This window comes from Paraburkholderia saeva (assembly GCF_907164555.1).
GTDB classification, from domain to species: domain Bacteria; phylum Pseudomonadota; class Gammaproteobacteria; order Burkholderiales; family Burkholderiaceae; genus Paraburkholderia; species Paraburkholderia saeva.
Map to the genome: position 1 here is coordinate 516519 of NZ_CAJQZC010000004.1, position 56687 is coordinate 573205.

Annotated in this window: 49 protein-coding genes and 7 tRNA genes (2 of these 56 cut by a window edge); 34 read left to right on the forward strand and 22 right to left on the reverse strand. The window is 63.8% G+C overall.

Annotation, left to right across the window (positions count from 1 at the left end):
* On the forward strand, positions 1–204 hold the end of the coding sequence (locus LPA36_RS13810) for a C40 family peptidase (RefSeq protein ID WP_228877314.1). 465 nt of this gene lie to the left of the window's left edge; 204 of the gene's 669 nt are visible here — the last part of the coding sequence; its start codon lies off the left edge, out of view; it ends in the stop codon at positions 202–204.
* Positions 205–341: 137 nt separating this feature from the next.
* Here the strand turns inward: LPA36_RS13810 and LPA36_RS13815 are convergent, their stop codons facing one another.
* Positions 342–1427 (reverse strand): patatin-like phospholipase family protein, encoded by a 1086-nt coding sequence (locus LPA36_RS13815; RefSeq protein ID WP_407674282.1) that lies wholly within the window; start codon positions 1425–1427, stop codon positions 342–344.
* Positions 1428–1694: 267 nt separating this feature from the next.
* Here LPA36_RS13815 and gltX point away from each other — a divergent pair, with 267 nt between their 5' ends.
* From gltX to LPA36_RS13860, 9 genes are all read left to right on the forward strand, one after another.
* Positions 1695–3104, forward strand: a complete 1410-nt coding sequence (gene gltX, locus LPA36_RS13820; RefSeq protein ID WP_228877318.1) for a glutamate--tRNA ligase — start codon at positions 1695–1697, stop codon at positions 3102–3104.
* Positions 3105–3233: 129 nt separating this feature from the next.
* Positions 3234–3309: transfer RNA gene (locus LPA36_RS13825), tRNA-Ala, on the forward strand.
* A gap of 140 nt (positions 3310–3449) precedes the next feature.
* A tRNA-Glu gene (locus LPA36_RS13830) sits at positions 3450–3525 on the forward strand.
* A gap of 77 nt (positions 3526–3602) precedes the next feature.
* Positions 3603–3679 (forward strand) — tRNA-Asp (locus LPA36_RS13835).
* Between the two features lie 60 nt (positions 3680–3739).
* Positions 3740–3815, forward strand: a tRNA-Glu gene (locus tag LPA36_RS13840).
* Between the two features lie 77 nt (positions 3816–3892).
* Positions 3893–3969, forward strand: a tRNA-Asp gene (locus LPA36_RS13845).
* 60 nt (positions 3970–4029) lie between these two features.
* A tRNA-Glu gene (locus LPA36_RS13850) sits at positions 4030–4105 on the forward strand.
* A gap of 81 nt (positions 4106–4186) precedes the next feature.
* Positions 4187–4263 (forward strand) — tRNA-Asp (locus LPA36_RS13855).
* Positions 4264–4487: 224 nt separating this feature from the next.
* A complete protein-coding gene (locus tag LPA36_RS13860) occupies positions 4488–4955 on the forward strand; it encodes a GNAT family N-acetyltransferase (RefSeq protein ID WP_228877319.1) in 468 nt (155 codons plus the stop codon).
* Positions 4956–4982: 27 nt separating this feature from the next.
* Here the strand turns inward: LPA36_RS13860 and LPA36_RS13865 are convergent, their stop codons facing one another.
* A complete protein-coding gene (locus LPA36_RS13865) occupies positions 4983–5876 on the reverse strand; it encodes an AraC family transcriptional regulator (protein WP_228877321.1) in 894 nt (297 codons plus the stop codon).
* A gap of 159 nt (positions 5877–6035) precedes the next feature.
* Between LPA36_RS13865 and rraA the strand changes: the two genes are divergently transcribed.
* The gene (gene rraA / locus LPA36_RS13870; protein WP_228877322.1) at positions 6036–6530 is read left to right on the forward strand and encodes a ribonuclease E activity regulator RraA; all 495 of its coding nucleotides are present in this window, start codon (positions 6036–6038) and stop codon (positions 6528–6530) included.
* Positions 6531–6546: 16 nt separating this feature from the next.
* On the forward strand, positions 6547–6948 hold the full coding sequence (locus LPA36_RS13875) for a gamma-glutamylcyclotransferase family protein (protein ID WP_228877324.1): 402 nt from the start codon (positions 6547–6549) through the stop codon (positions 6946–6948).
* Positions 6949–7229: 281 nt separating this feature from the next.
* Here the strand turns inward: LPA36_RS13875 and aceB are convergent, their stop codons facing one another.
* Positions 7230–8834: a malate synthase A gene (aceB, locus tag LPA36_RS13880; protein WP_228877326.1), complete on the reverse strand. Its 1605-nt coding sequence runs from the start codon at positions 8832–8834 to the stop codon at positions 7230–7232.
* Positions 8835–8903: 69 nt separating this feature from the next.
* A complete protein-coding gene (locus LPA36_RS13885; RefSeq protein ID WP_228877327.1) occupies positions 8904–9701 on the reverse strand; it encodes a haloacid dehalogenase type II in 798 nt (265 codons plus the stop codon).
* A 151-nt stretch (positions 9702–9852) separates the two neighbouring features.
* On the opposite strand from LPA36_RS13885, the gene LPA36_RS13890 reads away from it, so the two are divergent.
* The gene (locus tag LPA36_RS13890; protein ID WP_228877525.1) at positions 9853–10755 is read left to right on the forward strand and encodes a LysR family transcriptional regulator; all 903 of its coding nucleotides are present in this window, start codon (positions 9853–9855) and stop codon (positions 10753–10755) included.
* 184 nt (positions 10756–10939) lie between these two features.
* Positions 10940–11374: a universal stress protein gene (locus LPA36_RS13895; RefSeq protein ID WP_228877329.1), complete on the forward strand. Its 435-nt coding sequence runs from the start codon at positions 10940–10942 to the stop codon at positions 11372–11374.
* Positions 11375–11631: 257 nt separating this feature from the next.
* Here LPA36_RS13895 and aceA read toward each other — a convergent pair whose 3' ends face one another.
* The 3 genes from aceA to LPA36_RS13910 form a co-directional block, all read right to left on the reverse strand.
* The gene (aceA, locus tag LPA36_RS13900; protein WP_228877330.1) at positions 11632–12936 is read right to left on the reverse strand and encodes an isocitrate lyase; all 1305 of its coding nucleotides are present in this window, start codon (positions 12934–12936) and stop codon (positions 11632–11634) included.
* A 447-nt stretch (positions 12937–13383) separates the two neighbouring features.
* Positions 13384–14982 carry a DEAD/DEAH box helicase gene (locus tag LPA36_RS13905; protein ID WP_228877332.1) on the reverse strand — a complete coding sequence of 533 codons (1599 nt, stop codon included), beginning with the start codon at positions 14980–14982 and terminating at the stop codon, positions 13384–13386.
* Between the two features lie 582 nt (positions 14983–15564).
* The gene (locus tag LPA36_RS13910) at positions 15565–15834 is read right to left on the reverse strand and encodes an acyl-CoA-binding protein (RefSeq protein ID WP_228877527.1); all 270 of its coding nucleotides are present in this window, start codon (positions 15832–15834) and stop codon (positions 15565–15567) included.
* Positions 15835–16012: 178 nt separating this feature from the next.
* Here LPA36_RS13910 and tsaB point away from each other — a divergent pair, with 178 nt between their 5' ends.
* From tsaB to LPA36_RS13930, 4 genes are read left to right on the forward strand one after another with little or no spacing between them, the layout of a single operon-like run.
* Positions 16013–16828 carry a tRNA (adenosine(37)-N6)-threonylcarbamoyltransferase complex dimerization subunit type 1 TsaB gene (gene tsaB, locus LPA36_RS13915; RefSeq protein ID WP_228877334.1) on the forward strand — a complete coding sequence of 272 codons (816 nt, stop codon included), beginning with the start codon at positions 16013–16015 and terminating at the stop codon, positions 16826–16828.
* On the forward strand, positions 16825–17319 hold the full coding sequence (rimI, locus tag LPA36_RS13920) for a ribosomal protein S18-alanine N-acetyltransferase (protein ID WP_228877336.1): 495 nt from the start codon (positions 16825–16827) through the stop codon (positions 17317–17319). Before tsaB ends, rimI begins: the two co-directional genes overlap by 4 nt.
* Complete coding sequence (locus LPA36_RS13925) at positions 17306–18214, forward strand: uracil-DNA glycosylase (RefSeq protein WP_228877342.1); 909 nt, start codon at positions 17306–17308, stop codon at positions 18212–18214. The genes rimI and LPA36_RS13925 overlap by 14 nt, the downstream gene beginning before the upstream one ends.
* Positions 18214–19236: a DUF1853 family protein gene (locus LPA36_RS13930; RefSeq protein WP_228877344.1), complete on the forward strand. Its 1023-nt coding sequence runs from the start codon at positions 18214–18216 to the stop codon at positions 19234–19236. Before LPA36_RS13925 ends, LPA36_RS13930 begins: the two co-directional genes overlap by 1 nt.
* 79 nt (positions 19237–19315) lie before the next feature.
* Here the strand turns inward: LPA36_RS13930 and thiD are convergent, their stop codons facing one another.
* Positions 19316–20122, reverse strand: coding sequence for a bifunctional hydroxymethylpyrimidine kinase/phosphomethylpyrimidine kinase (gene thiD / locus LPA36_RS13935; protein WP_228877350.1), 807 nt, complete (start codon positions 20120–20122; stop codon positions 19316–19318).
* A gap of 82 nt (positions 20123–20204) precedes the next feature.
* Positions 20205–21512 (reverse strand): lysophospholipid transporter LplT, encoded by a 1308-nt coding sequence (lplT, locus tag LPA36_RS13940; RefSeq protein WP_228877352.1) that lies wholly within the window; start codon positions 21510–21512, stop codon positions 20205–20207.
* A 218-nt stretch (positions 21513–21730) separates the two neighbouring features.
* Here lplT and alr point away from each other — a divergent pair, with 218 nt between their 5' ends.
* From alr to LPA36_RS13955, 3 genes are all read left to right on the forward strand, one after another.
* Positions 21731–22801 carry an alanine racemase gene (alr, locus tag LPA36_RS13945; RefSeq protein WP_228877354.1) on the forward strand — a complete coding sequence of 357 codons (1071 nt, stop codon included), beginning with the start codon at positions 21731–21733 and terminating at the stop codon, positions 22799–22801.
* Between the two features lie 46 nt (positions 22802–22847).
* Positions 22848–24224 (forward strand): DNA repair protein RadA, encoded by a 1377-nt coding sequence (gene radA, locus LPA36_RS13950; RefSeq protein ID WP_228877356.1) that lies wholly within the window; start codon positions 22848–22850, stop codon positions 24222–24224.
* 154 nt (positions 24225–24378) lie between these two features.
* On the forward strand, positions 24379–24645 hold the full coding sequence (locus LPA36_RS13955) for a DUF2866 domain-containing protein (protein WP_228877357.1): 267 nt from the start codon (positions 24379–24381) through the stop codon (positions 24643–24645).
* 34 nt (positions 24646–24679) lie between these two features.
* On the opposite strand, the gene LPA36_RS13960 is transcribed toward LPA36_RS13955, so the two are convergent.
* Both LPA36_RS13960 and LPA36_RS13965 read right to left on the reverse strand, forming a co-directional pair.
* Complete coding sequence (locus LPA36_RS13960; RefSeq protein WP_228877359.1) at positions 24680–25735, reverse strand: CaiB/BaiF CoA transferase family protein; 1056 nt, start codon at positions 25733–25735, stop codon at positions 24680–24682.
* A gap of 45 nt (positions 25736–25780) precedes the next feature.
* Positions 25781–27721 (reverse strand): ATP-binding cassette domain-containing protein, encoded by a 1941-nt coding sequence (locus LPA36_RS13965; RefSeq protein WP_228877361.1) that lies wholly within the window; start codon positions 27719–27721, stop codon positions 25781–25783.
* Positions 27722–27844: 123 nt separating this feature from the next.
* On the opposite strand from LPA36_RS13965, the gene LPA36_RS13970 reads away from it, so the two are divergent.
* Positions 27845–28324 carry a glutathione peroxidase gene (locus LPA36_RS13970; protein ID WP_228877363.1) on the forward strand — a complete coding sequence of 160 codons (480 nt, stop codon included), beginning with the start codon at positions 27845–27847 and terminating at the stop codon, positions 28322–28324.
* 9 nt (positions 28325–28333) lie between these two features.
* Here the strand turns inward: LPA36_RS13970 and cls are convergent, their stop codons facing one another.
* From cls to dapC, 6 genes are all read right to left on the reverse strand, one after another.
* The gene (gene cls, locus LPA36_RS13975; RefSeq protein WP_228877534.1) at positions 28334–29791 is read right to left on the reverse strand and encodes a cardiolipin synthase; all 1458 of its coding nucleotides are present in this window, start codon (positions 29789–29791) and stop codon (positions 28334–28336) included.
* Positions 29792–29968: 177 nt separating this feature from the next.
* Positions 29969–30853, reverse strand: coding sequence for a 50S ribosomal protein L3 N(5)-glutamine methyltransferase (gene prmB, locus LPA36_RS13980; RefSeq protein WP_228877364.1), 885 nt, complete (start codon positions 30851–30853; stop codon positions 29969–29971).
* Between the two features lie 12 nt (positions 30854–30865).
* On the reverse strand, positions 30866–32005 hold the full coding sequence (dapE, locus tag LPA36_RS13985) for a succinyl-diaminopimelate desuccinylase (RefSeq protein ID WP_228877370.1): 1140 nt from the start codon (positions 32003–32005) through the stop codon (positions 30866–30868).
* A 98-nt stretch (positions 32006–32103) separates the two neighbouring features.
* On the reverse strand, positions 32104–32469 hold the full coding sequence (locus LPA36_RS13990) for an ArsC family reductase (RefSeq protein ID WP_228877371.1): 366 nt from the start codon (positions 32467–32469) through the stop codon (positions 32104–32106).
* Positions 32469–33296 carry a 2,3,4,5-tetrahydropyridine-2,6-dicarboxylate N-succinyltransferase gene (gene dapD / locus LPA36_RS13995; RefSeq protein ID WP_228877373.1) on the reverse strand — a complete coding sequence of 276 codons (828 nt, stop codon included), beginning with the start codon at positions 33294–33296 and terminating at the stop codon, positions 32469–32471. The genes LPA36_RS13990 and dapD overlap by 1 nt, the downstream gene beginning before the upstream one ends.
* Positions 33297–33365: 69 nt before the next feature.
* On the reverse strand, positions 33366–34583 hold the full coding sequence (gene dapC / locus LPA36_RS14000) for a succinyldiaminopimelate transaminase (protein WP_228877374.1): 1218 nt from the start codon (positions 34581–34583) through the stop codon (positions 33366–33368).
* A gap of 306 nt (positions 34584–34889) precedes the next feature.
* On the opposite strand from dapC, the gene LPA36_RS14005 reads away from it, so the two are divergent.
* The 3 genes from LPA36_RS14005 (at position 34890) to LPA36_RS14015 (ending at position 40905) form a co-directional block, all read left to right on the forward strand.
* A complete protein-coding gene (locus LPA36_RS14005; protein WP_228877376.1) occupies positions 34890–35867 on the forward strand; it encodes a DMT family transporter in 978 nt (325 codons plus the stop codon).
* 148 nt (positions 35868–36015) lie between these two features.
* Complete coding sequence (smc, locus tag LPA36_RS14010) at positions 36016–39534, forward strand: chromosome segregation protein SMC (RefSeq protein WP_228877379.1); 3519 nt, start codon at positions 36016–36018, stop codon at positions 39532–39534.
* Between the two features lie 117 nt (positions 39535–39651).
* On the forward strand, positions 39652–40905 hold the full coding sequence (locus LPA36_RS14015; RefSeq protein WP_228877380.1) for a cell division protein ZipA C-terminal FtsZ-binding domain-containing protein: 1254 nt from the start codon (positions 39652–39654) through the stop codon (positions 40903–40905).
* 97 nt (positions 40906–41002) lie between these two features.
* Here LPA36_RS14015 and LPA36_RS14020 read toward each other — a convergent pair whose 3' ends face one another.
* Complete coding sequence (locus LPA36_RS14020; RefSeq protein ID WP_228877381.1) at positions 41003–41845, reverse strand: hypothetical protein; 843 nt, start codon at positions 41843–41845, stop codon at positions 41003–41005.
* Between the two features lie 234 nt (positions 41846–42079).
* On the opposite strand from LPA36_RS14020, the gene ligA reads away from it, so the two are divergent.
* Together ligA and def are read left to right on the forward strand one after the other, a co-directional pair.
* A complete protein-coding gene (ligA, locus tag LPA36_RS14025; RefSeq protein WP_228877383.1) occupies positions 42080–44131 on the forward strand; it encodes an NAD-dependent DNA ligase LigA in 2052 nt (683 codons plus the stop codon).
* Entirely contained in the window at positions 44128–44661 is a 534-nt protein-coding gene (gene def / locus LPA36_RS14030) for a peptide deformylase (RefSeq protein ID WP_228877385.1), read from the forward strand. Before ligA ends, def begins: the two co-directional genes overlap by 4 nt.
* Positions 44662–44803: 142 nt before the next feature.
* Here the strand turns inward: def and LPA36_RS29525 are convergent, their stop codons facing one another.
* The 4 genes from LPA36_RS29525 to map form a co-directional block, all read right to left on the reverse strand.
* Positions 44804–45985: a pseudouridine synthase gene (locus tag LPA36_RS29525; RefSeq protein ID WP_324250938.1), complete on the reverse strand. Its 1182-nt coding sequence runs from the start codon at positions 45983–45985 to the stop codon at positions 44804–44806.
* Positions 45982–46641, reverse strand: coding sequence for a hypothetical protein (locus tag LPA36_RS29530; protein WP_324250939.1), 660 nt, complete (start codon positions 46639–46641; stop codon positions 45982–45984). The genes LPA36_RS29525 and LPA36_RS29530 overlap by 4 nt, the downstream gene beginning before the upstream one ends.
* A 142-nt stretch (positions 46642–46783) precedes the next feature.
* Positions 46784–49360, reverse strand: a complete 2577-nt coding sequence (locus tag LPA36_RS14040; RefSeq protein ID WP_228877388.1) for a [protein-PII] uridylyltransferase — start codon at positions 49358–49360, stop codon at positions 46784–46786.
* A gap of 31 nt (positions 49361–49391) precedes the next feature.
* Positions 49392–50201 carry a type I methionyl aminopeptidase gene (map, locus tag LPA36_RS14045; protein ID WP_228877389.1) on the reverse strand — a complete coding sequence of 270 codons (810 nt, stop codon included), beginning with the start codon at positions 50199–50201 and terminating at the stop codon, positions 49392–49394.
* Positions 50202–50687: 486 nt separating this feature from the next.
* On the opposite strand from map, the gene rpsB reads away from it, so the two are divergent.
* From rpsB to LPA36_RS14080, 7 genes are all read left to right on the forward strand, one after another.
* Positions 50688–51440, forward strand: a complete 753-nt coding sequence (rpsB, locus tag LPA36_RS14050; RefSeq protein ID WP_228877391.1) for a 30S ribosomal protein S2 — start codon at positions 50688–50690, stop codon at positions 51438–51440.
* Positions 51441–51632: 192 nt separating this feature from the next.
* Positions 51633–52514: a translation elongation factor Ts gene (gene tsf, locus LPA36_RS14055; protein WP_228877535.1), complete on the forward strand. Its 882-nt coding sequence runs from the start codon at positions 51633–51635 to the stop codon at positions 52512–52514.
* Positions 52515–52736: 222 nt separating this feature from the next.
* Positions 52737–53450, forward strand: coding sequence for a UMP kinase (pyrH, locus tag LPA36_RS14060; RefSeq protein WP_228877392.1), 714 nt, complete (start codon positions 52737–52739; stop codon positions 53448–53450).
* 97 nt (positions 53451–53547) lie between these two features.
* Positions 53548–54108, forward strand: coding sequence for a ribosome recycling factor (frr, locus tag LPA36_RS14065; RefSeq protein WP_228877394.1), 561 nt, complete (start codon positions 53548–53550; stop codon positions 54106–54108).
* Between the two features lie 63 nt (positions 54109–54171).
* Positions 54172–54954, forward strand: a complete 783-nt coding sequence (gene uppS / locus LPA36_RS14070) for a polyprenyl diphosphate synthase (protein WP_228877396.1) — start codon at positions 54172–54174, stop codon at positions 54952–54954.
* Positions 54948–55769: a phosphatidate cytidylyltransferase gene (locus LPA36_RS14075; protein ID WP_228877398.1), complete on the forward strand. Its 822-nt coding sequence runs from the start codon at positions 54948–54950 to the stop codon at positions 55767–55769. The genes uppS and LPA36_RS14075 overlap by 7 nt, the downstream gene beginning before the upstream one ends.
* Positions 55770–55779: 10 nt before the next feature.
* Positions 55780–56687, forward strand: partial view of a 1-deoxy-D-xylulose-5-phosphate reductoisomerase gene (locus LPA36_RS14080; protein ID WP_228877405.1) — the 5' portion only. The gene runs 295 nt beyond the window's last position; only the first 908 of its 1203 coding nucleotides appear in the window; the start codon lies at positions 55780–55782; its stop codon lies beyond the right edge, outside the window.

Here is a 56687-nt window from a genome sequence, read left to right on the forward strand (position 1 = left end):
CGTCGCGCGGCGTCCCACGTCGGCATCTACATCGGCGACAACAAGTTCGTGCATTCGCCGTCCACGGGCAGCACGATCCGTGTCGACGACCTCGACGACGGGTATTGGGAAAAACGTTTCACCGGGGCGCGTCGTATCGAGACGTCGTTTACGGAACAGCAGGACCTGCGTACGCGTGTGAACGCGACCATCGGCGGCAACTGAGCGTTCCCGGTCCTGCACTGCACGCATGAAAAAGCCCGCTTCGAAAGATGCGGGCTTTTTTGCGTCTGGCGCTGTCCGTTGACGGGACGGATCGCACGCGCCGCCGCAGGCGCATCGATCCACCCGCCGGATAACCGTCAGACGACCGGCCGCCCGGCCGCGAGTTTGCGCTGGAGCTCCGGCATGATCTTCGCGACGGCTTCTTCGCCGGCAAGAATCGCGGCGTTGCGCTGGCTGAAGTCGCTGCTGTTCATCGCGGCGAGATTCGGGCGGATCACGATGTCGGCGTACTTGTCGAGTTCGTAGGCCTTGATCGTCTGGCCCATGATTGTGAATGTCTGCATGAGCACGTCGAACGAGCTTGCCGTCAGCGCCGTTTCCGGACGCGCGGAGATGTCGACCGCGATCACGAAATCCGCGCCCATCTTGCGCGCGAACGAGGCCGGCACCGGGCTGACGAGGCCGCCATCCACGTATTCGTGTCCGCCGATCTTCACGGGCTCGAACACCGACGGCACGCTGCACGATGCACGCACCGCAATGCCGGTGTTGCCTCGCTGGAACAGGATCGGCTGACCGGTCTTCAGATCGGTCGCGACGATGCCCAGCGGTTTCGCCATCTTTTCGATCGGACGATTGTTGAGCGTCGTGTTCAGGTAGTTCTGGAGCGCGACGCCCTGCAGGAAACCGCGCGTACGGAAGGGCATCGCCCAGTCGCTGATTGACGCTTCGTCCATCTTCAGGGCGAGCCGGTTCATGTCGATGCCGCTCATGCCCGAGGCATACAGCGCACCGACTACCGACCCCGCGCTCGTCCCGCATACGAGGTCGATCTCGACGTTGCGCGCCTCCAGCGCCTTGATCACGCCAATATGGGCGAAGCCGCGCGCCGCGCCGCCGCCTAGTGCAATGGCGACACGAAGCGGCCGTGGCGGTTTGCTGACGGGCGGCGGCGTGGTCGCGACGGGGTTGTCCGTCGATGCGGTAGTGGCAGGTTTGCTGCCGCCAGGCGTGGTTGTGCACGCGGTAAGGATGGCGGAGGCTGCAGCAAGCGAAAAGTTGCGGCGGCTCAGACGAGGGGATGACGGCTTCAACGATTTCTCCAGCGGCGGCATCCGTGCGATCCGGGTCAGGGATATCGCGTGACGGGACGCGGCATTCGTTCCAGGGCGATCACCCACGGCAATCGCACCGCGCCGCAGTCGGGAGGGCGGCGCGGGCACATCATAAAGCAAAGCGTTGGCGCCGCGCGGGAATGGCGTGCGAAAACCGCCGGCTGAAACAACGCGCACCTGCTTACCCGAAGCACCTCGCACGCATACGGACACGGCACGGACGACTGCAACCGGCGGGTATAATCGCGGACTTGCATCTGTCATTCGAGTCCACGCGCCGCGTTGCACCCTGCCTGCGCCGCATGGACGCGTTCCGCTTTCGTGCGTCATCGCGTTGATGTCCGCGCGCTGGCGCCTGCCTTCGAGTAACCGCACATGACCACACCCGTCCGTACCCGTTTCGCACCGAGTCCCACTGGCTTCATCCATCTGGGGAACATCCGCTCAGCGCTGTATCCGTGGGCGTTCGCCCGCAACATGAAGGGCGCGTTCGTGCTGCGGATCGAGGACACCGATCTTGAGCGTTCGACGTCGGCGTCCGTCGACGCGATCCTCGAAGGAATGAACTGGCTCGGTCTCGATTACGACGAAGGTCCGTTCTACCAGATGCAGCGCATGGACCGTTACCGCGAGGTCCTGAAGCAGATGGTCGAAAAGGACCTCGTGTACCCGTGCTACATGTCAACGGAAGAACTGGACGCGCTGCGCGAGCGTCAGCGCGTCGCGGGCGAGAAGCCGCGTTATGACGGCACGTGGCGCCCGGAGCCGGGCAAGGTCCTGCCGACGCCACCGGCCGGCGTCGAGCCCGTGCTGCGCTTTCGCAATCCGCTGACGGGGACCGTCGTATGGGAGGACGCCGTGAAAGGGCGTATCGAAATCTCGAACGAGGAACTGGACGACCTCGTGATCGCGCGTCCGGACGGCACGCCGACGTACAACTTCTGCGTGGTCGTCGACGATATCGACATGCGCATCACCCACGTGATTCGCGGCGACGATCATGTGAACAATACGCCGCGTCAGATCAACATCCTGCGCGCGCTCGGCGCTGAGTCGCCCGTCTATGCCCACCTGCCGACCGTGCTCAACGAGCAGGGCGAAAAGATGAGCAAGCGCCATGGCGCAATGAGCGTGATGGGCTATCGCGACGCGGGCTATCTGCCAGAGGCCGTGCTGAACTATCTCGCGCGACTTGGCTGGTCGCATGGCGATGCGGAAATTTTCTCGCGTGACCAGTTCGTCGAATGGTTTGACCTCGACCATCTCGGCAAGTCGCCGGCGCAATACGATCACGACAAGCTCAACTGGCTGAACGCGCACTACATCAAGGAAGCCGACAATGCGCGTCTCGCGGCTCTCGCGAAGCCGTTCTTCGGCGAACTCGGAATCGACGACGCGGCGCTTGCTGCGGGTGCCGATCTGACTGCCGTTGTGGGTCTGCTGAAAGACCGCGCTTCGACGGTGAAGGAGATCGCGGAGAACGCCGCGATGTTCTACCGCGCGCCGGCTCCGGAACCCGAGGCGGTCGCGCAGCACGTCACCGACGTTGTGCGCCCCGCACTGACCGATCTCGCGACTGCATTGAAGAGCGCGGAGTGGACAAAGGAGAGCATCGCTGCCACGTTGAAGGCAACGCTCGGTGCGCACAAGCTGAAGATGCCGCAACTCGCGATGCCGGTCCGTCTGCTCGTGGCGGGCACGACGCACACGCCATCGATCGACAGCGTGCTGATGCTGTTCGGTCGTGACGTCGTCGTGAGCCGCATCGAAAAGGCGCTTGCCTGAACGAGCGGCTGCGATTCTTCTCGCGCGTGAAACTGTATGCATGCGGCTTTGAAAAAAGTCGTATGCGGTGACTCAAAGGGTATTTACAAAACGAGATTCGCTATCTACAATCTCGCTTCTGTTCTGCAAGGGGGTATAGCTCAGCTGGGAGAGCGCTTGCATGGCATGCAAGAGGTCAGCGGTTCGATCCCGCTTACCTCCACCATCAGAGCAGAATGAAGTCTTTCGAAGCGCAGTCGTTGTAGCAAAAAAGACTTCACAAACAGCAGTACGGCAGTTAGAATATCGTTCTTCGCTGTTGGCGGTAAATAACAGCGAGAACACGACAGAATCTGAAAAGATTATGTCCCCTTCGTCTAGAGGCCTAGGACATCACCCTTTCACGGTGAGTACAGGGGTTCGAATCCCCTAGGGGACGCCAGATATCAGCGTCGCTTGGTTGTCGAGAGCGGCGTCGCTTGCAGAGATTTAACTATCGCTCGCGGGCATGCAGTAAATGGAGTGGTAGTTCAGTTGGTTAGAATACCGGCCTGTCACGCCGGGGGTCGCGGGTTCGAGTCCCGTCCACTCCGCCAGATAAAGCCCGTTCAGGTGCGCTTGAGCGGGCTTTTTCATTAAAGGTGTAAGCGTACATTGTCCCCTTCGTCTAGAGGCCTAGGACATCACCCTTTCACGGTGAGTACAGGGGTTCGAATCCCCTAGGGGACGCCAGATATCAGCGTCGCTTGGTTGTCGAGAGCGGCGTCGCTTGCAGAGATTTAACTATCGCTCGCGGGCATGCAGTAAATGGAGTGGTAGTTCAGTTGGTTAGAATACCGGCCTGTCACGCCGGGGGTCGCGGGTTCGAGTCCCGTCCACTCCGCCAGATAAAGCCCGTTCAGGTGCGCTTGAGCGGGCTTTTTCATTAAAGGTGTAAGCGTACATTGTCCCCTTCGTCTAGAGGCCTAGGACATCACCCTTTCACGGTGAGTACAGGGGTTCGAATCCCCTAGGGGACGCCAGACATCAGCAGCGCCACGGCAAGCCGGCGATGCAGCTTGAGAGAGGTAACCAACGCTCGCAGGCCATGATGCAAAAAAGCTGGAGCGGTAGTTCAGTTGGTTAGAATACCGGCCTGTCACGCCGGGGGTCGCGGGTTCGAGTCCCGTCCGCTCCGCCAGATCAAGAAAAAGCCCGCTGAGTTTCAGCGGGCTTTTTCTTTTTCGTCGCCAGATTCCCGATACGCGCGGCCAACGTTATTGCCCCTGCCTGCGTCATTTCTTTCGCGACTTTTACGTGGGTCATACTGAAGCGTGGCCGTTCCGGCTGCCTCGGGCAAACCGCCCTTGCCAGCGCACGCCGCCTGTCTTACCTTTGTGCGGTCATCCTTCAGCCCGTTGCGCCATGCTCGACCCGACCGAAGACCTGTCGCCCGCCTACCTGTTGCGCACAGCCAGCATGGACGACTTCGAGTTCGCCGAGGCACTCACGCGCAACAATATGGGCGGCTATTACAAGCGTCACCATCTGGTGTGGCGCGGCGACCTGTTTCTGGCCAGCTGGCGGGAATCGGAAAATTTCATCCTCGAAGTAGAGGGTGTGGCGATCGGCGTGCTCCGTGTCACCGAGGAAGGTGATTCGCTGCATATCCGCGACGTCCAGATCAGCGAAGGACATCGCCGGCAGGGCGCCGGCACCTATATGCTGAACATGTCGCACCGGTGGGCGCGTGCGCGTGGACTGCGGGAACTCCAATTGCGTGTTTTCGTCGATAACCCGGCAGCCCGGCTCTATCAACGCATGGGGTACCGTCTCGCCGGGCCGCGCCTCGCGCAGCTCGGGGCGATCCGTCACATGGCGCGACGCGTCTGACGCTATCGCGGCTTCGACGCACTACGGCTATTTCAGCTGGCCGCGGTGCGCATCCAGCTCATCTACGAAGAGGCTGCTCTCGTCTTCATCTTCATCGTGCCCCCGGGTGCGATGTTCGGCGCCGCGTTCGATGAACGCGCGGGGGCTTTCGCCAAATGCGCGCCGGAACATCGCGGAAAACGCACTCTGGCTTTGATAGCCGAGTTCCTGCGCGACGTGTGAAAGCGGACGGCCCTGACTCAGCAGCGGAATTGCACGCGCGAGAATCGCCTGCTGACGCCACTGTGAAAAACTCACGCCCAGTTCCTGGCGAAACAGGCGCGCAATGGTCCGCGTACTGGCTCCGACACCTGACGCCCAGCCTTCGAGCGAATCAGTATTGGCTGGATCGGCGATAACGGCTTCGCACAGCGCGCGCAGGCGCTTCTCGACAGGCATGGGCACCGAGAGCGGTAACGGCTCGGAGCGCGTCAGTTCATCGAGCGCCAACGAGCCCAGCAGGCGTTCGCGTGCCGCGGAAAGGCCGGGTGTATCGAGGGCGGCTATTACTTCACGCAGCAACCCCGAGACTTCGACGACGCGACATGCGTCGAGCCCCGCGGGCACGACCGATTCGTTCACATACAGCGTGCGCAGAAACGCATCCTCGACGATCACGACTTCGTGTGTGACATGCGGCGGTACCCAGATTGCGCGCGATGGCGGCACCATCCACGTTGTGCCCGATGTCGTCATGCGCAACACGCCGCGCGACGCATACGCGACCTGCGCCCATGCGTGGGTGTGACGCGCGACGCGAACGCCAGCCGGCATCGGTCGTGACCGGACACGAATGGGATGCGTCGGCGTCGGCGCGAATTCCGGCGGAATGTCGGCGAAATCCACTCGGGTTGATTTCGACAACTCAACGGGCTGCTTCATGACGGACAGAGATAACCTGAGGCGAACAGTGACGCCATTGTAGAAGCGTTGCCGGCGCTCAGGCGACAAGTCGCGCAACGTTAGCCATTCGGAAGAGGGTCCCCGGAAACTCGTGCGAGGCATAATGCAGTCATCCCGTTTATATCTCTGGAGTGAGCGATGACCTTTGCGACCACAGATCTGTGCGATGCCAATGAGGACAAGCTGGCAACAGGCACGCTTCGTGTGCTCGACCCCGTGTTCCGTCTGTGGGGGCGCGCGGGTTCGTTTGGCGGCGAGGCCGTGACCCTGAAGCTCTTTGAAGACAACACGCTGGTGCGCGCCACGCTCGAGGAAAAAGGCAACGGCCGCGTGCTCGTCGTCGATGGGGGCGGCAGCCGGCGATGCGCGCTGGTTGGCGGCAATCTTGGCCAGATTGCTGAAAAGAATGGCTGGGCCGGCATCGTGGTAAATGGGTGCGTGCGCGATACGCTTGAATTGAACGAATGCAATATCGGTGTGGCGGCGCTGGCCACCCATCCTCAGCGCAGCCAGAAACGCGGCGGAGGCGAGCGCGATGTACCGGTGCATATGCCCGGGGCGGTCGTGCGTGCGGGTGAATGGGTCTATGTGGATATCGACGGCGTACTGGTTGCCGCCGCGCCGTTGAACTGACCGGAAGGGGAAAGCAATGCAGAACGTGTTTGTCTACGGCACGCTTCGCGCGGGGGAAGTTAACGACATCAGTTCGGCAGCGGCGCGCCACGATATCGCGGCGCCCACGCTGCTTGGCACTGCGACCGTCAAGGGCCGGCTATACGATTTCGGCGCATATCCTGGGCTCGTTGTGGACGAGCACGGTGTGTCTGTCACGGGCGACGTCTACGCGATCGACGATGCACTTGTCGCGGTGCTCGACGAAATCGAGGAGGTGTATCCTGGCGTCGAAGGTTTATTCCGGGGGCGTGATGTCACGGTCGAGGTCGACGGCGCGGCAGTCCCGTGCCGTTTTTATCCCGTAGCGAAAGAGGCCGTGCCCGGTTTGAAGGAGATCACGTCAGGCGACTGGGTGGCGCATCGTCGCGCAAGATAACGGGATGCGTGGGCCTCGTCGCGCCCGCATCGAAGTGCGCCCCGTTCGGCGAATGTCGCGACAGGTGTTGAAGCGGTCGCCGCCATTCGCCTGATCCATGCGGCCTGCACGGCCCGTCCACCCGATGCACCCAGCGCGACGAACGCCCAGGAAGAAAAACGGCTCAATGGGTCGAAACCCATTGAGCCGCCGCATGATGCGCCCGAGCCATACCTGGACCTGAACCGCGCCAGCGCGCCAGCTAGCCGTCCAGACCGGCCCGTATCGACACAGGCGTGATATCAGATCTCTTCGTACAGCGGCAACGTCAGAAACTCGGTGAAGCTTTCCGACGTCGACATCTCTTCGAAGATGACTGCGGCACGCTCGTAAGGCTTCGTATCGCCGCCGACGGCAGCCTTTACCTTTTCGAGTTCCTGCTTCGTCAAATCACGCACCATCGCAGCGGTGACCTTGCGACCGTCGTCGAGCTTGCCCTTCGGCGAGCGGATCCACTGCCATACCTGCGAGCGGGAGATCTCGGCGGTCGCCGCATCTTCCATCAGGTTGTGGATCGGCACGCAGCCATTGCCCGCAAGCCACGAGCCCAGGTAATGGATGCCGACATTAATGTTGTTGCGCAGGCCTGATTCCGTGATGGGCGCCTCAGGGCGGAAGTCCGTCAGGTCTTTCGCGGTGACCAGCACGTCATCGCGCTGCTTGCCGATCTGGTTGGGTTTGTCGCCGAGCACACGGACGAACTCTTCCATCGCGATCGGGACGAGGCCCGGATGCGCGACCCAGCCGCCGTCGTAGCCGTCGCCGGCGTCACGCGCCTTGTCGGAGCGCACGCCGCCCATCGCCTTGTCGTTGGCTGCCGGGTCGTTCTTGATCGGAATCAGTGCGCTCATGCCGCCGATCGCCGGCGCGTGACGGCGATGACATGTCTTGAGTAGCTGCAGCGCATAGGCGCGCATGAACGGCACCGTCATCGTGATCTGCGAGCGGTCGGCAAGGCAGAAGTCCTTGTCATTCTTGAACTTCTTGATCGCCGAGAAGATGTAGTCCCAACGGCCTGCGTTGAGGCCCGAGCTGTGCTCGCGAAGCTCGTACAGGATTTCGTCCATTTCGAAGGCGGCGAGAATCGTCTCGATCAGCACGGTCGCGCGAATCGTGCCGCGTGCGATACCCACGCCTTCCTGTGCCGCGACGAAGATGTCGTTCCACAGGCGCGCTTCGAGATGGCTTTCGAGCTTCGGCAGGTAGAAGTACGGGCCCGAGCCGCGCTTCACGAGTTCCTTCGCGTTGTGGAACAGGAAGAGCGCGAAATCGAAGATGCCGCCCGACACGCGCTGGCCGTCGACCGTCACATGCTTTTCGTCGAGGTGCCAGCCGCGCGGACGCACGATCAGCGTCGCGACCTTGTCGTTGAGGCGGTACGACTTGCCGTTCTGTTCGAGCGAAATCTCGCGGCGCACGGCGTCGTTCAGGTTCAGATGACCGGTGATCAGATTGTCCCAGCTCGGCGCATTCGAATCCTCGAAGTCCGTCATGTATGAATCGGCGCCTGAATTCAGCGCGTTGATGATCATCTTGCGTTCCACCGGCCCCGTGATTTCGACGCGTCGGCATTCGAGATCCTTCGGCAGCGGCGCGACCTTCCAGTCGCTATCGCGGATATGCGCCGTTTCAGCGAGAAAGTCGGGGCGCTCGCCGGCGTCGAGGCGCTTCGTGCGCTCGGCGCGCGCCTTCTGCAGTTGCTGGCGGCGCGGCTCGAACACGCGATGCAGGTTCGCGACGAGTTCGAGTGCGGCGGGTGTGAGAATCGATTCGAAGCCCGGCTTGATCTCAGCGGTGATACGCATGCCTTGCGGCAGTTGCAACGATAACGACGATTGGTTCGCCATGGTTTCTCCCTTGGTCGGTCAGATTATGGAAATGCGATGAGGTGTTTCATGCCGTTCAAACCACTCGGTTCACGTGGCGCCGGGGCTGTGGCGCGCGCGGCCTGAGCCTTTGTCGTGCGGCAGAAGGGTGTCCAGAAACGCGGGCAGATCGGCAAGACTTGTGCCGGTGCCGTGCGGGCTCACGCCGAGTTCCTCGGCGGGGCCGCGGGCACGGTTGACCCAGAATGTGGTGTAGCCGAACCACGTCGCACCGGCCACGTCCCAGCCGTTCGACGATACAAATACGATCTCGCGTGGCGTGGCGCCAAAAGCGGCCGGACCAAGGGCGTAGGAAGCCGGCGCAGGCTTGTAGGCGCGCACGGCGTCGACTGACAGCACATGGTCGAAAAGACCGGCCATCCCGGCGCTCTTGACCGCGATGTCGAGCATTTGCGGATTGCCGTTGGACAGGATCGCGAGCCCGATGCGTTTGCCCGCGGCGACGTCGGCGGCAACTGCGGCGCCTGCCCGAAGCTCGCGCAACTGGCGCAGGACGGGAACGGCATCAGGGAATGCGGAGAGGCACGCATATTCATCCATCAAGCGCTTTTCCGCAGCCGTATTCAGCGTGAGGCCGAGTTTGCGCGCGGAGAAACGCAGCGCGTCGAGCGTGATGGTCCAGAACGGTTCGTAGCGTGCGCCGCCCACATCCGACAGCGTGCGCAACTGCGTGTATTCGATCTGTTTCTGACGCCACAGGAGCGAAAGGGCGTCGCCGTGGCCAGGGAACATCTGCTCCGCGGCAGCGACGACCGAATGCACGTCGAAAAGCGTGCCGTACGCGTCGAAAATAACTGCTTTGGGGAAGAGTGTCGTTGTGGCCGACATTGCCGTGCGCTCCAGTCAGAGGTCAAGACGGATTCTATTAGTGATGTGCGGTAGATAGAAAGACGGTAAACATCACTTGATCTTTTACTTTCATATGCCTAATCTGACGCTCGACTCCATCATGAGCGTCTACGCGACGCACCCAGCCGACATGGACCGCTTCAAGCAGATCGAGACCTTCGTTGCCGTCGCGGCGCGCGGCAGCCTGTCCGCAGCGGCCCAGGCAGAGGGTGTTGCGCCCGCCATCATTGGACGCCGGATCGATGCCCTCGAAGAAAGGCTCGGCGTCAAACTGCTCGTGCGCACGACCCGCAAAATCACGCTGACATACGAAGGCTCCGCGTTTCTGGAGGACTGCCAGCGCGTCATCCACGACATGCAGAACGCGGAGTCGAGCGTGTCGGCGGGCGGGGTGAAGGCGAGCGGGCACCTGCGTCTTTCGGCGCCAGCCGGTTTCGGGCGGCGCCACGTCGCGCCGCTTGTGCCGGCCTTTACCGTCGCGCATCCCGATGTGTCGATCACGCTGGATCTGTCGGACCGGATGGTCGACCTCGTCAACGAGGGCTTCGACTGCGCAGTGCGGCTGGGCGAATTGCCCGATTCGTCGCTGGTATCGCTGCGCCTTGGCGACAACCGGCGCGTGGTGGTGGCGTCGCCCGCCTACCTCGCGCGGCGCGGCGCACCGGAAACGCTCGCTGCGCTCGCAGGTCACAACTGCCTCGCGCTCGGCGCGAGCGCGAACCAGCAACGCGGCTGGACGTTCCAGCAGGACGACAAGGTCGTGACGATCAGGGTTTCCGGTACGATGGAATGTTCCGACGGCGTGGTCCTGCACGAATGGTGTCTCGAAGGCCACGGCCTTGCCTGGCGCTCGTGGTGGGAAGTGGGCACCGATATCGCAGCCGGACGCCTCGTGACGGTGCTCGACGATTTCGCGGCGCCGCCCATCGGCATCCACGCGGTGTTTCCACAGCGTCGACATCTGCCGTTGCGGGTGCGGCTTTTTCTCGATTTCCTGAAACATACGTACAGCCATCCGGGCTACTGGGGTTAGCGCAAAGCCGTGTCCCGCGTGGCTCGCGCGGGTTTCCGATATGCGGACAGACCCGCACGCGGGCCGTGTAGCGGATTTCGGCGCACTACAATCGATTCGAGGCGCCGCGCATTGCCCGCTACTTGCATGCGCGCCGCTATCCCGCGGACCTGACGGAGCGCCGCAGCTGACGACGGAGGGCACGATGTTCAAGCACATCCTGGTTCCGACTGATGGTTCAGATCTGTCCAAAATGGCCATCGACGGCGCAATCGACCTCGCCAGGGCGGTCGGTGCGCGGGTGACGGCCTACGCGTGTCTGCCGCAATATCCGTACTCGCCGTTTTCCGAGGTCGTGATCGAGCCGCCGGTCGATTTTCAGGAGCGCAGCGAACGCGAAGCGCGCCTGCATCTGCAGGAAGTCGAGCAGGCGGCGCTCGACGCGGGCGTCGCATTTGCAAGTGAGACGAGCGTCCATCCTTCGCCGTATCTGGGGATCATCGAGGCAGCGGAGCGGGGTGGTTGCGACGTGATCTTCATGGCGTCGCATGGGCGGCGCGGCCTCGGCAGCCTGTTGATCGGGAGCGAGACCCAGCGCGTCCTGACGCACACCAAAATCCCGGTGATCGTCTATCGATGAGTGTCGTTGACGACGTTCCCGGCAGGCGCCGCAGGACGGCGCACCATGGATACCCCTGAGGAAAAACGCGCTGGCGGATAGCCAGCGCGCGTCTTGTTCGCTCTTCGCACGGTGATGCCGGGCCTGAACGCTGCTCAGGTGCTGTGCCGGCCGCTGGCTTCTGACCGGCGACCGAGCCTCCTCTGGTGGCAGCCCTCTGCGGGGCCGCTTCTCCCTGTACTGCCTGCCGTGCCGCTCAGCCCGTCGTCAAACGGCGTTCAGGCGACCTTCTTGTCGAAGAACTGCTCGTCTTCCGTCGAGCCGTGCAGGGCGGTCGTCGATGCGTCGCGCTCGACCGTCTGCGTCACCGCATCGAAGTAGCCGGTGCCGACTTCGCGCTGATGCTTCACGGCAGTGAAGCCCTTGTCGGCGGCAGCGAATTCGGCCTGCTGCATTTCGACGAAAGCGCTCATCTGCGTGCGCGCATAGCCGTGTGCGAGATTGAACATCGAGTAGTTGAGCGCGTGGAAGCCGGCCAGCGTGATGAACTGGAACTTGTAGCCCATCGCGCCGAGTTCCTTCTGGAACTTCGCGATCGTCGCGTCGTCGAGGTTCTTCTTCCAGTTGAACGACGGCGAGCAGTTGTACGACAGGAGCTTGCCCGGGAACTGCTTGTGGATCGCCTCGGCGAATTTCTTCGCGAATTCGAGGTCCGGCTTGCCGGTTTCGCACCAGATCATGTCGGCGTACGGCGCGTAGGCGAGGCCACGCGAGATCGCCTGCTCGATACCCGGCTTCGTACGGTAGAAGCCTTCGACCGTACGCTCGCCGGTCAGGAACGGCTTGTCGTTGTCGTCGATGTCCGACGTCACGAGATCGGCCGCTTCTGCGTCGGTGCGCGCCAGCAGGATCGTCGGCGTACCCGAGACGTCGGCGGCGAGACGCGCCGCCGTCAGTTTCGCGATGTTTTCGCGCGTCGGCACGAGCACCTTGCCGCCCATGTGGCCGCACTTCTTGACCGAAGCCAACTGGTCTTCGAAGTGAACGCCTGCCGCGCCGGCTTCGATCATCGACTTCATCAGTTCGAACGCGTTCAGTACGCCGCCGAAACCGGCTTCAGCGTCCGCCACGATCGGTGCGAAGTAGTCGATATAGCCTTCGTCGCCCGGATTCTTGCCCTCGGACCACTGGATCTGGTCGGCACGTGTGAGCGTGTTGTTGATGCGCTTGACGACGAGCGGCACCGAATTCGCCGGGTAGAGCGACTGGTCCGGATACATTTCGCCTGCGACGTTCGCGTCGCCGGCCACCTGCCAGCCCGACAGATAGATTGCCTTCAGGCCCGCCTTGACCTGCTGCATGGCTTGATTGCCGGTCAGCGCGCCGAGGGCGTTGACGAACGGCTCGCTATGAATCGATTCCCACAGCTTTTCGGCGCCGCGCTTCGCGAGCGTGTGTTCGACTGGCACCGAGCCGCGCAGACGCACCACGTCTTCAGCGGAATACGACCGCTTGATGCCCTTCCAGCGCGGATCGGTTTCCCATTGTTGTTGGAGTTGTTGAGCTTGCTGTTGACGTGACATGATGTGCTCCTCTAATTGCCCAGACGGTTGGATCGGTTGACTCTTGTCTTCAGCGAAGTGGCTTGCCAGTGTTTGTGGCCGCTTTGTTTTCGTGAAGTCTTATATAAGAGTCTAGGCAAATCGAAGCCCGCGCAACAGCTCGTTTTTGTGCTTTGCGTAAGATTTTTATTGTATATAAATCAATGCATTACGTTTATTTTTTCATATTGAGAAATGCCATTTCCCCTGCTGCAACAACGGTAGTTGTGCCACGCAGCACGATTTTTTACGACGCAAAAAATTTTTCCACATTGTGAAAAATATCGGTCGCTGAGGGACGGGCGAAAAAAAACCGGTGCGTGAGCACCGGTTTTTCTGACTCACGCCGCACGGCGGATAGCCGTTTGACGTGATGGCGTGACAGCCGGACGCGCTTTCGGCGCCGATCCGGCCGCGTGCCTGGCAGGCTTAGCTGCCGCGACGCGCAGTACGCGGACCGTCGCTGCGACGGGCGCCGTAGCCACCGTCACGCGAACCGCCGTAGCCTTCACGCGAACCGCTGCCAGCCGGCTTGCCGGCCCAGCCGCCGCCCGTACGGGCGCCGCCACCGTTGCCAGCCGGCTTGCCGCTACCGGTGCCGCCGCCGCTACCGAAGCGACGACCGCCGCCGTTGCCGCCACCCGGACGGCCGCGGCCGCCAAAGCCCGGACGACCCGTGCCCGACGGTGCCGACTTGCGCGGCTCGAAGCCTTCGACCACGTTGACCGCGAGCGGCGTGCGCACGAAACGCTCGATGCGCTTCAGCGCGCCCTGTTCGGCGTGATGCACGAGGCTCACGGCGATACCCGAGCGGCCAGCACGGCCGGTACGGCCGATACGGTGCACGTAGTCTTCTGCAAACTTCGGCAGATCGTAGTTGAACACGTGCGTGATGCCCGGAATGTCGATGCCGCGTGCTGCGACGTCGGTTGCCACGAGCACGCGGACACGGCGCTCGCGCAGTGCCTTGATCGTGCGGTTACGCGCGCCTTGCGGCAGATCGCCGTGCAGGGCGGCCGATTCGAAACCGGCGTCGGCGAGACGGCCAGCGAGCTGGTCTGCTTCATTCTTCGTTGCCGTGAACACGATAGCCTGATCGAGGCCTTCGTCACGCAGCAGATGGTCGAGCAGACGATCCTTGTGATCGCGGTCGTCGACGTAATGCACGGTCTGCGCGATGTTCGTGCGCTGTTCCATGCGTTGGACGATTTCGATGCGTTCCGGATCCTTCAGCAGACGGCCGGTCAGCGCGCCGATCTTGCCGTCGAGCGTGGCCGAGAACAGCATCGTCTGACGTGTAGCCGGCGTCGATGCGACGATCGTTTCGATGTCTTCGATGAAGCCCATGTCGAGCATGCGGTCCGCTTCGTCGAGGACGAGGATCTGCAATTGCGACAGGTCGATACGGCCGCGCTCCAGGTGGTCGATCAGACGACCCGGCGTAGCAACGAGAATTTCAGGGTTTTTAGCCAGCAGCATCAGCTGTTGACCGTATGCGACGCCGCCAAGAATGCTGACGGTGCGCAGGCGCTTCAGGTGCTTGCCGTACGTCGAAGCGGCGGTCGTGACCTGCATCGCGAGTTCGCGCGTCGGCGTCAGGACCAGCATCGTCGGACGTGCGACGGGTTGCGGGCGGCGCGTGCGGGCGCCGTCGGCCGGGCGCGGCTCACGCGGCTGCGAGGCCTGGGCCTTTTGCAGCTGCGAAAAACGCTCGATGGCGGGCAGCATGAACGCTGCGGTCTTGCCGGAACCGGTCGGGCTCGACACCATCAGGTCGCGGCCGGCGATGCCGGCGGGAATCGCGCGCTGCTGAACTGGTGTCGGGGCCGAATAGCCAGCGGCCGTCAGGGCAGAGACGACATCCGCCGAAAGGCCAAGCGACGCGAACGACGGGCCGGTCGGCACTGCGGCGTCGGCGACCACGGCGGCGGTCGCGACTTCCTGCGAAGCGACGGCGGCGGGGGTGTCGAGACCGAGGGCTTGATCGGCGATGGCGTTCAGCGGGCTGGGGGTATTGCTCGAAGTCATGAGAATCCTTGAAACACGGGAAGTGAAACGTCGGCGCCAATCGGCATACCCAAGTCGTCGGATTCAGCGAGCAAAGAAGCAGCGAGCAAATCGAAAAACGGGGGCAGCTCGCAACAATAAAGGCGAGCTTTTCGTTAGAAGCTGTATCGGATGCGACAAGCCGATATTGGCATTGTCGCCAGCCTGGTACTTGACGGCCCGAAAAGAGGGCCTGCTGGCAGGAGGGGACAGGTTCTAAACTGGATTGGAGCAAAACGCTACGAGGCGCTGCGCAGCGACGCGCCGGCATCAAAACCGGGCAAAGCAGTGAAGCGCAGCCGCATTATATAGGGTTTTGCTGCACTGCGCCACCATCCCATTAATGGTCGAAGAATGTCGAAGCGGGGCGCGATCGGGATTCGGGCGGACCTGCCCTGAAGCGGTGACTGGCCTCAACAGCGAGGCGGCTGAGGCTGAGGCGGGACAGATGATTCAAAGCCGGTTTGAAGCAACCACCGGCGCGGGTATTCGCCGGTGGTATTCAATATTCAAGGCCGCACGCGCGCCAGCGGCCTGGCTGGCGCACGTGCGGTGTGCCTTGGGTCAGGCCGAAGCGCCGCTCTTCAGCGATTCCACGAGTTCGACGTATTGCTGCTTCGCGGCGTCCTGCGAAGTGCCCTTGAGGGCGGTCCATGCGTCGTATTTGTATTTGCCGACGATGTCGGTGAAGCCGGGCTTGTCGCCGTGGACGTCGCCGTCGGTGGCCTGCTTGAACAGCGCGTACAGACGCAGCAGCGTCAGGTTGCCCGGACGCTCCGGCAACTGCTTCACATCTTCCTGGGCTTGCGCGAACAGCGCGCTAACGTTGCTCATGTCGCTCATCCTTGTTCTCCTTGCTTGTCGAGGTCGGCCGGCGATCATAACAAGCACGGCCGCGCCTCGGGCTGGAGCGATTCTTCCAAACGGCGCGTCCCGGACGACGATGCTGCTGCAGACCACACCGGTGCGGTTCGCATCCGGCAATACGGAGCGCCGCATTACAATAGCGGTCATGACACGAATCGTCCTGCTTGCCCTTGATACGTCGACCGAATTCTGCTCGGTCGCGCTTTTGTCTGTCGGCTCCGATGGGGAGGCCGGTGCTTCTTGCGCCGATCCGGCTGTAGTCGCTCCGCGCGTCTGGACTCGACACGAAGCGACCGGTGCCGTCTCCAGTACGCGCCTGTTGCCGGCGATCCGCGAACTCTTCGATGAAGCCGGCCTCGCGCTCTCCGACTGCGACGCGATCGCGTTCGGTGCGGGCCCCGGCTCGTTCACCGGACTGCGTACCGCAACGGGCGTCGCCCAGGGGCTCGCGTTCGGCCTCGATATTCCGGTCGTGCCAGTCGGTACGCTGCTCGCGTGCGCTGAAAGCGCGCGGCTGCGCGATCCGTCGGCGAGCCGTGTACTGGCGGCGCTCGACGCGCGCATGGACGAAGTCTACTGGGCCGATTACGCGTGGGACGACGCCCGGCACGACTGGCGCACGGTTCATCCGGCGTCGCTCGATGCGCCCGGCAACATGACGCTTCCCGATGCGCCATTCACGCTGGCAGGCAACGCGGCCGCGGCGTTCGGCGAACGACTCCTCGCGGCGTCGCGGGCGCGTGTGATCGATAGCGAAGCAGTGCCGAATGCGATGCCGGTCGCAATGGTTGCGCTGCGCGCGTTCCGTGCGGGCCGCACAGTGCCGGCAGATCAGGCCGCGCCGGAGTACATCCGCGACAAGGTCGCGCAGACCACCGCCGAGCGCATGGCCGCGAAAGCCGCGCAGGCGGCCGCCCATGCCCCGGCGGCACAGACTCTGCTCCGTGAGGGTGGCCAATGAGCGGGGTGCTGCTCGCCGACCGATACGTATCGCCGATGACCGAAGGCGATCTGGACGAAGTCGCCGCCATCGAGAAACTCGCGTATGAGTTTCCGTGGAGTCGCGGCAATTTCGCGGACTCGCTGCGCAACGGCTATTTCGGGATTTGCCTGCGTCACGTCACAGGCGCGCTGATCGGTTATTGCGTGCTGATGCCGGTGGTCGACGAAATGCATCTCCTGAATCTGTGCGTCGCGCCTGCATCGCAGGGCGCGGGCGCCGGCCTCACGTTGCTGCGCGAAGCGGTGCGCATCACGCGCGCCGAGAAACTCGATGGCCTGCTGCTGGAAGTCCGGCCTTCGAATCACCGCGCGATCCGTCTATATGAACACTTCGGGTTTTCGTCGATTGGACGGCGCAAGAATTATTATCCGGCGCGACATCGTAGCCGGGAGGACGCCATCGTGATGCGTTTTTCGTTTGCAAGGGAGGGCGCAGATGGCGTTCTCTGAATCCGCGCTGGAAGAACTCGGTCTCGCGCCGATGTGGGTGCGCCGCGGCCTGCGGCCAGCCATCGCAGCGCCTGCGCCGGTCGAAGCCGTCGTACCGACACGCGGCATGCCTTCGCAGCAAGTCACGCCTTCGCTGGGAGACACGTCTTCGCAGCAGGTCACGCCTTCGCTGGGACACGCGCCTTCGCTGCATGACACGCCCGTGGGCGCGGACGAACCCGCATGGCTCGACGACCTGCCAGCCGAAGCGCCGGTTCTCGCCAGGACAACCCGCATCGTCAACGACGCACAGCCAGACGCCAGCATCGGCGCCAGCGTCGACGCGCTCGACTGGGATGCGCTCAGCGCGCGTGTCGCTGGCTGTGAGCGATGCCGACTGTGTGAGAAGCGGACGAACACCGTCTTTGGCGTCGGCGACCTCAATGCCGACTGGATGCTGATCGGCGAAGCGCCCGGCGAAAACGAGGACCGCGTCGGCGAACCGTTTGTCGGCCAGGCCGGCAAGCTGCTCGACAACATGCTGCGCTCGCTCACGCTCGCGCGTGACACGAACGTCTATATCGCGAACGTTATCAAGTGCCGCCCGCCCGGCAACCGCAATCCCGAGCCCGACGAAGTCGCGCGCTGCGAGCCGTATCTTCAGCGCCAGGTTTCGCTCGTGAAGCCGAAGGTGATTGTCGCGCTGGGTCGTTTTGCCGCGCAGAGCCTGCTGAAGACCGAGGCCAGCATTTCATCGCTGCGCGGTCGTGTGCACGAATACGAAGGCGTGCCTGTGATCGTCACGTATCACCCGGCGTATCTGCTGCGCAGTCTGCCCGACAAGGCGAAGGCCTGGGCCGATCTGTGCCTCGCGCGTGAAACATGGCAGAAGACGGCCGGCGAGCCGTCCCGCTGATGAACGCCGCACACGGGCCCGTGGCGGATGCCGCAGCGCCTGTCGCGCGGTTCGACCTGCTGCGCGATGCTGTCGTACGCGATCTGGCATGGCTACTGTTCAGCCCGGATCTGTTGCGCGCGCAACCACCCGCTGGCGGGCTCGCGCATCTCTTTGAGACGCCCGCCGAAGAAGTCGCGACGATTGCCTGGCTGCACGCGCTCGACGCCGGTCCGGACAGTCTGCACCGGCATATCGCCGCGTCGCGGATCACGCGGCTGGGCCGTTACGCCGAGTGTCTGCTCGGCTGGTTTCTTCAGCATGGACCGGCTGCGCGCCTCGTCGCCGCGAACGTCGCGTTGCGGCGCGCGGGCGTGACGCTCGGCGAGTGCGATTTTCTGGTCGAGACCGCAAGTGGCCGGCGCCTGCACTGGGAGCTGGCCGTGAAGTGCTATCTGCACGCCGGCGACGGTCGCTCGCAACTCGCGGATTACGTCGGTCCGAATCTGCAGGATCGCTTCGACCTGAAGCTGGCGCATCTCCTCGATCACCAATTGCCGCTTAGCGCGCGCGAAGAATTCGCGACGCTCGGGCATCGTGGCCCGTGGGAGCCGGCGATGTTCATCAAGGGGTGGCTCTTCTACGGCGCGACGCAGAGCGAAACGGGCGAAACGGGCGAAACGGGCGAAACGGGCGAAACGGGTCCCGGGCAGGGCGCGCCGCAGGTCAACCCCGCCCATGCGCGCGGCTGGTGGGCAACCCGCGCGGACTGGCCGGCATTTTCCGCGACGCAGGCTGCGGTGTGGAAGGTGTTGCCGCGTCTCGAATGGCTCGCGCCCCGTCGCTACGAGGCGGGCGAGCCTTCGCCGCAGACGACGTTCGTGGATGCCGCCACGCTCCTTGTTCAGCTCGAACGTCAGACGGGTCCGACGATGGTGGCGTCATTCGCCCCCGATGACGCCGGCCGGTGGATCGAACAGTCGCGTGGCTTTGTCGTTCCCGACGACTGGCCGCGACGCGGCCAGGCATTTGCGCGTCAGTGACGATGCCCGCCGATGCTGACTTGCCGTGAGGCACGATCAAGGCTCGATCAGCATCGTGCCGGACAACGAAGCGTCGTCCTTACCACCAGCGATGAAAATGATGCACTGGCCCGACGCCGTGACCGACGTCCAGCCGGTCGCTCTGTTCGAGCGCGCCGGTCAGATACACCTTCGCATCCGCGACAGCGCTTGCCAGATCACTTCGCTGGGCAACGAGCGCAGCAATCGCCGACGACAGCGTGCAACCCGTTCCGTGAGTGTTCTTCACGGGCACGCGCGGGCCGCCGAGGCGCAGTGTGCCGCTTTCCTGGATCAACCAGTCCGGGCTGTCCGTAGAGGCGAGGTGGCCGCCTTTCATCAGCACCGCGCGTGCACCGAGCGCGCGTAACGCTTCGCCCTGACGGATCATCGCCGCTTCGTCGGTTGCGGCGGCTTCGCCAAGCAGCGCGGCTGCTTCAGGCAGGTTCGGCGTGAGCAACGTAGCGAGGGGCAAGAGTTCGTCGCGCACTGCGGCAACGGCGTCCGGGGCCAGCAACGCGTGATTGCTCTTCGAGATCATCACGGTGTCGAGCACGACGTGCTTCGGACGATAACGACGCAACGCTTCAGCCACCGCATGCGCGATACCCGCGTTGGCCAGCATGCCGATCTTGACGGCGTCGATCCGGATGTCGTCGAACACGGCGTCGAGTTGCGCCGTGATGAACGCGGGTTCCGGTGTATGGATCGCCGTCACGCCGCGCGTGTTCTGCGCGGTCAACGCGGTGATCACGCTCGCGCCGTACGCGCCGAGCGCCGAGAATGTCTTGAGGTCGGCCTGGATGCCCGCGCCGCCGCCCGAATCGGAGCCGGCGATCGTCAGGACGTGAGGAATTGCTTGAGTCATGGGGAGCGTGCGGAGAAAGAGGAAGAGCGTGTGCGACCGGGCCGGACAGATAGTGGGCGCGCGGCGGCGCGCCCACTATCTGTCAATGTTTCACTTCGCCGATCAGCGCGACTGAATCGAACGCGCGCTGGTTCGCCTGGTGACGCCGCATCACGAACCACATCATCACACAGACGAAGGTGCCGAACAGCACGATCACCGCCGATACCGGCACATCGAGCCACACGAGAACAGCATACAGACACAGCATCACGAGCACCGACAGGTTCTCATTGAAGTTCTGCACGGCGATCGAGTGGCCGGCCGAAAGCAGCACGTGCCCGCGATGCTGCAACAGCGCGTTCATCGGCACCACAAAAAAGCCCGAGAGTCCGCCGACGATCATCAGGAACAGATAGGCAATCAGCAGATAGCCCGGCACGTGCATCCGGCCGAAATAGATGCCCCAGTGCGCCGGAAACATCGACTTCGTATAGAACGCCATCAGCATTACGGCAATGCCCATCATGATGCCGACCGGCAGCACCGAGAGCGATTTCTTGAGCGGCACCTTTGCAGCGGCGATCATCGCGCCGGCGGCCACGCCGACGGCCACGACGGCCTGCAGGATCGCGCCTTCCGAGAGCGACATGCCAAGCGACACTTCGGCCCACTTCAGCACGATGAACTGCAGCGTCGCGCCCGCGCCCCAGAAGAGCGTCGTGACCGCGAGCGAAATCTGGCCGAGCTTGTCGCGCCACAGGACCAGAAAGCAGTCGGCGAAATCGGTGACGAGCTTGATCGGGCCGCGCTCCTGTTTCGGATAGCGGGCGCCGGTATCGGGAATGCGCAGATTGAAAAGCGCGGCGATCACATAGAAACCCATGATCACGAGCATCGCGGCTTCGGCGGGCGTGTTGATCGAGGGAATGTGGTGGCGCAGGATCGGCGCGGCAATGTGCGGACTGATCAGCGCGCCGCCCAGTACGGTGCCGAGAATGATCGACCCGACGGTCGTGCCTTCAATCCAGCCGTTCGCGGCGACGAGCCGGTCAGGCGGCAGCAGTTCAGTGAGGATGCCGTACTTCGCCGGCGAGTAGGCCGCCGCGCCGAAGCCCACGATACCGTAGGCAATCAGTGGATGCGCGCCGATCAGCATCGTGATGCAGCCAAGCACCTTGATGGTGTTCGTCACGAACATCACACGACCCTTGGGTCGCGAATCCGCGAAGGCGCCGACGAAGGCAGCAAGAACGACGTACGACAGCACAAAGAACAGCTTGAGCAGCGGCGTCATCCAGTTTGGAGCGTGAAGGTCTTTGAGCAGCGCGATAGCAGCAATCAGGAGCGCATTGTCGGCCAGCGACGAAAAAAACTGCGCGGCCATGATGGTGTAAAAACCTTTTTTCATCTGATGCGATGCTGTCCTCGCTGCGGTCTGTCCGCCCCGGCCGTGTGCAATGCGTCCGGGCTTATGCCGTTCGAAATGGGTTGTGCGCACGGCTTTATATCACGAAAATAGGCGCATTCAGACTAGCAGAATCCTTGATCGCACCGTCCGGTGGCCTCCGACGCGCTGAAAACGCGCTGTAAGCTCCTGATTCGCAAGCGTCTTTACGAAAATATCCCATGCCGCGCCCGCTCTCAGCCATCATTCATACCTCCGCTCTCGCCAACAATCTCGCCGTCGTCCGCCGCTACGCACCGAAGTCCCGGATCTGGGCCGTCGTCAAGGCGAACGCGTATGGACACGGGCTCGCTCGCGTATTTCCTGGCCTGCGCGCAACCGACGGCTTTGGATTACTCGACCTCGAAGAGGCGGTGAAGTTGCGTGAACTGGGCTGGGCCGGGCCGATTCTCCTGCTGGAAGGCTTCTTCCGTCCGACTGATATCGACGTCATCGACCGCTACAGCCTGACCACGGCGGTGCATTCCGACGAACAGATGCGAATGCTCGAAATGGCGCGCCTGTCGAAGCCGGTCAATATCCAGCTCAAGATGAATAGCGGCATGAATCGCCTCGGCTACACGCCGGAACGCTATCGGGCGGCGTGGGAGCGTGCTCGTGCCTGTCAGGGCGTCGGCCAGATCACGCTGATGACCCATTTTTCCGACGCGGACGGCGAGCGCGGCATCGCGTATCAGATGGAAGCGTTCGAACGGGGCGCGGAAGGCATTGCCGGTGCGCGCAGCCTGTCGAACTCCGCGGCCACGCTGTGGCATCCGGCGGCACACTTTGACTGGGTGCGCCCGGGCATCATCCTGTATGGTGCGTCGCCGTCGGGTGTGACCGCCGCGATCGAGGGGACGGGGCTGCAGCCCGCCATGACGCTTGCCTCCGAACTGATCGCGACTCAGATGGTCGCCGCAGGGCAGACGATCGGTTACGGCTCCACATTCGCCGCACGCGGGCCGATGCGCATCGGCGTGGTTGCCTGCGGTTACGCGGACGGCTATTCGCGCACGGCGCCCGAAGGCACGCCGGTGATCGTCGACGGCGTGCTGACACGGCTTGTGGGGCGCGTCTCGATGGACATGATCACCGTCGACCTCACGCCGTGCCCGACGGCGGGCGTCGGCTCGCGCGTCGAACTGTGGGGACCGAACCTGCCGATCGACGACGTCGCGCGGGCTTGCGGCACGATCGGTTATGAACTGATGTGCGCGGTCGCGCCGCGCGTGCCCGTGCGCGCCGAATGACCTTTTCCGACCTGTCGGACAGAACAACGCAGTAACAGGATGGCGCGTGGCTAAACAAAAAACGTTGTACACCTGCACCGAGTGCGGCGGGCAGGCGCCTAAATGGCAAGGGCAGTGCCCGGCGTGCGGCGCGTGGAACACGCTGGTGGAAACCATCGCGGAACCGGCATCGGCGAACCGCTTTCAGTCGCTCGCGAAAAGCGCGCCGGTCCAGCGGCTCGCCGATATCGAGGCCGCCGACGTGCCGCGCTTTTCGACCGGTGTCAGCGAATTCGATCGCGTGCTGGGCGGCGGCCTCGTGGCCGGTGGCGTAGTGCTGATCGGCGGCGATCCGGGGATCGGCAAATCGACGCTGCTCCTGCAGTCGCTCGGCGAAATCGCCAGCGAACGGCGCGCGCTTTATGTGAGCGGCGAAGAATCCGCCGCGCAGATCGCGCTACGCGCGCAACGGCTTTCGCTGCTCGATCCACAGTCGAAAGCGGGCGAGCTCAAGCTGCTCGCCGAAATCCAGCTTGAAAGAATTCAGGCGACGATCGAAGCCGAACGACCCGACGTTGCCGTCATCGATTCGATCCAGACGATCTATTCCGATGCGCTGACCTCGGCGCCGGGCTCCGTCGCGCAGGTCCGCGAATGCGCGGCGCAGCTGACGCGCGTCGCCAAGCAGTCGGGCACGGCGATCATCATGGTCGGGCACGTGACGAAGGAGGGCAATCTGGCCGGCCCGCGCGTGCTCGAGCACATCGTCGACACCGTGCTGTACTTCGAGGGCGATACGCATTCGTCGTTTCGCCTCGTGCGGGCGTTCAAGAACCGCTTCGGCGCGGTCAACGAGCTTGGCGTGTTCGCAATGACCGAGCGCGGACTGCGCGGCGTGTCGAACCCATCCGCGCTGTTTCTCTCGCAGCATGAGCAGACGGTCCCGGGTTCATGCGTGCTCGTCACGCAGGAAGGTTCGCGGCCGCTGCTGGTCGAAATCCAGGCGCTGGTGGATACCGCGCATGTCCCGAATCCCCGCCGGCTGGCGGTCGGCCTCGAACAAAACCGGCTGGCACTCCTGCTGGCCGTGCTGCACAAGCACGCGGGCATTGCGTGTTTCGATCAGGACGTCTTTCTGAACGCAGTAGGCGGGGTGAAGATCACCGAGCCGGCCGCTGATCTCGCGGTGCTGCTCGCGATCCAGTCTTCGCTGCGCAACAAGCCGCTGCCAAAAGGCCTGTTCGTATTCGGCGAAGTCGGTCTGGCGGGGGAAATCCGGCCGTCGCCGCGCGGCCAGGACCGGCTGAAGGAAGCCGCGAAGCTCGGTTTCACGATCGCGGTGATTCCAAAAGCAAATGCGCCGAAGCAGCCGGTAGAAGGCTTGCGCGTCATCGCCGTCGAACGGATCGAACAGGCCATCGACCAGGTGCGTGATCTCGATTGAGCGATTTTTCGCCTTGGGGGGGCGCCCGGTGATCGGGCACTTTCACTGCGTAATCAGCGGTAAAGGTCTCTACACCGCCTGTAACCCGAAGGACACGGGTTTTCCTTATCCTGCCCGAGTTAGCAGTCCGTCATGGGCGGAAAAGGAACGCGTCTTGAAACAGTCTCATGAATCCTCAGCTGAGCGTCTCGTGACTCTGCGCGGCTGCCGCGTGTCCGAGCCGATCCGGCAACCTTGGGGCGGTCGCGGCTGCCGTATCGTCGAATGGGTCAATACGACGGGGCAGATTTCGCGGCGTGTCGTGGCGGAAGACGTCACCGTGGACGAAGTGCGCGCCACCATCGAGCATCACGTGGAAGGGCGCAAGCACGTTCTGATCGACGACGAGCGTGAGCCACGGCAGACCTTGCCACGACGGTAGGCCTCTGCGCCCGCCGCGTTTTGCGGTATGCCCGTCAAGGTTCCTCAGCGTCGTCCTGCTGCATCGCGAACGTGGGATCGAAAAGCGGATGGCGCGCCGCTTCCGCTGGCGTCAGCACGGGCGAGACGCAGCAGTCGAGCGGCTCCAGCAGGGCAATCCAGTCTTCCAGCGTCTGGCCCGCGATGATTGCGGCCAGTTCCTGCGTCAACGCGAGCGCATCGGGACCGCCGATGGCCTGGCCCTGGCTCCAGTGCCGCTCCGCCCATTCCCGGCGGCCGAGCGCCGCACACAACGTCTCCCAGAATTTCAGTTCGAGCGCGCCGACGGCAAGCCAGCGGCCGTCGCGCGTGCGGTACAGGTTGTAGCAGGGCACGCCGCCGTTCAGCAGCCCGCCCCCCGCACGCGAGCCCTCGCCTTCGTTGGCGAGCGCGACCTGCGCGACGATGTTATTGGCGTGCGACGCGTGCGTCATCGAGACGTCGATGAACCGTCCGTTGCCGCCGCGTGCAACGTGCCAGAGCGCCGCCAGCATCTGCGTGACAGCGGACAGCGCGCCGCCCAGCAGGTCGGCGATCTGGAAGTTCGGCATGATCGGCGTGCCGTCGCGGGCGGCAAGCTGGTCGAGCACGCCTGCGTACGCGATGTAGTTCAGATCGTGCCCGGCGAAGGTCGAGAACGGGCCGTCGGAGCCGTACCCCGTGATCGCGCAGTAGACGAGCTTCGGATTTTCGACGCGCAACAGGTCGTAGCCGACGCCGAGCCGGTCCATCACGCCGGGCCGGAAGCTCTCCACGAGCACGTCCGCCTCATGCGCGAGCGCGCGCAACACGTTGCGGCCCGCTTCAGATTTCAGATCGAGACGCGTCTCGCGTTTGCCGCGGTTGATGATGCGGTAGAACGCGCCGGGCCGGCCCGCGAGCCGGTCGGCGCTGCTTTGCATCATTGTGCGCGTGTAGTCGCCCGCGCCGGGCGCTTCGATCTTGAGGACGTCTGCGCCCAGTTCAGCCAGTCGCAACGTCGCTACAGGGCCTGGCAACAGGCGCGTCAGGTCGAGTACGCGCAAGCCTTTCAATGCAGGGGGAGACGACAAGGCCAACCTCTCATCGATGCCGGCGCGGTCTCGGTTCGAGCGCCGCTAGCCGATCTGTTCGAGTTCCTCGTGCTTTTCAAGCCATTCGGCTTCGAGCGTTTCGAGGCGTGTAGTGACTTCCGCCTGACGACGGATCGCGTCCGTCAACTGCGCTTTGCGCTCAGGCTCATAGCTGGACGGATCGGCGACGAACGCGTCGAGCGCCGCTTTCTCCGTGTTCAGCGTATCCATTTCCTTTTCGATCTTTGTAATGCGCGACTGCAGCGGCTTTTTCAGGTGCGAAAGCTTCTGCCGCGTTTCCGCTTCGAGACGACGTTGTTCCTTTCGGTTAACGGCCGCATCAGCGCCAGATTCAGTGCCAGTCGAGCCATTGCTGGCTTTGGCAGCGGCGCGCTGGTCGGCGGCATGCTGCAGAAGCCAGTCGCGATAGTCGTCCAGATCGCCGTCGAAGGGCTGAAGCCTGTGTTTCGCGACGAGCATGAACTGGTCGGTCGTTGCGCGTAACAGGTGGCGGTCGTGCGATACGAGGATCAGCGTGCCTTCGAACTGCGCGAGCGCCATCGTGAGCGCGTGACGCGTTTCGAGATCCAGGTGGTTCGTCGGTTCATCGAGCAGCAGCAGGTTGGGCTTTTGCCAGATGATCAGCGCGAGCGCGAGCCGCGCCTTCTCGCCACCCGAAAACGGCGCAATGGCCGCTGTGGCCATGTCGCCGGAAAAATTGAAACCGCCGAGGAAATCGCGCAATTCCTGTTCACGGGTATCGGGCGCGAGCCGCGCCAGATGCTGCAACGGCGAATCGTCGGGGCGCAGCGTTTCCAGCTGGTGCTGCGCGAAGTAGCCGATGCGCAGACCCTTGCCCTCGCGCACGTGGCCGCCAAGTGCTTCGAGCGTGCCGGCGAGCGTCTTGATCAGCGTCGACTTGCCCTGGCCGTTCGCGCCGAGCAGGCCAATGCGCTGCCCGTTCTGGATCGACAGCGTCACGTGCTGGACGATCGGAATTTCGGTGTGTTCCTCGGTGCGGTAGCCACAGCGGACGTCTTCCATCACCATCATCGGATTCGGCGCCGAATCGGGCGTGCGAAATTCGAACGTGAAGGGCGACGACGCATGCGCGGGCGCGATCAGCTCCATGCGCTCGAGCGCCTTTACCCGGCTCTGCGCCTGACGGGCCTTCGTGGCCTGTGCCTTGAAACGGTTGATGTAGCTCTGCAGATGCTCGACCGTCTTCTGCTGCTTTTCGTACGCGCTCTGCTGCAGCGCGAGCTGCTGTGCGCGCAGGATTTCGAATTGCGAGTAGTTGCCGCCGTAACGCTTGATCTGCTGTTGCTCGAGGTGCAGCGTGACGTTGCACACGGAATCCAGAAACTCGCGATCGTGGGAAATCACGATCAGGGTGCCCGGATAACGGTGCAGCCAGTCTTCGAGCCAGACGATCGCGTCGAGGTCCAGGTGGTTCGTGGGTTCGTCGAGCAGCAGCAGGTCGGAGCGGCACATCAGCGCCTGCGCGAGGTTCAGCCGCATGCGCCAGCCGCCCGAGAAGCTGCCGACCGGCTCGCGTGTCTGTTCGAGGGTGAAACCGAGGCCAAGCAGCAGCGCCTCGGCGCGGGCGGGTGCGGTGTAACCGTCGGCGTCGGCGAATGCCGCATGTGCTTCGCCTTCGGCCGCGCCGTCATGAGCGGCTGACGCCGCCGCAATGCAAGCTTCGATTTGCCGCAGCGCTGCGTCGCCATCGAGCGTGTATGCAAGCGCGGTTTTGTCTGCAGCCGGCGTTTCCTGGGCGACGTGGGCGATCTGCCACGAGGGCGGCATCGAAAAATCGCCCCCATCCGCGTGCAGCTCGCCGCGTAGCACGGCGAAAAGCGTGGACTTGCCCGCGCCGTTTGCACCCACGAGCCCGGCTTTCTCGCCCGGATTGAGGGTGAACGAGGTCTGTTCGAAAAGCGGCTTGGTGCCGCGCGCGAGGGTGAACTGGTTGAAGCGAATCACAGGATGGCCGGCGGGGAAAAAACGCTATTCTAGACTGCGCGGGAAAATGGCGACATCGGCCGTACGGCCAGATGTCGCGCGAGCCCATTTACTTTAGACTGGGCGCTTTCCGGGGGAGAGCATATGACTTCGATCTACACGTTTTCCGCGCGTACGCTCGGTGGCGACACAATCGGGCTGGACCGCTATCAGGGCAAGGTGCTGCTGATCGTCAATACGGCCAGCCAGTGCGGGTTCACGCCGCAATACGCGGGGCTGCAGAAACTGCAGGACGACTACGCGTCGCGCGGGTTCGACGTGCTCGGTTTCCCGTGCAACCAGTTTGGCAAGCAGGAGCCGGGCGATGCAGAGCAGATCGGCAGTTTCTGCGAGAAGAACTACGGCGTGTCGTTCCAGATGTTCGACAAGATCGACGTGAACGGCGCAGATGCGCATCCGCTCTACAAATATCTGACCGGCGAGGCGCCGGGTCTCCTCGGGCTCGAAGCCATCAAGTGGAATTTCACCAAATTCCTGATTGGGCGCGACGGCACGGTGCTGAAACGCTACGCGCCGCTGACGAAGCCTGAATCGATCACGGACGATATCGAGAAAGCGCTGTAGTTTCGCTGGCTACAGAACGGGCGAGAAGAGTCTCGCCACGTGCATCGCAACCTTTCGCCACGCAGGGGCTTTCCGGAATTCGTCGCGGTTGATCTCGAATGCTTCCTGGAAGTCCCGCATCAGCATCACTTCGACCTCGGCGGCGAAACCACGGTCGACGGTCAGCACCGTGATCTCGAAGTTCAGCCGGAACGACCGGTTGTCCAGGTTCGCGCTGCCGACAGCCGCTGCGACGCTGTCGATGAGCACGACCTTCTGGTGCAGAAAGCCCGGCCGGTAGCGAAAGATGCGCACACCTGCGCGCACGGCGTCGTAGGCGTACAGCTTCGAGGCTTCGAAGACGACGATATGGTCGCGCCGGGATGGAATCAGGATCCGCACATCCACGCCGCGCATGGCCGCGAGCCGCAGCGCGGCGAACACGGCTTCGTCTGGAACCAGGTAGGGCGTGGTGATCCAGATGCGCTCGTGCGCGGCGTTAATCGCCTCGACGAAAAAGAGCGAACAGGTTTCCTGTCTGTCGGCCGGCCCGCTTGGAATGACGATGCAATGCATGCCTTCGCTGGCGGGGTCAGCGGTGCTGGCGGTACCGAAGGCGGGCGCGTCGAATTCGGGAAGCTGCTGTGTCGCCCAGTACCAGTCTTCGACGAACACGAACTGGATGCTCGCGACGGCAGGCCCGCGCACTTCGATATGCGTATCGCGCCAGGGCGACAGCGGCGGATGGCCCCCGAGATATTCGACGCCCACGTTATGCCCGCCCACAAACGCACACTCGCCGTCGACCACGACGATCTTCCGGTGATTGCGGAAATTGACCTGGAACCGGTTGACGAACTTCCGGTTCGTGGCGAACGGATGCACGTCGACGCCACCGGCGCGCAGCGCCGAGGTATAGGCGTGCGGCAGATCGAAACTGCCGATGCTGTCGTACAGAAAGTAGATGCGCACGCCCTCGGCCGCTTTCGCGAGCAGGGCGTCCTTCAGCATTTCGCCGAGCGCGTCCGCGCGCACGATGAAGAACTGCACGATCACATATTTCTGCGCGGCCTCGATCGCTTCGAGTATCGCGGCGAAGGTCGCTTCGCCGTTCACGAGTGTGCGTACCCGGTTGCCTGGCAAGAACGGCATGCCGCCCAGCCGGGTCAGCGAGCGGATGACGCGATGGCCGAGTTCCGTGGTCGGGTGTCCGCCGGATGAGTCCAGGGTGTCCCATTGCCGCGGATGCGAGAGCGTGCGGAGCGATTCGTTTTCCAGCCGGCGCGCATCTGCGTAGCCGCGAAACTTGCTGCGCCCGAGAAACAGGTATGGCACGACTGTGAAATACGGCATGGCCACGAGCGACACGGCCCAGGCAATCGCGCCCTGCGAGGTACGGGTATAGAGAATGGCGTGGCAGGCGGCAATCACGCCCAGCACGTGAGCGAGCGCGACCAGACTGCCGATATGAAGCAGGTCGAATTGCATAAGCATCCGAAATATTCCCGGTGGCGCCCCGGGTGGGGCGTCGAGGGCAATTCCGCCATCTTACCGAACCCGATTGGCGGCCGGTCGGGTTCGTTGCATTCGCATTGATTCAGGCCGGTCGCGGGCCGTGGCGGCGCGCGAGCGTGCGAGGCAAAGGCTGAAACAGGCTGGAAAGCGTCAGGACGGCAGGTCGGACGCCTGAATCAGGAACACGTTGTCGTCGCCGGCGCTCGTCGACAGCCAGACGAGGTCGAGGCCGCCAAACGCCGCTTCGACGTTCGCCCGCTCGTTGCCGATTTCGACGACGAGTACGCCTTCGTCGGTGAGCCAGTTGCGCGCCTCGCTGATGATGCGACGTACGATATCCATGCCGTCGGCGCCGCCGGCGAGCGCCATTTCCGGTTCGTGTTTGTACTCGGCCGGCAGCGACGCCATCGATTCCGCATTCACGTACGGCGGATTCGTGATGATCACGTCGTAGCGGCGCTCGGGCAGCGGTGCGAAGAGATCGCCGTCGAAGAGCGCAATGCGGTCGCCGAGGTCGTATTCCTCTACGTTCTTCATCGCGACTTCGAGCGCCGGAGCCGACAGGTCGACCGCGTCGATGTCCGCGTTCGGGAACGCATGGGCGGCCAGAATCGCGAGGCTTGCCGAGCCGGTGCACAGTTCGAGCACCGCACCGACCTGTTCGGGATCCTCGACGTACGGTTGCAGACCGTCCTGCAGCAGTTCGCCGATAAACGAGCGTGGCACGATCACGCGCTCATCGACGTGAAAGCGGAAGCCGTGCATCCACGCTTCCTGCGTGATGTACGCGGCGGGCACGCGCTCGGCGGCGCGCCGTTCGATCACGCGCAGGATCGTTTCGATTTCCTGCGTGGTCAGCTTTGCGTCGAGGAACGGGTCGAGCAGATCGAGCGGCAGATGCAGCGAATGCAGGATCAGATACGCGGCTTCGTCGTAGGCGTTGGCCGAGCCGTGCCCGAACGACAACTCCGCCTGGTTGAAGCGGCTGACCGCGAAGCGCAGCAGATCGCGCACGGTGGAGAACGGAAGGGTCATGATGGTCCCTGGTCAGGCGATCAGTTGTTCGAGCACGCGGCGATACACGTTCTTGAGCGGTTCGATGAAGGCAACTTCGATGTGTTCGTCGATCTTGTGGATGCTGCCGTTCGGCGGTCCGAATTCGACCACCTGTTCGCAGATACGCGCGATGAACCGGCCGTCCGACGTGCCGCCCGTCGTGGACAGTTCGGTCGTGACGCCGGTTTCGTCCTTAATGGCTGTCCCGAGCGCGTTCGACAGGTCGCCGCGCGGCGTGAGAAACGGCAGGCCGCTCACGCTCCATTTCAGGTCGTATTCGAGTCCGTGTCTGTCCAGAATGGCGTGCACGCGTTGCTGCAGGCCTTCCACCGTGCTCGCCGTCGAGAAGCGGAAGTTGAACTGCACGTCGGCGTGGCCCGGAATCACGTTGCTCGCACCCGTGCCGCTGTGGATGTTCGATACCTGCCAGGTTGTTGGCGGAAAGTATTCGTTGCCGTCGTCCCAGCGTTCGGCCACAAGCTCCGCAAGCGCGGGCGCGAGCAGATGAACCGGATTCTTCGCCAGATGCGGGTACGCGATGTGACCCTGCACGCCCTTTACTACGAGCTTGCCGGACATCGAGCCACGCCGGCCGTTCTTGACCATGTCGCCAAGTGTTTCGCTCGACGTCGGCTCACCGACGATGCAGTAGTCCATCCGCTCGCCACGCGCTTCCAGCGCTTCGACGACCTTGATCGTGCCGTCCGTGGCCGGGCCTTCCTCGTCGCTCGTGATGAGGAAGGCGATCGATCCGCGATGCCCGGGGTGCGCCGCGACGAATTCTTCGCTTGCCACCACGAAGCCGGCGATCGACGTTTTCATGTCGGCGGCGCCACGGCCAAACAGCTTGCCGTCGCGATGCGTCGGGTGAAACGGCAGCGACGTCCATTGTTCGAGCGGGCCGGTCGGCACGACGTCCGTGTGGCCGGCGAACGCGAGCAGCTTGCCTGCGGTGCCGTCGACACCGCGTTTCACGGCCCACAGGTTCGTGACGCCGTGCGATTCGATCGTCTCGCATTCAAAGCCGATTGCCGAGAGGCGCTCGATGAGCAGATTCTGGCAATGCTGGTCATCGGGCGTGACAGATGCGCGCGCGATCAATTGTTCAGTAAGGGCAAGCGTGCCGGACATGTTGGAACTAACCACCTGAGATGAAAAAATGCCGGCGCGCACGCCGGCAACAACCTGTTTTCAATGCAATCGCGCACACGGCGCCATCGCGCGAGCGTTCAGGCAAAAAGCGTTTCGTACTGCTCCGCGGAAAAACCGAGTGTCTTGACCCGACCGTTCACGACTACCACGGGCCGCTTGATCACCGACGGCTTGTGGATCATCAGCGCGATCGCACCTGCTTCGGTATCGGCAGCGGCCTTCATGCTGTCGGACAGCGCGCGCCAGGTCGTGCCACGCCGGTTCAGCAACGCATCGAGCGACACGTCCTTGAGCCAGTCCTGCACGAGCGGCGCGGTGACGCCTGCTTTCTTGAAATCATGAAACTCGAACTCGACGCCGTGTTCCTCGAGCCACACGCGGGCTTTCTTCACGGTGTCGCAGTTCGGGATGCCGTAGACGACTGTCTTGTTGGCGCGAGCCATCAATCGCCTCGCAGCAGCTCGTTGAGGCCGACCTTGGCGCGTGTCTTCGCGTCGACCTTTTTCACGATGACCGCGCAATACAGACTGTGCGAACCGTCCTTCGAAGGCAGGTTGCCCGCCACGACTACCGAGCCCGCCGGAATGCGGCCGTACGTGACTTCGCCGGTTTCGCGGTCATAAATCTTCGTGCTCTGGCCGAGATACACGCCCATCGAAATCACCGAGTTTTCCTCGACGATCACGCCTTCGACGACTTCCGAGCGCGCGCCGATAAAGCAGTTGTCTTCGATGATGACCGGGTTGGCCTGCAGCGGCTCCAGCACGCCGCCGATGCCGACACCACCCGAAAGGTGCACGTTCTTGCCGATCTGCGCGCACGAACCGACGGTCGCCCACGTGTCGACCATCGTGCCTTCATCGACGTATGCGCCGATGTTCACGTACGACGGCATCAGCACGACGTTCTTCGCGATGAACGAGCCGCGGCGCGCGATGGCGGGCGGCACGACACGGAAGCCGCCGGCCGCGAAGTCTTCAGCGGTGTAGTTCGCAAACTTGGACGGGACCTTGTCGTAGAACTGCGAGTAACCGCCGGCCGGTTGCGGCACGTTGTCTTCGAGACGGAACGACAGCAGCACGGCTTTCTTCAGCCACTGGTTGACGGTCCAGTCGCCGTCCTTCTTTTCGGCGACGCGCAGCAACCCCTTGTCGAGCTGCTCGATGGCATGCGTGACGGCGTCACGCACTTCGGCGGGTGCGGCCTTCGGCGACAGTTCGGCGCGGTTTTCCCAGGCGTTATCGATGATCTGCTGAAGTTGTTGCGACATGTTCGTGATTTCTGAAGAGTGGAAAGCGGTGAAGAGGGCGGCGGCCGGCTGGGAGCGGTTCCCGGCGCGTCAGCGCGCGAGCGAACGGCAAAAGTCGACGATCCGCTGTGCGCCTTCTGTGCATTCGTCGACACTGGCGACGAGCGCGAGGCGCACGAAATTGCGGCCGGGATTCGTGCCTTGCGCCGTACGGGCGAGGAACGATCCGGGCAGAACCGTCACATTATAGTCGGCGTACAGGCGCCGGGCGAAGTCAGTATCCGAAAGGCCTGTGCGCGATACGTCCGCCCACAGGTAGAACGCGGCATCCGGCAGGCGCACGTCGAGTACGCCGGCGAGCATCGGCGTCACGGTGGCGAACTTCTGCACGTACTTCGCGCGGTTGTCGCGCACGTGCGTCTCGTCGTTCCAGGCGGCGATGCTGGCGCTCTGGTAGACGGTCGAGAGCGCGGTGCCGTGGTACGTGCGATACAGCAGGAACTGCTTCAGGATCGCCGCGTCCCCTGCGACGAAACCCGAGCGCATGCCTGGCACGTTCGAGCGCTTGGACAGGCTGGACAGCATCACAAGGCGCTCGAAGCCGCGGCCGAGCCGGTGCGCGGCTTCGAGGCCGCCGAGCGGCGGCTTCGCTTCGTCGAAATAGATCTCGGAATAGCATTCGTCGGACGCAATCACGAAGCCGTACCGGTCCGACAGCGCGAACAGTTCGCGCCAGTCGTCGAGCGTGAGGACGGCGCCTGTCGGATTGCCCGGCGAACACACGTACAGCAGCTGCGTGCGCGCCCAGATTTCTTCGGGAATGGCCGCGTAGTCGCAGGCGAAGTTGCGCGCCGGATCGCTGTTCGCGAAGTACGGCTGCGCACCGGCCAGCAACGCCGCGCCTTCGTAGATTTGATAGAACGGGTTCGGACAGAGTACGATCGCGGGCTCGCCACCGACCTTTTTCGATGGATCGATCACCGTCTGCGCAAGCGCGAATAGCGCCTCGCGCGAGCCGGCGACGGGCAGTACCTGCGTCAGCGGGTCGACCGCCGGCAGGTTGTAGCGCCACGTGACCCAGCGGGCGATTGACTCGCGCAGTGCCGGCGCGCCGAGCGTCGCCGGATAGGAGGCGAGGCCGCCGAGCGAATCGATGACGGCGTCGCGGATCAGCGCGGGCGTAGGATGTTTCGGCTCGCCGATGCCAAAGCTGATGTGCGCGAGACCGGCGGGCGGCGTGACGCCTTCGAAAAGCACGCGCAGCTTTTCGAACGGGTAGGACTGGAGGGAGTCGAGTAGCGGGTTCACTGGGCGGATCGAGCCTGGTCGAAGACGGACAAACACAGATGAAGGCGGCGCGCGGCGAGATCCTGAAAGAGGGATCGGGCGACCGGCGGCGAGCAGTAGATTATAGCGTGCCGAAGCGCCTCGCGGCCCGGCGCGCGCGGCGACCGGCGAGGGCACGTGCCCTGCCCGGCACGCCAGAACAGGAGGCGGGATGCGGGCAGGAACGGAAGTGCGAAGGGCCATGCGGTGGCAAGCCGCGCGAGAGTGCGACGCAGCACGGCCGGCACGTTGCACGGCAGCAGCGGACGCTACGGCAGGAGCCGCGCGATGAGTGACGGGTTCCGCAATAGCTGGGGAAGGGGATTGACGGCTGGCTGGCCGACGCTCGCGATCATGCTGGGCGCTTCGGTATGGGGCCTGATCTGGTATCCGCTGCGCATGCTCGCCGCGCTGGGCGTGACCGGCACGGCGGCGAGCGCCTTGACGAGCGGCGCCGGCTGCCTCTTCGTACTACTGCTGCGCCGGCGCGCCATCGCGACCGTCCGCTGGCACTGGCTGTTGCCCGCGCTGGCACTGGCCGCCGGCGTGACGAATCTTGGCTTCGTGTGGGGTTCCATCCACGGCGAAGTGATGCGCGTGCTGCTGCTGTTCTATCTCACGCCCGCGTGGACCGCGCTCTTCGCGCACTTCATCCTGCATGAGCGACTGACGTGGTCGGGCGCGGCGCTCGCTGCGCTCTCGCTGGCGGGCGCGATGATGATGCTGTGGTCGCCACAGCTTGGCCTCCCGGTACCGGGCAACCTGGCGGAATGGGCAGGGCTTGCCGGCGGCATGGGCTTCGCGATGAGCAACGTGCTGATTCTCAAGGCAAGCCGTGTGCTGCCCGACATGAAGCCCGAAATGCGCACGGCGACCATCTTCGGCGGCGCGGCGGTCTTCAGTTCGTTCGCATCGTTGTTCGAAGCGATGCCGGCACCGCCCGCGGGTTCGCATCTCGCCACCGCCGTGTTGCTCGTGATGGGCCTCGGGTTCGTGCTGGGCACCAACAACATGCTCGTGCAATACGGGCTCTCGCGTGTGCCGGCCAACCGCGCGTCGATCATCATGCTGTTCGAGATCGTGATCACGGCGCTCTCCGCGTGGCTCTTCGCCGGCGAGACGCCCGGTCCGCGCGAATGGGCGGGTGGCGCGTGTATCGTGCTCGCGTCCGCGCTGTCGAGCTGGGTGCATCGCACCAAGGCAAAACCGCCCGTTGGCACACACAGCGATCCGGACCGTAAGGATCGGGAACGCGCGATGGTATGATTGCCTCTGCCTGTCGGGACGCGCTTGACTGCGCGTCGCCGGCCCGAGTACCGCGGTGGTTCCGCGTGCCGTCCGGCGACGTTCACCGGCGGTGCCCGGCAGCAGTGCGGTCCGATCCAATTTTCCCTTTTCAATCAGCGATATCGCCGTGCGTCTGACCTCGATCAAACTCGCTGGCTTCAAGTCTTTCGTCGACCCCACGCATTTCCAGGTTCCAGGCCAGCTCGTCGGCGTGGTGGGTCCGAATGGTTGCGGCAAATCCAACATCATCGATGCCGTGCGCTGGGTGCTCGGCGAATCGCGCGCTTCCGAGCTGCGCGGCGAATCGATGCAGGACGTCATCTTCAACGGCTCGACGGCGCGCAAGCCAGGCAGCCGCGCCAGCGTCGAGCTGATCTTCGACAATGCCGATGGCCGTGCGGCCGGCCAGTGGGGCCAGTATGCCGAGATCGCCGTCAAGCGCGTGCTGACGCGCGACGGCACGTCGAGCTACTACATCAACAACCTGCCGGCCCGCCGGCGCGATATCCAGGACATCTTCCTCGGCACCGGTCTTGGCCCGCGTGCGTACGCGATCATCGGGCAGGGCATGATCGCCCGGATCATCGAGGCAAAGCCGGAAGAGCTGCGCGTGTTCCTCGAAGAAGCCGCGGGCGTGTCGAAGTACAAGGAGCGTCGCCGCGAGACGGAAAGCCGGCTGCACGACACGCGTGAGAACCTGACGCGCGTCGAGGACATCGTGCGCGAGCTCGGTACGAACCTCGAAAAGCTCGAAGCACAGGCCGTCGTCGCAACGAAGTTCAAGGAACTGCAGGCCGATGGCGAAGAGAAACAGCGGCTGCTGTGGCTCCTGCGCAAGAACGAGGCTGGCAGCGAGCAGGAACGTCAGCAGCGCGCCATCGAGCAGGCCCAGATCGATCTCGAAGCCCATACCGCGAAGCTGCGCGAAGTCGAGGCGCAGCTGGAAACGCTGCGCGTGGCGCACTATTCCGCGAGCGACGCGATGCAGGGTGCGCAGGGCGCGCTTTATGAAGCGAACGCCGAGGTGAGCCGTCTCGAAGCGGAAATCCGCTTCATCGTCGAATCGCGCAACCGCGTGCAGGCGCAGATCGCCGCGCTGACCGCGCAGCGTGAACAGTGGCAGTCGCAGGCGCAGAAGGCGCAAGGCGACCTCGAGGACGCGGAGGAGCAACTGGCCGTCGCGGAAGAAAAGGCCGCGGTCGCCGAAGACGAAGCGGCGGCGAAGCACGACGCGATGCCGGCGCTCGAAGCCCGCTGGCGCGATGCGCAGACGCAACTGAACGAAGAGCGCGGCGGTATTGCGCAGACCGAGCAGGCACTGAAGCTCGAAGCTGCACATCAACGCAACGCCGACCAGCAGTTGCAGCAGCTGCAGCAGCGTCACGAGCGCCTCAAGCAGGAAGCAGGCGGTCTCGACGCGCCGGACGAGGCGCAGCTCGAAGAGCAGCGCATGCAGCTCGCCGAGCACGAGGAAATTCTCGCCGAGGCGCAGGCGCGTCACGCCGATGCGCAGGAAACGTTGCCGCGTCTCGATGGCGAGCGTCGCGCCGCGCAGGAACGCGTGCAGGCGGAAAGCGCCCAGATCCACCAGCTCGAAGCACGGCTTGCCGCGCTGAAGCAGTTGCAGGAAAACGTGCAGACCGAAGGCAAGATCCAGCCGTGGCTCGACAGGCACGAACTGGGCGCGCTGCCGCGTCTGTGGAAGAAGCTCCACGTCGAGGCTGGATGGGAAACGGCGCTGGAATCGGTGCTGCGCGAACGCCTCGCCGCACTCGAAGTCTCGAATCTGGATTGGGTCAAGGCATTCGCCACGGACGCACCGCCCGCGAAGCTGGCGTTCTACTCACCGCCGGCGGCTGGCCAGCCGGCCGACGCGCCCACCACGCTGCGCCCGCTGCTCTCGCTCGTGCGTATCGACGACGCGGGGTTGCGTGCGGTGCTCAACGACTGGCTTGGCCAGGCATTCGTCGCCGACGATCTCGCTCAGGCTCTCGCGATGCGTTCGCAATTGCCGGCCGGCGGTACGTTCGTCGTCAAGGCCGGTCACGTCGTGACGCGAGTCGGCGTGCAGCTGTATGCGGCCGATTCCGAACAGGCCGGCATGCTGGCCCGTCAGCAGGAAATCGAGAACCTGACGCGTCAGGTGCGCGCCCAGGCGCTCCTCGCAGACGAAGCGAAGGCTGCTGCGATTCGCGCCGAAGCCGCGCACACGCAGGCTTCGCAGACACTCTCCGATGTGCGCTCGCAGGCCGAACGCGCGACGCAGCGCGTGCACGCGCTCCAGATGGACGTGCTCAAGCTCACGCAGGCGCACGAGCGCTACACGCAGCGCAGCACGCAGATCCGCGAGGAACTCGAGGAGATCACCGCGCAGATCGAGGAGCAGCGCGCGCTGCGTGGCGAATCGGAAGCGAATTTCGAGCGTCACGATACCCAGCTCGCCGAACTTCAGGCACGTTTTGAAGACAACCAGCTTGCGTTCGAAGCGCTCGATGAAGAACTGACCGCGGCACGCGCGCAGTCGCGCGACCTCGACCGCGCCGCGACCGACGCACGCTTTGCCGCGCGCAACATGGCGAACCGGATCGAGGAGCTGAAGCGCAGCATCCAGGTGGCACACGAGCAGAGTGAGCGCGTCGCGGCTTCTCTCGAAGACGCCCGCGCCGAACTCGAAACGATTAACGAGCAGACCGCCCATACCGGCCTGCAGGAAGCGCTGGAGTTGCGCGCCGCGAAGGAAGAGCTGCTGCACGCCGCGCGCCTCGAACTCGACGACCTGACCGCAAAGCTGCGTTCGGCCGACGAAACCCGTCTCACCGCTGAACGTGCGCTGCAACCGCTGCGCGACCGTATTACCGAACTGCAATTGAAGGAACAGGCCGCGCGCCTGAACGGCGAACAGTTCGTCGAACAGCTCGCCGCCGCAGGGGTGGACGAAGCCGAGTTGCAGGCCAGGCTCACGCCGGACATGAAGCCGTCGTATCTGCAGGGCGAAGTGACGCGCCTGAACAACGCCATCACGGCACTCGGGCCGGTGAACATGGCTGCGCTCGACGAGCTGAAGGCCGCGAGCGAGCGCAAGACGTTCCTCGATGCGCAGTCGGCCGATCTGAACAACGCGATTGAAACGCTTGAAGACGCGATCCGCAAGATCGACCAGGAAACGCGCACGTTGCTGCAGGGTACGTTCGACGAGGTCAACCGGCATTTCGGCGAGCTGTTCCCGCGTCTTTTCGGCGGCGGCCAGGCAAAGCTCATCATGACCGGCGACGAGATTCTCGACGCCGGCGTGCAGGTCATGGCGCAGCCGCCAGGCAAGAAGAATTCGACCATCCATCTGCTCTCGGGCGGTGAAAAGGCACTGACGGCAACCGCGCTCGTGTTCGCAATGTTCCAGCTGAATCCGGCGCCGTTCTGTCTGCTGGACGAAGTGGATGCGCCGCTCGACGACGCGAATACCGAACGTTTCGCGAACCTCGTGCGCGCGATGTCCGCCAAGACGCAGTTCCTTTTCATCTCGCACAACAAGATTGCAATGGAAATGGCGCAGCAACTGATCGGCGTGACCATGCAGGAACAGGGCGTGTCGCGGATCGTCGCGGTCGACATGGAATCGGCCGCGGGCTTCGCGCAGAATATCGTTTGACCCGAAGAATGAATCGAGCAGACGGCGCGCGCCTGCACGCCACGCAGCGGCGTCTGGCCGCGCGAGACGGGCGCGGCTGGCTGCATCGCTGACAAAAGAATTGCTGATGGAGCATGCATGGACGAGTTGACACTCGGTTTGATCGGCGCTGGCGCCGTGGTGGTCGGGGGCGTGGTGGTCTACAACGCGTGGCAGGGCGCAAAGGTGCGCCGCCGTATGCCGCGCCCGATGCCCACTGACACCGCCGAAACGTTCGCTCGCGAAAACGAAGACGAGCAGAGCCCGTTCATCGAACCCGCGCGGCCGACTACACGTCGCGAGCCCTCGCTTGGCGACGCAGCCGACGCGGCTTCCGCCTCGCGCGTCGAGCCGAGTTTTGGCGGAGCGGGCGTCGCGCCGCTCGACACGCCAGTCGACATCCAGGCTGAATCGACGACGCCGAATGGCTTTCCGGAACCGGACGAAGCCGGCGATTCGGCGGCGACGGGCGCGGCCGGCCAGGAACCGGTCGAGCCGATTCTGCCTGCGGCCACGACGATATCCTCGGCGCCGCCGGCTATCGTGGACCGCCGCATCGATTGCATCGTGCCGATCCGGCTGGCCGGCCCCGTTGCGGGCGACAAGGTCATTCCGCTCGCCCAGCGCCTGCGGCGCGCGGGTAGCAAGCCGGTGCACATCGAAGGCAAGCCGGAAGGCGGCGGCGCGTGGGAGTTGCTGCAGAACGGTGCGCGTTACGAAGAACTCCGCGCGGCCGCGCAACTCGCGAATCGCAGCGGTCCGTTGAACGAACTGGAGTTCTCCGAGTTCGTGACGGGCGTGCAGCAGTTTGCAGACGCAATCGACGCCTCCCCGGAATTTCCCGACATGCTTGAAACGGTCGCGATGGCGCGTGAACTCGACGGTTTCGCGGCGCAGTGCGACGCCCAGTTGTCGATCAACGTGATGTCCGACGGCGCACCGTGGTCCGCGAACTACGTGCAGGCGGTTGCTTCGCAGGACGGTCTGCTGCTTTCCCGGGACGGCACGCGCTTCGTCAAGCTCGATTCGAAGCAGAGCCCCGTGTTCATGCTCCAGTTCGGCGACACGAATTTCCTGCGCGACGACCTCACGTACAAGGGCGGTCAGATGATCACACTGGTGCTCGACGTGCCGGTCGCCGACGAGGATATCCTCCCGTTCCGCCTGATGTGCGATTACGCGAAGTCGCTGTCTGAGCGCATTGGCGCGCGGGTCGTCGACGATCAGCGCCGGCCTCTGCCGGAGAGCGCGCTGCTCGCTATCGAGAAACAGTTGATGACGCTGTATGCGCGCCTCGAACAGGCCGGCATCCCGGCGGGTTCGCCGGCAACACGCCGTCTCTTCAGCCAGTAGCCTCGCCCGGCTTCCGCCAGTCTGGCTCGCGTTTCAATACCCTGCTGCGCAATGCGTTCGATGTGTTGCGCAGCAGCGGCTCTTCAGTCAATCCTTTTCAGTTCACCTCCTTCGGCCATGCCGCGCCGTCGATCCACGCCTTGATCGCCGCAACGACGGACGCGTCCTGTCCGTTAAAACCGTGATGCGCCATCGCCTTGCAGGGATTGCCGCTCGCGTTGCCTCCGCTCACCGTGATGAAGTCATGCCCAACGGAGATGCGTTTCGCCGCGTCGAATGAGCAGAGGAAGCACGCGTCATCGGCGTGATGCACGAACAACTGGCGTGCCTGGATCGCGTTGTAGTCGAAGCCGGCAAGCGGCAGCGCCTGGCCGCGTGAAGGGCTGCTCAGCGTAGACGTATGGATGACCGCCTGCCATGTGCTGCCGAGGTCCCGTCCGGCGAAAGCCGTCGAAATCGTGCCCCGGCTCGTGCCGACCAGGACGAGTTTCGCACCCGGAAAGCGACGCTTCAGGTCAGCCGCGATCTCGGCGATATCCTGCGTGTGGCGTGACGACGCGCGGAAACGGTCGGTATAACCGTCGGGCAAATCGGACGGCGAATCCACGATCGCTGTAGCAAAGCGGTCATCGACGATCAATCCGCGTGCGCGAACCAGGAAGTTGTTCTTCTCGCGCAGCGTGATCCCGCCGTCCGGCTGCTGTGTGAGATCCAGCCTGCCATCGCCGCCCGGCATCATGACGAGTACCCACGCGGGTTGGCTGCCGTCTTTCTGCGTGAGCAGACAGGCGATCGATTGACCGCCTGAAAGGGGCACGCTCACGACCTGCTCAGTCGCAAGAGCCGGCAATGTATTGAGCGCGACGAGCATCGCGCACAGCGTTCGAAACAGCCGGACCATGTACTGCACGCGGCTGGTACGAAACTGAAAAGATGACATGACTTCTCCTGCAATCGATGCGCCCGACGAGCGGCGCGAGATAGTGCTGCAGCCGCCAGGTTCGCATCCGGTCGTGGCGATGTCAACGTGCTGCGCCGTACGTTAGCTAGCCGGCCAGGAAGAAGGCAGGGCGAGTGCTGCGGGCGCACAAAGCTGGCCGTTCGGACGATGCCACGACCGGCGCTTCCTGCGATAATCTGGGGTCCGAGAATTTTCTGAGAACCCGTCCACAGCATGGCTCGAACTTCCGTCCCTGATCCAGCAGTCACGTCGCCGGCCGGGCGCGCCGCATGGCTGCGTGCCGAACTCGAACGCGCGAACCATGCGTACTACGTACTCGACCAGCCGGACCTGCCGGATGCCGAATACGACCGGCTCTTCAAGGCGTTGCAGCAGGTCGAGTCCGAACATCCGGACCTGATCACGCCTGATTCGCCCACACAGCGTGTCGGTGGCGAGGTCGCACGCGGCTTTGAGCCTGTCGTGCATTCGATGCCGATGCTCTCGCTGAATAACGGCTTCGCTGACGAAGACATTGCCGCGTTCGACAAACGCGTGTCCGATACGCTCGGCGTGACACCTGTCGATTACGCGTGCGAGCTCAAGTTCGACGGGCTCGCCATTTCTCTGCGCTATGTGGACGGCCGCTTCGTGCAGGCGTCCACGCGCGGCGACGGCGAAACTGGCGAGGATGTGACCGAAAACATTCGCACCGTGCGCTCGATTCCGCTCACGCTGAAAGGCAAACGCGTGCCGAAGGTGCTGGACGTGCGTGGCGAAGTGCTGATGTTTCGCCGCGACTTCCAACGCCTGAACGCACGGCAGCGCGAGGCCGAACAGCGCGAGTTCGCGAATCCGCGCAACGCAGCGGCCGGGAGCTTGCGTCAACTCGATCCGAAGATCACTGCGCAGCGTCCGCTGTCGTTCTTCGCGTACGGGATCGGCGTGCTCGAAGGCGCTGAAATGCCTGTAACGCACAGTGCGCTCCTCGACTGGTATGACGAACTCGGGCTGCCGGTGAACCCGGAGCGGGCTGTCGTGAAGGGCGTGGAAGGGCTGCTTGCGTTCTTCCATGCGGTTGGCGAAAAGCGGGAGGGTCTGCCGTACGACATCGACGGTGTCGTATACAAAGTCAACAATCGGGAGGAACAGGACAGGCTCGGCTTCGTGTCACGCGCGCCGCGCTTTGCGCTTGCGCACAAGTTCCCGGCGCAGGAAGCGCTCACGAAGCTGCTGGCGATCGATGTTCAGGTCGGGCGCACCGGGGCCATCACGCCGGTTGCGAGACTTGAACCCGTGTTCGTCGGCGGCGCGACCGTGACGAACGCGACCCTGCATAACGAAGACGAAGTACGTCGCAAGGACATCCGGATCGGCGACACGGTTATCGTGCGCCGGGCGGGCGACGTGATTCCTGAAGTGGTGAGCGCGCTGCTCGATCGCCGTCCTGCGGACGCGCGCGAATTCGTGATGCCTGTGCAGTGTCCCGTCTGCGGCTCCGCAATTGAGCGTCTGCCGGATGAAGCGATTGCGCGATGTACCGGCGGACTCTTTTGTCCCGCACAACGCAAGCAGGCGCTGTGGCATTTCGCGCAACGACGTGCGCTCGATATCGACGGTCTCGGCGAGAAAATCATCGATCAACTGGTCGAACAGAACCTGGTTCGCACGCCTGCCGATCTGTTCAACCTCGGATTCTCGACGCTTGCCGCACTCGATCGCTTCGCTGACAAATCCGCGCAAAACCTGCTGGATTCTCTCGAAAAAGCCAGGCACACTACGCTCGCCCGCTTTCTCTACGCGCTCGGTATCCGGCATGTCGGCGAATCGACTGCGAAGGATCTGGCAAAGCATTTCGGCTCGCTCGACCCAGTCATGAACGCGTCGGTCGAGGAACTCCTCGAAGTCAACGACGTGGGGCCGGTTGTCGCCGAGGCGCTTCATCAGTTCTTCGCTGAAGAGCACAACCGCACGGTGATTGAACAGTTGCGCGCCCCGGGCCGTGTGACATGGCCGGAGGGGCCGCCCGCGCCAAAGGCGCCGCAGGGCGTGCTGGCGGGCAAGACCGTCGTCCTGACGGGCACACTGCCCACGCTGGGGCGTGACGACGCGAAAGAAATGCTGGAGGCGGCCGGCGCGAAAGTGGCCGGTTCAGTATCGAAGAAGACTGACTACGTGGTCGCAGGCGCGGAAGCGGGCAGCAAGCTCGCGAAGGCGGAGGAACTCGGCATTCCCGTACTCGACGAAGAAGGTATGCGCAAGCTCCTGGAGGGGCACTCGACATGATTCGTGAAATCCTCAAGATGGGCGATCCGCGTCTTCTGCGCATCGCCGCACCGGTCGACCATTTCGATACGCCCGACCTGCATGACCTCGTGAAGGACATGTTCGACACGATGCATGACGCGAATGGCGCCGGGCTCGCTGCGCCTCAGATCGGCGTCGACCTGCAGGTTGTGATCTTCGGGTTCGGGCATAACGAACGCTATCCGGACGCGCCCTCCGTGCCGGAGACGGTGCTCATCAATCCGACCATTGCGCCGGTGTCGCAGGACATGGAAGAGGGCTGGGAGGGATGCCTCTCCGTACCAGGATTGCGCGGTGCCGTGAGCCGGTTCACGATGATCCGCTATCAGGGTTTCGATCAGTTCGGCAAACCGATCGACCGCGTCGCGGAAGGATTCCACGCGCGCGTCGTCCAGCATGAATGCGATCACCTGATTGGCAAACTTTATCCTATGCGCATTAACGACTTCTCGAAGTTTGGCTTTACCGAAGTGCTGTTTCCCGGGCTCGATCCGAACACCGACGATTGAGTGAGCCGTTCGTCGCCACAGGCGCGCCGGATTGCGCAATCCAATCGGCGATGGAAAACGAAAAACGCCCGCAAAAAACCTGCGGGCGTTTTCACGTTCCGGTTCAGCCGCAAACCGGACAGCTCTTTGTGCTGGCCGTGCCTCAGAACGATTCTTCAGCGTTCAGATAACGCCATTGTCCTTGCGGCAAGGCGCCGAGTTGAACGCGACCCATTCGGACGCGCTTCAGTCCGACGACGTTCAGCCCGACCAGTTCGCACATGCGGCGGATCTGGCGCTTCTTGCCTTCGCGCAACACAAAGCGGAGTTGCTCGCCGTTCTGCCAGCTCACCATGGCGGGCTTGAGCGGCACGTCGTCGAGTGACAGGCCGTGGCGCAATTTTGCGAGGCTCTCCGGCGGGAAGGTCTGGTCGATGTCGGTTTCCTGGTCGCCGTAAGTCACGCGAACCAGATACTCCTTGTCGATATCCGAGTTTTCGCCGATCAGTTGCCGCGCGACGCGACCATCCTGCGTGAGGACGAGCAGGCCAGTTGAGTCGATGTCGAGACGCCCTGCGGGCGCCAGCGCACGCAGTTGCATACCCGTGAAACGGATTCCCGAACGGTCGCCGTCCCAGTGATTCTCGGGCGTGATGAGCGTGACGGCCGGCAGATAGCCGTCTTCCGCCTGGCCTGAAACAAAACCGACCGGCTTGTGCAACAGGATCGTGACCAGTTTGGCCTGCTCGGCGCGGGCAGCGGGGTCGATTTCGATCTGTTGCTCCGGACGCACCTTCGTACCGAGCGTGTCGATTCGCACGCCATCCACGATCACCCAGCCTTTTTCGATCCATTCGTCGGCTTCGCGTCGCGAGCACAGGCCGAGTTCCGACATGCGCTTCGACAGACGCAGCGAGCCCGGTTGGTCGTCATGCCGATGATCGGATGACGACTCGCCGGCTCCTGCGGCGCGAACAGGCTTGACGTCGCCCGTTGCCGGACGTCGCGCGGGTCGCTCTTCGCGTGCGGGACGTGCAGTGCGGTCCGCCTGGTCGCTCGCCTCGTCGCTCTTTACGGGCCTGGCGAAGGTCCGTTGGCCGCGCGCGCCCGTGCCCCGTTCTTTTGCAAACGCGGGCCGGTCGGTGCCCGGCCGGCCCGCGCTGCCGCCGCGCGCCGGACGCTCGGCTTCGCGTCGCGTGCCTGGCGTACCCCGGTCAGCGCCGAAGCGGGGACGAGCGGGGTCGGTGCGCTCGCGCGTATCGTCGCGTTCGCGTCGCGGCGGGCGGTCGCCCCGGGCACCTGCATCCGTGGCGCGTGCCGGTCGTGGGGACGCGGGACGCCTCACATCATCGCTGGTACGTGCCGCTGCGCTGTATGGCCGGCGTTCACCTTCCTGACGAGGCGCCCGCGGGGCGCGCTCGCCTTCGAAACGGCGCGGGGCGCGTTCGCCGCCGGTACGTTCGCCTTCGGCATGCCGCGGCGGGCGATCGGTTCTGTCGCGCTCGCCGTCGAAACGGCGCGGCGCGCGTTCGCCTTCAGCACGACGCGGAGGGCGATCGCTGCGATCGCGGTTACCGTCGAACGAACGCGCCGGGCGTTCACCCTCGGCGCGCCGCGGCGGTCGATCGGTTCTGTCGCGTTCGCCTTCGAAACGGCGCGGCGCACGGTCGCCTTCAGCACGACGCGGAGTGCGGTCACTGCGATCGCGGTTGCCGTCGAACGAACGCGCCGGGCGGTCTCCTTCGGCCCGACGCGGCGCAGCGCCGCCCGGACCATCGCGTCGCGGCGGACGGTCGCTGGAAACGCGGCGCTCGCTCCACTCGCCGCCGGCTGAACGTTCGCGCGTCGATGCGCCTTCCGGCCGTGACGGCCGCGGTCCCGCCGGACGTCCGCCGGCGCCCGGCGCGCGTTTGCCGCCGGCAGGGCCCGCTCCGGCAAAAGAGCGCTTTGCCGCGCCTTCGGAAGAGGCCCCGCCGCGACGGGCGCCTGCGTCGTCGCCATTGCGTTTGCCCAGCATCGACGTCGGCTTGGGTCCGACCGGCTTGGATTTACTACGTGCCGCGGCACTGCCCGAACGAACGGGAGCCCGGTCGGCACTTGCCGGCCGCGGGTGCCTGGCTGTCAGTTTGACTCGCATGAAATCTCACACTGCAATCGCGCGCAGCAGTTCGGTCTCGACCTGAATTTGCAGCCGGTTGTCCGAGAGGCCGTGACCATCCAGCAGGAACACGTCCTCGACACGTTCGCCGAGCGTATTGATCCGCGCCGCGTGGACGCCAACCCGATGTTCCGCCAGCACGCGCGCGATCGAATAAAGAAGGCCTGGCCGGTCGTTCGCCGACACGGACAGGATGTAGTACTGGCCGCGCTCGTCGGCCCGAAGGTCGACGCGCGGCGTAACAGGGAAGGTCCGCGACAGACGCGAGAGACGTCCCTTCGACGGTTCTGGCAGCAACGGACCTTCGCCCGACAGACGGGCGCAGAGTTGCTGCTCCACCAGATTGGCAATATCCCGATAATGCACGTCTTCCTCGGTGTGCGCGACGAGGAAGTTGTCGAGCGCGTATCCGTGGCGGGTCGTACTGACCCGCGAGTCCAGCACCGACAGCGCATTGCGGTCAAAATACGCACAGATTGCCGCGAACAGGTCCGGGCGGTCCTTCACGTACACGAGCACCTGAAGCCCTTCGCCGATCGGCGAAGGCCGGGCCCGGACGATGGGTACTGGCGTTTCGACGTGCCGGTACAGCACACGCGTTTGCCACGCGATGTCAGCCGCGTCGTGACGCAGGAAGTAGCCGACGTCGAGTTTGTCCCAGAGTGCGCGCTGGGCGTTTTCCGGAACGGTTTCGAGACGCAGTAGCGCGAGCGCCTGCTCCTGCCGCGATTTCAGCTCGGAATGGGCATCGGGACGCGCTCCGCCGAGCACGGCCAGCGTGGCCCGATACAGGTCTTCAAGCAGCTTGCCTTTCCACGCGTTCCACACCTTCGGGCTCGTGCCGCGAATGTCGGAAACGGTTAGCAGATAAAGCGCCGTCAGCCACCGCTCGGACCCGACGACGCCGGCAAACGCCTTGATCACCTCCGGGTCGCTCGTGTCCTGCTTCTGTGCGACCTGGCTCATGGTCAGGTGCTGCTGGACCAGCCATACGACCAGTTCACGGTCGTCGCCCTCGATGCCGTGTTCGCGGCAGAAGCGCCGTGCGTCCGCCATGCCGAGCTGCGAATGGTCGCCGCCGCGACCCTTTGCGATGTCGTGGAACAGCGCGGCCACGTAAAGCACGTAGGGCCGCTCGAAGTTCGCAATCAGCTGGCTGCAGAACGGGTACTCATGCGCGTGTTCCGCGACGGAAAAGCGGCGCAGATTGCGCAGCACCATCAGGATGTGCTGGTCGACCGTGTAGACGTGATACAGGTCGTGCTGCATCTGCCCGACGATGCGCCGGAAGTTCAGCAGATAACGCCCCAGCACACTGGTCTGGTTCATCAGGCGCAGCGCATGCGTCACGCCTTCGGGCTGTTTCAGGATATCGAGAAAGAGACGCCGGTTTTCAGGGTCGCGGCGCCAGTGCTGGTCCATTACCTCGCGCGCGTTGTAGAGCGCACGCAACGTGCGGGCGGACAGGCCTTTCACGCCAGGCGTCCTCTCGTACAGCAGGAATGCCTCGAGGATCGCGTTCGGCTCTCGCTCGAAGACGTCGTCGGCGGCAATCTCGAGCATGCCCTGTTTCTCGACGAAACGATCGGACAAAACCCGAGTGACGTTGCTTGTCTTCGGAAAAAGCTGCGCCTCGATGTTCTGGATCAGAATCGTCGCAAGTTGCGTGACGGCTTTTGCCGCCCAGTAGTAGCGGCGCATCAGTTGTTCGCTGGCGCGCTTCGTGGCCGTCGCCTTGTAACCGAAACTTTCCGCGACCGGATTTTGCAGGTCGAACACCAGGATGTCCTGGCGACGCCCGGCAATGACGTGCAACCGCGACCGCAGTGTTTTCAGAAAGCCTTCGTTTCGGCGTAGTTCGCGTGCTTCGCGCCCGGTGATCAGGCCGCGCGCATCCAGCTCGCGCCAGCTGCTGCCAAACTGTGCGGCCTGGGTGATCCACAGGATCAACTGCAGATCGCGCAGGCCGCCCGGGCTTTCCTTGATGTTCGGCTCGAGTGCGTACGGCGTGTCCTGATACCGCGCGTGACGCTGCCGCATCTCCAGCACCTTGGCCTGGAAAAACGAGCGCGGGTCGAGCGCTTCGCGATAGCGCTGCGAGAAATCTTCGAAGAGCGTCTTGCTACCCGTGATCCGGCGCGCTTCGAGCAGCGCCGTGCGGACCGTGACGTCATTGGCTGCTTCATCGAGACACTGCGAGACTGTGCGCACGCTGCTGCCGAGTTCCAGGCCGAGATCCCACGCCAGGCCGATGAAACGCTCCACGCGTGCTTCCAGATGGGTTATCGGTTCGTCCGGCAGAAGAACGAGGATGTCGATATCCGAATGAGGCGCCAGCTCGCCACGCCCGAAACCGCCCACCGCGACGAGTGCCAGCGACTCAGGCAGCTCGCAGGCATTCCAGGCGCCGACGAGCGCGCTGTCGGTGAGGCGCGCGAGCGCACGCATCAACGAGTCGACGTTGGCCGCTGACCGGAAACGCTCCAGTAACAGAGTTTTTGCCACCTTGTAGTCCGCCCGTAGCGACGAGGCATGGGTTAGCGCGACAGCTGGAACACTCATGGGCAACCGGGTCAGGATATCGAAGGACCGCTCAGGCGGTGGCGGCAGCGAGAGCCGGGCGGGCAGGCGTGCCGGCGGAGACCGTCAGCACTTCGTAACCGGTTTCCGTGACGAGAATCGTGTGTTCCCACTGCGCCGACAGGCTGCGGTCTTTCGTTTTCACGGTCCACTGGTCAGGCATCGTGCGGATATCGCGACGGCCGGCGTTGATCATCGGCTCGATCGTGAAAATCATCCCTTTTTGCAGCTCGATACCGGTGCCGGGACGCCCGTAATGCAGCACCTGCGGGTCGTCGTGGAAAACCTGCCCGATGCCGTGGCCGCAGTATTCCCTCACGACGCTATAACCCTGCGCCTCCGCGTGGCGCTGGATCGCGTGCCCGATGTCGCCGAGATGGGCGCCCGGGCGGACCTGCTCGATACCGAGCCACATGCATTCGAACGTCGTCTGCACGAGGCGCTTCGCGAGGATCGAACCTTCGCCGACAATGAACATCCGGCTGGTGTCGCCGAAATAGCCGTTCTTGATCACGGTGATGTCGATATTGAGCGCATCGCCGTTCTTGAGGATTTTCTCGCCCGGGATGCCGTGGCAGATCACGTCGTTGACCGAAGTGCAGGTGGCTTTCGGATAGGGCGGATAGCCGGGTGGCTGATAATTGAGCGGCGCCGGGATCGTGCCCTGCACGTTCAGCATGTATTCGTGACACAGCCGGTCGAGTTCGCCCGTAGTCACGCCGGCCTTGACGTACGGCGTGATGTAGTCGAGCACCTCGCTTGCGAGCTTGCCGGCGATGCGCATCTGCGCGATATCGTCTTCGTTTTTGAGCGTAATAGCCATGAGTCGGGCCTGAAATGCAATTTATTGCGGGATTATCGCACCATATGGGGCCTGCCGCAGCCTTTTGCGACGGCGCTCCGGCCGTTCGGGCAAGTGCTGGCGGGGCAGCCGGCAGGTGTGGCGGCTGGGTCCTGGTGAGTCGAAGGTGCAACCGCCGGCGCATTTCAGGGGCAACCGTGCGGGTTGAGTCGGCCGATAGTCGCGTGCTATAATCTTCGGCTAAGTCGTTCAGGGTTATTCGCCGTGGCGCTCGTGTGTGTCGCAATTGCACGCAATGTGTGCGCAACGTGTGCGGTTTGGTCCCCTGACGATGAATGTGGCAGTAAAGAGCAGTAAGCAGTTCAAGGTAGCAGGCAGTAGAAGAAAAGGCAGCAGACTCGCAAGCCGGCGCACCCAGGGTGTTCGCGCGTCAGGTTCCCGCAAAGGCGGGAGCGGCGCGGCGGATACGGCAGCCGGCTTAAGACCCTAACCCTCGCGGAGAATTTCATGGCAGTTACCATGCGTCAAATGCTGGAAGCCGGCGTCCACTTTGGTCACCAGACGCGCTTCTGGAACCCGAAGATGGCCCCCTTCATTTTCGGCCATCGCAACAAGATTCACATCATCAACCTCGAAAAGACGCTGCCGATGTACAACGACGCACTGAAGTACGTGCGTCAGCTGGCAGCGAATCGCGGCACGATCCTGTTTGTCGGCACGAAGCGTCAATCGCGCGACACGATCGCCGAAGAGGCACAACGCGCCGGCATGCCGTATGTCAACGCACGCTGGCTCGGCGGCATGCTGACCAACTTCAAGACGCTGAAGGTATCGATCAAGCGGCTGAAGGATATGGAAGCGGCTGTTGAGTCGGGCGAAACAGAGCGCATGAGCAAGAAGGAAGCGCTCCTGTTCGAACGCGAAATCCAGAAGCTGCAAAAGTCGATCGGCGGCGTGAAGGATATGGGCGGCATTCCGGACGCGATTTTCGTCGTCGACGTCGGCTACCACAAGATTGCTGTCACCGAAGCGAACAAGCTTGGCGTGCCGGTCATCGCCGTGGTCGACACGAACCACTCGCCGGAAGGCATCGACTACGTGATCCCGGGTAACGACGACGCCAGCAAGGCAGTTGCCCTGTACACGGCAGGCGTGGCTGACGCGATCCTCGAAGGTCGTGCGAACGCGGTCAACGAAGTGGTGCAGGCTGCCCGTGGCGGCGACGGCGACGAGTTCGTCGAGGTCAACGGAGAAGCGTAAAGCTGCCCCGTGTCCGGCAAAAAAGGGGGCTTTCTACAGGCCCCCTTTTTTTAAGCCGCGACAGAACGTACACGCCGGGCAGCGAGCCCGGCACGCGGCGCGGTAAATATTTCGCGCCGCAGCGGAAACGAATTCTTGCCGCCGGCATCGAAGTGCGGGCGGCGTGTGAAAGACAGACTCAAGGAGCGAATGATGGCGGCAATTACCGCAAGCATGGTTGCAGAACTGCGCGCAAAGACCGATGCGCCGATGATGGAATGCAAGAAGGCCCTGACGGAAGCCGAAGGCGACATGGCCCGTGCTGAAGAACTGCTGCGCGTGAAGCTCGGCAACAAGGCCAGCAAGGCAGCATCGCGCGTGACGGCTGAAGGCGTGATCGCTTCGTTCATCGGCGGCAACGCAGGCGCAATCGTCGAACTGAACTGCGAAACCGACTTCGTTTCGAAGAACGACGATTTCCTCGCATTCTCGAACACCGTTGCCCAGCTCGTCGCAACGCAAAACCCGGCTGACGTCGCTGCCCTGTCGGCACTGCCGCTGGAAGGCTCGACGGTCGACGCGGTGCGCCTCGCGCTCGTCGGCAAGATCGGCGAAAACCTGTCGATCCGCCGTTTCGTGCGTTTCGAAACGGCCAACAAGCTGGCCGCGTACCTGCACGGCACGCGTATCGGCGTGCTGGTCGAGTACACGGGCGCAGAAGAGCAGGTCGGCAAGGACCTCGCGATGCACATCGCCGCGATGAAGCCGGTCTCGCTGTCGTCGGACGAAGTGCCGGCCGATCTGATCGCCAAGGAACGCAGCATCGCTGAACAGAAGGCCGCCGAATCGGGCAAGCCAGCTGAAATCATCGCGAAGATGGTCGATGGCAGCGTCCAGAAGTATCTGAAGGAAGTGTCGCTGCTGAACCAGCCGTTCGTTAAGAACGACAAGCAGACGATCGAACAGATGCTGAAGGCAGCGAACACGAGCGTGCAGAAGTTTGCGCTCTTCGTCGTCGGCGAAGGCATCGAGAAGAAGCAGGACGACTTTGCTGCCGAAGTGGCCGCGCAGGTCGCTGCTGCAAAGCAGCAATAAGCCGTATCGCAGTAACGTTTGACCCGCGGCGGGGCAAGACCCTGTCGCGGCCGGCAGCGCCACGCGGTCAGACGCGGGCTGTTTCGCGGGTTGATCCCCGCGCGGCAGCCGCCGAAACCGGGCCTTCGGGCCCGACAATTTGGCGGCGCTTGCCCGAATCAGCATTTCACCCCTACAGTTCCAAGTTGTTGTCGTCCTCTTCAGCGCGATCTGGATATCTCTATGCCCACTGCCTATAAACGCGTCCTCCTCAAACTCTCCGGTGAAGCTCTCATGGGCGACGATGCGTTCGGCATCAATCGCCTGACGATCGAAAGAATGGTGGCGGACGTGGCCGAGGTCGTGCGACTCGGTACGCAGCTGGCGGTTGTGATTGGCGGCGGCAATATTTTCCGGGGCGTCGCGGGCGGCGCGGCCGGTATGGACCGCGCGACGGCCGATTACATGGGGATGCTCGCCACGATGATGAACGCGCTGGCGCTGCAGGACGCGATGCGTCACGCCGGTATCGAAGCGCGCGTGCAATCGGCGCTACGCATGGACCAGGTTGTCGAGCCGTACATCCGCCCGCGTGCCATTCGCCAGCTCGAAGAAGGCAAGGTTGTGATTTTCGCGGCCGGCACGGGCAACCCGTTCTTCACCACCGATACGGCTGCCGCGTTGCGCGGCTCGGAAATCGGCGCGGAAGTCGTGCTGAAGGCCACGAAGGTCGACGGCGTGTATTCGGCCGATCCGAAAAAGGATGCGAGCGCGACGCGCTACACCACGATCAGCTTCGACGAGGCGATCGGCCGCAACCTGCAGGTCATGGACGCAACCGCGTTTGCGCTGTGCCGCGACCAGAAGCTGCCGATCCGGGTGTTTTCGATCGTCAAGCCGGGCGCGCTCAAGCGCATCGTACAAGGCGAGGACGAAGGCACACTCGTCCACGTGTAAACTCCCTTCCACGTAAAGTGGGCTTGAACGCGGGCCCAGGTCGCCGCTCATGCGTGCCGGCCGGCCTGCACCGATTTAAAGGTTCGGAGGTTTAATCATGTCTGTGGCTGACATCAAGAAGGGCGCTGACCAGAAAATGCAGCGTTCGATCGAAGCGTTCAAGAACGATCTGTCGAAAATCCGTACGGGCCGCGCTCATACGGGGCTGCTGGACCACATCCAGGTCGATTATTACGGCTCGCCGGTGCCGATTTCGCAGGTCGCGAACCTGACACTGATCGACGCGCGCACGATCGGTGTGCAGCCGTGGGAAAAGAAGATGGTGCAGGTCGTCGAAAAGGCGATCCGCGAATCGGACCTGGGCCTGAACCCGGCCACGCAGGGCGACGTGATCCGCGTGCCGATGCCCGCGCTGACCGAAGAGCGCCGCCGTGAACTGACGAAGGTCGTCAAGAGCGAGGCCGAAACGGCCAAGATCGCGGTGCGCAACCTGCGTCGCGACGCGAACGAGCAACTGAAGAAGCTCGTGAAAGACAAGGAAATCTCCGAAGACGACGAGCGGCGCGCCGGTGACGACGTCCAGAAGCTCACGGACCGGTTCGTCGCGGAAATCGACAAGCTCGTGACGACCAAGGAAGCCGAGATCATGACGGTCTGAAGCCGTCCGGCGCCAGTATCTTCACGGTTTCACTTCATTTTTGCAGTTTCTGTCCCGACGGCCATGACCTATACCAGCTCTACCGTTCGCGTGCCTGATGTCGCGGCGGTGCCGCGACATATCGCGATCATCATGGACGGCAATGGCCGTTGGGCGACGCAGCGCCGCCTGCCGCGCGTGGCGGGCCACACCCGCGGCGTCGACGCGGTGCGGGCCGCCGTCGAGGCATGCGCCCGTCGCGGCGTCGAATATCTGACGTTGTTTGCTTTCAGCTCCGAAAACTGGCGTCGTCCGAATGACGAAGTGTCGTTCCTGATGCGTCTTTTCGTGACCGCGCTGGAACGCGAAATCGGCAAACTGCACGCGAACGGTATCCGTCTGCGCGTGGTAGGCGATCTCGCGATGTTCGATACGCGCATTCAGGACCTGATCCGTCGCGCGGAGACGAAAACCGCGCGCAATACGCGGCTGACGCTCACCATCGCAGCCAATTACGGCGGTCGCTGGGACATCATGCAGGCCACCCGCAAGCTGGTCGACCAGTCGGTCGCGGCGGGCCGCCCCGTCGAGGTGACCGAAGAAGCCTTCGCCGAACATCTGGCGATGGCCTACGCGCCCGAACCGGATCTCTTCATCCGTACCGGCGGTGAGCAGCGCATCAGCAACTTCCTGCTGTGGCAGCTCGCGTACACCGAGTTCTATTTCACCGACACCTTCTGGCCGGATTTCGACGCAGACGCGCTCGGTCACGCCATCGAATCCTATGCGGAGCGCGAGCGCCGCTTCGGCCGCACGAGCGCACAGCTCGAACCGCAATCGCAGAACGTCGATTCGCTTCCATGCTAAAAACCCGTGTTATCACGGCGATCGTCCTGCTGGCTGTCTTTTTGCCGGTCACCTTTTTTGCGCCGGTGGGCGCGTTTGGCGCGCTGATCGCGTTCGTCGTCGTCTTTGCCGCCTGGGAATGGGCGCGCCTGCTGAAACTGGGCGGCGCCGGACCGGTCGTCTACGCGCTGGTCGCCGCCGCGGCGCTCGTCGCGAGCACAAAGCTCGGCACGGGCATCGAAGCGCCCCGGCCGCTCTTTCAGGCGGCCTCGGTTTTCTGGGTGCTGGCCGGGCCGTTCGTCCTGCTGCGCAAGCCGACGCTTGCGCAGGGCGCCTGGCGGATTTTCCTGCTGGTTGCGGGCCTGCTGGTATTCGTCGCCTGCTGGCATGCGCTTGTCGCGGCCCGTATGGCCGGCGTGCCGTTCGTCCTGTCCCTGCTGCTAGTGGTATGGCTGGCCGATATCGGCGCATACTTCTCGGGTAAGGCATTCGGCAGGCATAAACTCGCACCTGCCATCAGCCCGGGCAAGACCTGGGAGGGCGCGCTGGGCGGCTGGGTCGCCGTGCTGGTCGTGGCCATCGCGGCCGTCGCCGTCCATGCGTTCGAGCCAACCCTGTATTCGGCGCTGCTGGAGCGCCATGGCGCCCTGCGGGCGTTCATTGCGCTGACCGTGCTCGTCGTGTTCAGTGTCGTCGGCGACCTGTTCGAGTCGATGCTGAAGCGCCAGGCCGGCGTGAAAGATTCCAGCGGTCTGCTGCCGGGGCACGGCGGCGTCCTCGACCGTATCGACGCATTATTGCCGGTGCTGCCGCTTGCAATGCTGCTGCTCGGCTAGAGAAAGAGACATGCAAAAACGATTAACTCTGCTCGGTTCAACGGGCTCGATTGGAGACAGCACGCTTGATGTCGTGGCACGTCATCCCGAGCGCTTCTCTGTCTACGCGCTGACCGCGCACCGCAACGGCGACAAGCTCGTCGAGCAGTGTCTGCGGTTCTCGCCCGAAGTGGCTGTCGTCGGCGACGCGGCAACAGCCGCGCAGGTCGCGGCGAAGCTGCGCGAGGCCGGCTGTAAGACCGAAGTCACGTACGGCCCGCGGGCGCTCGTCGACGTATCGAAGAGCGACGGCTGCGATACGGTGGTTGCGGCGATCGTCGGCGCGGCAGGTCTCGCGCCGAGTCTGGCCGCGGCACGCGCCGGCAAGCGCATCCTGCTCGCGAACAAGGAAGCGCTGGTGATGTCGGGCGCGATCTTCATGGACGCGGTGCGCGACAACGGCGCGATCCTGCTGCCGGTCGACAGCGAACACAACGCGATTTTCCAGTGTCTGCCGCGTGACGCCGCGCAGCATGGCGGCGTGTCGAAGATCATCCTGACCGCGTCGGGCGGCCCGTTTCGCACGCGCGAACCGTCGACGCTCGTCGACGTCACGCCGGACGAAGCCTGCGCGCACCCGAACTGGGTCATGGGCCGCAAGATTTCGGTCGATTCGGCGACGATGATGAACAAGGGCCTTGAAGTCATCGAGGCACACTGGCTTTTCAATCTGCCGGGCGAGCGTATCGAAGTGCTGATTCACCCGCAAAGCGTGATCCATTCGATGGTGTCGTACGTGGACGGCTCGGTGCTTGCCCAGCTCGGCAATCCCGATATGCGCACGCCGATCGCGCACGCGCTGGCGTTCCCGGATCGCGTCGATTCCGGCGTCGCGCAACTCGATCTCCTGCAGGTCGCTTCGCTGTCGTTCGAGCGGCC

What these genes read in the sequence shown, in the direction of transcription:
- rraA (WP_228877322.1), top strand. Translation starts at nt 6,036, where the DNA reads ATGACCTTTGCGACCACAGATCTGTGCGATGCCAATGAGGACAAGCTG.
- aceB (WP_228877326.1), bottom strand. Translation starts at nt 8,834, where the DNA reads ATGGCGAACCAATCGTCGTTATCGTTGCAACTGCCGCAAGGCATGCGT.
- LPA36_RS14015 (WP_228877380.1), top strand. Translation starts at nt 39,652, where the DNA reads ATGGACGAGTTGACACTCGGTTTGATCGGCGCTGGCGCCGTGGTGGTC.
- pyrH (WP_228877392.1), top strand. Translation starts at nt 52,737, where the DNA reads ATGCCCACTGCCTATAAACGCGTCCTCCTCAAACTCTCCGGTGAAGCT.
- def (WP_228877385.1), top strand. Translation starts at nt 44,128, where the DNA reads ATGATTCGTGAAATCCTCAAGATGGGCGATCCGCGTCTTCTGCGCATC.
- LPA36_RS13860 (WP_228877319.1), top strand. Translation starts at nt 4,488, where the DNA reads ATGCTCGACCCGACCGAAGACCTGTCGCCCGCCTACCTGTTGCGCACA.
- LPA36_RS29530 (WP_324250939.1), bottom strand. Translation starts at nt 46,641, where the DNA reads ATGGCGACGACGCAGGCGCCCGTCGCGGCGGGGCCTCTTCCGAAGGCG.
- LPA36_RS13865 (WP_228877321.1), bottom strand. Translation starts at nt 5,876, where the DNA reads ATGAAGCAGCCCGTTGAGTTGTCGAAATCAACCCGAGTGGATTTCGCC.
- lplT (WP_228877352.1), bottom strand. Translation starts at nt 21,512, where the DNA reads ATGAAAAAAGGTTTTTACACCATCATGGCCGCGCAGTTTTTTTCGTCG.
- LPA36_RS13925 (WP_228877342.1), top strand. Translation starts at nt 17,306, where the DNA reads ATGGCGTTCTCTGAATCCGCGCTGGAAGAACTCGGTCTCGCGCCGATG.
- uppS (WP_228877396.1), top strand. Translation starts at nt 54,172, where the DNA reads ATGACCTATACCAGCTCTACCGTTCGCGTGCCTGATGTCGCGGCGGTG.
- LPA36_RS13970 (WP_228877363.1), top strand. Translation starts at nt 27,845, where the DNA reads ATGACTTCGATCTACACGTTTTCCGCGCGTACGCTCGGTGGCGACACA.
- thiD (WP_228877350.1), bottom strand. Translation starts at nt 20,122, where the DNA reads ATGACTCAAGCAATTCCTCACGTCCTGACGATCGCCGGCTCCGATTCG.
- cls (WP_228877534.1), bottom strand. Translation starts at nt 29,791, where the DNA reads ATGCAATTCGACCTGCTTCATATCGGCAGTCTGGTCGCGCTCGCTCAC.
- LPA36_RS13905 (WP_228877332.1), bottom strand. Translation starts at nt 14,982, where the DNA reads ATGACTTCGAGCAATACCCCCAGCCCGCTGAACGCCATCGCCGATCAA.
- LPA36_RS13875 (WP_228877324.1), top strand. Translation starts at nt 6,547, where the DNA reads ATGCAGAACGTGTTTGTCTACGGCACGCTTCGCGCGGGGGAAGTTAAC.
- prmB (WP_228877364.1), bottom strand. Translation starts at nt 30,853, where the DNA reads ATGACCCTTCCGTTCTCCACCGTGCGCGATCTGCTGCGCTTCGCGGTC.
- map (WP_228877389.1), bottom strand. Translation starts at nt 50,201, where the DNA reads ATGGCTATTACGCTCAAAAACGAAGACGATATCGCGCAGATGCGCATC.
- LPA36_RS13895 (WP_228877329.1), top strand. Translation starts at nt 10,940, where the DNA reads ATGTTCAAGCACATCCTGGTTCCGACTGATGGTTCAGATCTGTCCAAA.
- dapE (WP_228877370.1), bottom strand. Translation starts at nt 32,005, where the DNA reads ATGTCCGGCACGCTTGCCCTTACTGAACAATTGATCGCGCGCGCATCT.
- alr (WP_228877354.1), top strand. Translation starts at nt 21,731, where the DNA reads ATGCCGCGCCCGCTCTCAGCCATCATTCATACCTCCGCTCTCGCCAAC.
- tsaB (WP_228877334.1), top strand. Translation starts at nt 16,013, where the DNA reads ATGACACGAATCGTCCTGCTTGCCCTTGATACGTCGACCGAATTCTGC.
- rpsB (WP_228877391.1), top strand. Translation starts at nt 50,688, where the DNA reads ATGGCAGTTACCATGCGTCAAATGCTGGAAGCCGGCGTCCACTTTGGT.
- tsf (WP_228877535.1), top strand. Translation starts at nt 51,633, where the DNA reads ATGGCGGCAATTACCGCAAGCATGGTTGCAGAACTGCGCGCAAAGACC.
- LPA36_RS13885 (WP_228877327.1), bottom strand. Translation starts at nt 9,701, where the DNA reads ATGTCGGCCACAACGACACTCTTCCCCAAAGCAGTTATTTTCGACGCG.
- LPA36_RS13930 (WP_228877344.1), top strand. Translation starts at nt 18,214, where the DNA reads ATGAACGCCGCACACGGGCCCGTGGCGGATGCCGCAGCGCCTGTCGCG.
- gltX (WP_228877318.1), top strand. Translation starts at nt 1,695, where the DNA reads ATGACCACACCCGTCCGTACCCGTTTCGCACCGAGTCCCACTGGCTTC.
- aceA (WP_228877330.1), bottom strand. Translation starts at nt 12,936, where the DNA reads ATGTCACGTCAACAGCAAGCTCAACAACTCCAACAACAATGGGAAACC.
- LPA36_RS14075 (WP_228877398.1), top strand. Translation starts at nt 54,948, where the DNA reads ATGCTAAAAACCCGTGTTATCACGGCGATCGTCCTGCTGGCTGTCTTT.
- LPA36_RS13910 (WP_228877527.1), bottom strand. Translation starts at nt 15,834, where the DNA reads ATGAGCAACGTTAGCGCGCTGTTCGCGCAAGCCCAGGAAGATGTGAAG.
- frr (WP_228877394.1), top strand. Translation starts at nt 53,548, where the DNA reads ATGTCTGTGGCTGACATCAAGAAGGGCGCTGACCAGAAAATGCAGCGT.
- rimI (WP_228877336.1), top strand. Translation starts at nt 16,825, where the DNA reads ATGAGCGGGGTGCTGCTCGCCGACCGATACGTATCGCCGATGACCGAA.
- LPA36_RS13990 (WP_228877371.1), bottom strand. Translation starts at nt 32,469, where the DNA reads ATGGCTCGCGCCAACAAGACAGTCGTCTACGGCATCCCGAACTGCGAC.
- dapD (WP_228877373.1), bottom strand. Translation starts at nt 33,296, where the DNA reads ATGTCGCAACAACTTCAGCAGATCATCGATAACGCCTGGGAAAACCGC.
- LPA36_RS14040 (WP_228877388.1), bottom strand. Translation starts at nt 49,360, where the DNA reads ATGAGTGTTCCAGCTGTCGCGCTAACCCATGCCTCGTCGCTACGGGCG.
- LPA36_RS13890 (WP_228877525.1), top strand. Translation starts at nt 9,853, where the DNA reads ATGGACCGCTTCAAGCAGATCGAGACCTTCGTTGCCGTCGCGGCGCGC.
- LPA36_RS14005 (WP_228877376.1), top strand. Translation starts at nt 34,890, where the DNA reads ATGAGTGACGGGTTCCGCAATAGCTGGGGAAGGGGATTGACGGCTGGC.
- LPA36_RS14020 (WP_228877381.1), bottom strand. Translation starts at nt 41,845, where the DNA reads ATGTCATCTTTTCAGTTTCGTACCAGCCGCGTGCAGTACATGGTCCGG.
- ligA (WP_228877383.1), top strand. Translation starts at nt 42,080, where the DNA reads ATGGCTCGAACTTCCGTCCCTGATCCAGCAGTCACGTCGCCGGCCGGG.